Below are 57,671 nucleotides of genomic sequence, written 5' to 3'. Positions count from 1 at the left end.
TAAATAGGTTTCGTATGGTTCAAGTTGTAATTCGTAGTCTGTTATTCTTTGCGCAAGTTGTTGTAATTGTACTTGCTCTTTCTCAAGCATTTCTTGATTGTCAGTTACTGCTTGCCGAGCCGTTATTACATCTTGCTCTAACGCTTGTAATTGACGGCGATTTGTTTCATACGTCTCAAATGCCGGCAGTAACTCTTGTAATTTCAGCTCTTGCTGTAAAGCTTGCTGACGTTCCTGCTCTTTCGCTTCTTCTTGTACAAACACCTCTTGGGCCACTTTAAGTTGTGCTTCAACAGTTTGCTGCTTTGTGATCGCCTGTTGATAGGTTTGTTCTTTTCGATCCTGATCAGCGCGTAAATCTGTACATTGTTGTTCAAAAATAAGTAAACTATTTGCTCGCTCTGCTGTTTTTAGTTCCAGTTCTTTTGCAGCATAAATACTTCGGTCCTTTTCAAGTGCTTGAAGTCGAATTTGACGTTTTGCTTGTTCTTCAAATTGTTCATTTAGCGCCTTTGCCATACTGTAATGCTCCTGCTCTTTTTGATGCAGTGCATATGCCTCGTCATAACGCTTTTGCTCTATTTGAATATTTTCAGTATAGAAAGTTTGTTCCGTTTCAAGTGCTGCCATGAGTTGATGCATATTGTCGGTATTATTAGCGATGCAGTCAAAAAGTGGCGATGAACGTTGAGGTAGAGCACCTGCAATTTGCCCTAATAAATGCTCTTTTAATTGCTTGGCACGCTCTAAATCTTTTTCTGCTTCCTTACGTTTTGCATCAAGCTTTTTCGTCATCTCACCAAAGCGGTCTGTTTTAAAGATTTTTCGTAAAATCGCTTCTTTATTCGTAGAATCAGACGTTAATAGTTTACGAAATTCACCTTGTGGCAACATCACAATTTGACTAAACTGATCCTTCGTTAAACCAACGATTTCCTGCAACTTTTTGTCGACCTCATTCGTTTGTTGCTTTTCAACAATGCTAAAATCGGCGACACCTGCTTTAATTTCTGCCAGCTCTATCTTCTTACCTGTGATGCTTTTGTTTTTTGCTTTAATATGACCTGGTTGACGTAAAACTTGATAGGTTTTCCCGCGCATTTCAAATATCAGCTCTACCGCTGTATATACATCATCCTCTGCAAAGCCACTGCGTAATGTCGCAGTATCCTGACGATCTTCACCACTTCCTGCACCATAAAGTGCATAGCAAATAGCATCAAATATGGTTGTTTTTCCAGCTCCGGTTTTCCCTGAAATCGCAAATAATCGATGTTCCCCTAGCTGCTCAAAATCAATGACTTCTGTATCTTTATAAGGGCCAAATGCAGTAATGGTTAATTTTAATGGTTTCATTGAGCAACCTCCCGTTCTTCATCGAGTAATTCTTGAAGCATATCAGTAAATAAACGCTCAGTTTCACTATCCGGCTGTTCGCCGACCATATCCTCATAAAAAACACGGAATAAATCAATATCCTCTACTTTTTCCGTTTCTATTGCTTGAATTTCAGGTGATAAATCAGCATGGGCCGCCATGCGTTCAATATGCAATGCATGCGGAAATACGGTACGAATTCGTTCCATTGGGGAAGAAACTGGTGTGTCGTCCGTTAAACGTACAAAGACATAATCCTCACTTGGCGTCAGCTGTAGTAAATCGTCCATCAAGCCTTCCACCACACGTAAATTGCGTCTCGGAATCAATTTGCGCTTTTCTACCGTTACTTGCCCTTCGGCATCTAACTCGACGATTAAAAATCCTTTTTCATGTAGGTGTTCCGAAAGTGAGTACTTTAACGGCGAACCTGCATAACGAATTGTTTCATTCAAGACAAAATGCGCCTTATGTAAATGGCCAAGTGCTGTATAGTTAAAATGTTCGAATAGCGCTGCATCCACGCACTCGGAACCACCGATTGATAAGGGACGCTCTGAATCACTCGTATTTTCTTCTTCTTTTCCGTACTTAGTCACAAAGGCATGTCCGATGAAAACATTACGCTTTGAGGTATCCATCGTCTCTTCAATATGCGCTATTATTTTTTTCATAGCGTCTTGATGTGACTGAATAGTATCATCTGCTAAAATCGTGCGTACCGCAGCAGGCTCTGCGAATGGAACGAGGTGAAAATGCACATCACCAAATTCATCTGACAGAACAATCGGTGCATGATCTTTCGTAAACTGCCCCGCCATATGAAGCCCACTCTTGCGCATTAAACGACTACCGAAATTCAAACGTCCAGCGCTATCATGGTTGCCCGCAATCGCTAATACGGGAATTTTTTTCTCCAACACAATTTCAGCGAACGTATCATTTAGTAAATTCACTGCCTCTACAGGTGGCATTGATCGATCATATAAATCGCCCGCCACAATTATGGCATCAGGCTTTTCCTCATCAATTGCTTGCATAAATTGATGTAAAATATAGTGTTGATCTTCGGTCATATAAACACCCTGAACCAGCTTTCCTAAATGCCAATCCGCTGTATGGAATATTTTCATTCATCGTACCTCCATTCTTTTTTCCATTTTACCACGATTCAAACAAGAATATATGTTCTTAAAATGAGATAAAGAAAAGAGATTCAAATTGCTAGAATCTCTTTCCTACGTTCTATAAATCTCTGAAAACCTAGTAATGGCAGCTTTTTTTCTACAATGACTGCTACCTCATCTGATTCAACTTCTGTTTCCGTTGTACGTTGCATGTCTAAAATTTCTTCAAACGTCTTTGGATTAGGTTCTGGCAACTCTGAAGGTTGAATAGCAAGTGCCTCATTTCCGGTATAAGCTTTCAAGAATGCATTTGCCATTTGACGATAGCCTTCAAAGTTTGGATGGACGTCTGCTATATTAGGCACATAATTGACTCCATTTAAACCAAAAGCATCATACACATTAACATAAGTCGCACCTGCTTGCTCGGCTTGTTGTTGCAAAATGGTATTCAATCGAACAAGTTGTTCATTCGTTCCCTCTTTTTGTGAGGGATGTACATTAGGATATGCAAAATAATAACCCATCACATACACATCGGCTTTTGGTGCACGCACTCGCAGTTCTTCTAAAATTTCAGCCATGTTTTTTCTTGCCACATTCAACGCATAATCTGCCTGTAGCTGCGAAAATGCTAAAGTCCCAGCATTCGGATTCACTTGTACCAATCGCAATAAATCATTCGCTCCGGCAGAAATCGTAATTAGCGTTGCATTTTTTAATAATGCACTCGCTTCCTCTGACTGCACTCGTTCTAATACATCTGCAGTTGTAAAACCAGGGAAAGCGAGTTCCTTCGTATAATAGCTTAACTGCCCTATCATACTAAGTCGCATCGCAATCAAATCGGCGTAACCAGCATCAATTTCCTGATGCGGTGTTTGACCAGCAGCTAGTGAATCACCCACTGCAATATAATTTTCAGTAGACGCAAAAGCAGATGAAACGCCTACCGTCACCGAAAGTATAGCAATACTTATTATGCTCAATAATCGTTTCATCTGCTCACCTCATAGTATCCATTATTCATGTGCGTAAAGTCGTTACGTTAAAACGCCCAGTTACCCTTACGGAAAATCGGCTCTACTGTACCATCAGGTAAAATACCGTCAATATCCATATCACTACTGCCAATCATAAAATCCTCATGTGTCATAGAAATATTGGCTCCGAGCGCTTCTAACTGACCTTTTTCTAAATCACGGCCACCCTCTAAACATGTCGGATAAGCTTCACCAATCGCTAAATGGTTGGACGCATTTTCGTCAAATAAAGTATTGAAATATAGAATTTCAGAAGCAGAAATTGGTGATTCATGCGGCACTAGAGCAACCTCACCTAAATAGCATGAACCTTCGTCGACAGTAATTAATTCCTGCAACAAATCCTGACCAACCTGCGCTTCAGCCTTCACAATTTTACCTTCTTCAAAAGTTAGCTTAAATTCATCAATAATGTTGCCTTGATACACCAGTGGTTTCGTATTACTCACATAACCATTAACACCTTGCTTTATCGGTAGTGTATAAACTTCTTCCGTAGGCATGTTCGCAATAAACACCGTCTCATCTGGTGTTTTACTACCACCAGTAAGCCATTTATGCTGTGGTGCTAGTGCAATTGTTAAATCTGTACCCGGCGCTGTGTAATGCAGTTTCGCATATTTTTTCGCATTTAATAATGCAGCGCGCGATTCTAAATCTGTGACGTGTTTACGCCATTTCTCAACCGCATCTCCATCACCAATACGCACTGTTCTGAATATTGCTTCCCAAAGAGCAGGTACTTGCTCATCAACGCTTAAATTAGGGAATACTTTCGCTGCCCATTTTGTTGATGGTACTGCCACGATAGACCAAGCGATTAAATCCTTCATGACCGCATTGCGATAGTTTTTTAATGCCTCACCAGAAACTTTTTGATGTGTTGATAAACGATCTGCTTGAATACCTGTTAATAGATCAGGATCAGCCGCATCAATCCATAAAAGTGCACCTTTACGTTCAATTAGTTCATCACGCATTTTGACAACCCACTCTGGAAAACGATTGAACTCTTCCTCTGAGGCATTTTCAAAATAAGCACGGTCAATTTGACCATCCGAAAAATTGACATGAACACGCCCTGCTCCAGCTTTATAAGCTTCTTTTACCACTAAACGTGCAAAATCTAATGCATCAACAGATGTATTTACTAATAAGTACTGCCCTGGCTGAATATTAACGCCAACTTTTACTGCTAGCTCTGCGTATTCTTGTAATTTTTCTTCAAATGTCATCTTATTTCCCTCGCTTTTTTATGACCGTTTTAGAATTCCCTTCTATTAGCTCACCATCATGCCAAATTTTTTGCACAGGCTTTCCAGGAATTTCACGTGTCCATTTTTTATACGTTTTTTCATCATTATAGGAAAGTAGTGTTAATACTTCACCGTCAGCCCCTGCACGACCCGTACGACCAGAACGATGTAGATACTGTTCGATTGTACGAGGCACATCGACATGAATAACATGTGTTAAACCTGCAATATCTAAACCTCGTGCAGCAATGTCAGTGGCAATTAATACACGTGCTTCCCCTTTACGGAATGCGTCTAAAGCCTTTTTACGTTCTTCTTTTTTCATATCTGAATGCAGTGTCACGATTGGTGCAGCACGGTATTGCAATTTCGTTTCCTTCATTAAAAGCTGGTCAATATTGTTGACGAACGCTAATGCATGTAGGCCTTCTGTATGCGATAGACGACGTAAGAGATCTGTTTTTTCACGTTCTTCGACCTTCACAAATGAATGCACAACTTTGCCGAATTTCACCATATCTTCAGGTCTAATTTTTATACGTACTGGCTCGATCATCAAACGACTTGCCACTAGCTCAATTTCTTCAGTTATTGTTGCAGATACCACAACTACCTGGCGACCAAAAGCAGCATTCTCGATAAATGATTTCACCACTACACGATACTCACGGCTTAACAATTGGTCACATTCATCTAAAATAACTGTTTCAACTTCTTTTAACTTTAATTTGCCCGCACGTACTAATTCGTTTAGACGACCAGGTGTCCCAACAACGATCGTCGGTTTTTTCTTCAATTTTTCAATTTGACGTGCTGAGTTTGCACCACCAATAAGTTGTTGCACAGTGATATCACTACCAGCTGTCCATTCACGAATAACCTCAACAATTTGCATCGCTAATTCTTGTGATGGCGCTACAATCAGGCCTTGTGTTTGTTTTTTTGCACCATTTACTTTATTTAGTAAAGGTAATACATATGCTAACGTTTTCCCTGAACCTGTTGGTGATTCAGCTACGATGTCTTTTCCTTCAATCATTGCTGGAAGCATTTCTTCTTGGATTTTCATTGGTTCTTCGAAACTCCACTTTGCTTGTAATGCTTCATTTAATAAATTTATTACTGACATTATATCTTCCCACTTTCTATCTACTTGACACTAGTTTAACACACTAACTATGCACAAGCATTTGCTGAATCATGTAAAAAACTCGCCTTTATTGAAAAGGCGAGTTCTTAATCAAATTTACAACAGCAAATGCGTGTCCAAAAACACTTGAGGCTTACACTTCGCTTTCGCGCACAAAACATCTGTGTTATCCCCTGAAGCTTTAACTTTATTCAACTTCAGGCTGTATAAAGTCAATCCACTAATTCATAACCACATGCAAGTACTGCACATTCCGCCAATACAATAAGTGAATCTATATATTTCTTTGTAAGCTTTAAATCGCGGTTGACAATAGAAAGCTCTGTACAGCCTAAAATAATACGATCACAATTAAGTGCTAGCATCGCATCCTCTATAGGTTGCCAATCTTCTTTCGTTACATCTTTGCCAGCTTTTACATAGTCGTAAATAATCGACATTACTTTTTCCTTCATGTCGGTATTCGGTACAACTGGTGTAATCCCATACTCTTGTAACGCATTTTGATACATACGAGATGTTAATGTACCTGTTGTCGCTAAAATACCTACACGTTTGGCACCTAAATCATGTGCACGTTTTGCCGTTTCACGAATCATATGCAGCACTGGCACAGGCGAACCTTCCGCTAATTCTTCGTAAAAGGTATGAGCAGTATTACACGGAATCATAATCATTTCCGCTCCAACAGATGCAAGTTTTTTCGCATCTTCGATTAATACTGGCACCGGATTTTCCTTCGTGTTATCTAAAATATATGCAGTACGATCAGGGATGTTTGTATCATTATCAATAATGGTATGCACATGTTCCTGATCTTTCGTTGCTTTCGTACGTCTTACAATCATTTCACCGATAAACATCGTTGCTAGTGGACCAACGCCACCAATTATACCTAGAGTTCGTTTTTTCATTTGTTAGTCAGACCTTTGTTGTTAAAATATTTCTTATACTTACGGTAATAGTTTAAATTATCGAGCGTCATATTCATCCAGCGCTTCATATTCATATCTTTATAATTAAAAATAGAATCCGTCGCTAAACCTTGGCGAATTAAACTTTTTGCTTCAATCACAAGGTTTTCATTAGATACATACTTAAATAATACACCGTTAGGAACAATCGTCCAAAGATGTCTCTTTTGTACGTATGTTAATGGTTGCTTGCTACCACGAATAAAATCATCCGCTACGTACTGCATTAAATTATAGCCACTTGCCGTTACATAATAATTCGAAAGCTCATTATGTAGTTCAATGCTTAACAACTTATACTGTCCGTCTCGGTCATCGTATTTCATGTCAAAAGTCGCGAAACCTTGAAATTGTATTGCCTCTAGAAACGTTTTCACACGATCCATAAGTTCCTTATCATATGTCGTCATAATAGCGACATATCGACCAATTCCGTCTGGTGAATGCTCTTCTAAAATAGGGTTTCCTACAGATAGTAACTTGGCTTTGCAATCTTGTCCAACATAAGCATTTACTACACGCATATTTGCGTCATCCCCTGGAATATATTGCTGTATCATCAAGTCATCTCGATATGCCGATTCCTTGTAAATAGCATGAAAAATCGCATTTTTCTCTTCCTCATTATACGCAATATAAACCTTTTTCTTACCTGGGAAAATACAGGCTTCATACTTCGTCATATTCATCGGCTTTATGACAACTGGATACTCAACAGGTTCATCAAACGCCTCATAATCATTGACCGTACAAATATGCATCATTGGATACTCAAAGCCGTATTCTGCACAGAGCTCATACATGTTTTTACGTGTTAATAACTGCTCAGCTAGCGGTGCATCTACATAAGGAATCTCATACAGCTCCGACAATTCCTCTTTATGTTGGATAATTTTTTTAACATAAAATTCATCACATGCTAAAAGCAATAATTTTTTCTCAGCAAATTCTTCTGCTATAGCCTTTAATGCAATTACAAATCGTTCCTCAATATGAAGTCTTTGTATCTCACGAAACGAAAGTAAATCACTCTGCTGGATTTTCGCCCTATTTGTATGATTTAACGCAAGTGGTTTTACGCCATAGGACTCGTAAAAGGCACGTGCCATGCCATAAGCATTCATTTCATCTCCCAATAAAACCGGTAAAAAAGCGTGTTCAATGACCATATTGTTCAACTCACTTTAGCTTTTATTTTTTTAGTAAGTGTATCATATTTCAAGCGTAATCTTGTTCATGCAGTCAAAAAAATCTCAGCGATTTCGATATCGCTGAGATTTTTCAATGAACGGCTACTGCTTGCGTTCCAAGTTCTAGGTAGCTTTTAAAAAACTTATCTTCATCGTATGTTACATACCCTTTTAGTGGGTCCATCACAACTACTTTCTCATCTAAATGCCCTGTTAACACAACTGCATGCAGATTACTATAACCATTTCGTTGCACACTTTCACCTTCATAAATCCACCCCTTATTAGATTTCGGTGGTGATAAATCAAGCGTTACCCACACAACGACTGGTATTCCATCTTGTACAAGCTTTAAAATTTCTTCTTTTGATTGACCACTCATATCTGTTACACGTAAAACCGACTTCTTGTCTGCAATTACGGCTTCAGCTGCTTTAACAATTGGTGCCGCAAAAACATACATTCCATCTTGCTTGTCACGCGGATTACCTGCAAAAGCATGGGCAGGATTTGGGCCAAAGCGCTGTCCATTCACCATTCTAAACCCCTGCTTCGGTAAATACTTATCCGCCATTTCTAGTTTTGTGACATCCATGCCATAATAATTTAAAACCGCAGTCAAAGACGTAATTTCACAGCCATGCGGCAACTCGGGGTTTTGCATAATAATAGGAACATCTAACTCTTGCTCACCACGTGAAAAATGTGTTTTCAGCTTATAATACGGCTTTGTTCGATCATATGTAAAAGTGTCGATTGTCGTATATCCCTCTCCACTCACACTATTTTCAAGAGTCGTCGCTGCTACAGCATATTCTCTACCTTCTACTAACTTCGAAAATGTCGCCTCCCCCTCCACAGAGCCAAGCGCATCCTCTACCTCTTTACCTGTCGCCAAATCTGTAACGGTTAAATATAAATCTGGAATTGGTGCCCCACTGTAAAATTCAACAGTTAATACTGTTAATTTATTTTTTTCTTCTTTCGTTTGCTGATTGCAGCCTGAAAGCATCAACACAATAAGACAAATGAAAAGCAAGCGTTTATATTTCGTCCACACTGCGAAATTCGCTCCTATCTCGCTCGAAGATAATAACTATCTTCAATTCTATTATTTCGATTTCTAATTGCCTTTATTATACGCCAACTTCATGTATGTTCCCATGTTATCACAGTACTTTTTCGATGATTATGAAAATTCCTTGACCATCAGTATTTTTCTAAGATGTTATGATTTTTTTCGTGTTACAAAACAACTATCTCAATATAACTCTTCGGAAATTTTAGACTAAAGTCTAGATTTCATCAATATTTTGTTAATGATTATCAATTTTCTGTCATATCAATTTTTGTCACAAAATATACTTATACATATTGCTTTTCTATAAATTTCTATTAAGTGTATGATTCTTTTATAGTTATTTTTAGAAAGGCTTGATTGCTATGATTTATGCACTTTTAGGAGATTTACATTCTAGTATGGAAGATACAAAGGCCGTACTAACACATATACAACAAACAGCAAGTGATGCTGAAATTATAGGTCTCGGTGATTTATATGAATGTACAGTGAGCAAGAAAAAAGCGAAAAACGTTACAGATTTGCCGTTACAAAAGGCAGCAGTAGTAGAAGAAGGTTTTGAAAAATTGCTAACATTCCCCTCTATTCGTGGCAATCAAGAAGAGCGTATTACGAGTGTGACAGGGATTGATCGTTTTACTACACTACCTGAGACAATTGAAATTGATGGTGCCACCCTAATGCATGGGCATCAATTTCAATGGAACATCAATTGGCAGCCTACCTTCCCTGCTTTTAAAAAGAAGCTTCTTTTCTTCGGCCATAGCCACGAATCTGGCCTTTACCATAAAAATAAAAAATTGCCCATTCACATTACATTCGGTAAACCGATTGCACTTCAAGAAAAGCAATATGGTGTAAATGTCGGTTCCGTTGTAAGCCATCGTGAATGGTGCTTATATGATAGCAACAACCAAACAATCACATTTATGTGCGCATTATAAAAAGGGGCTTCCATCATTGGAAGCCCCTTTTTCCGAACAATATATGCATTAATGCATATATTGTTTTTTCTCGTCTACAAATATTTGTTTTAATTCTTTAAGTTTTTCAATAACAATAAATGATTCATTCGTAATGTCCTTTAAATATGTTTCAGCATCATTTTTATTGCCACTATTATATGCCTGTACCGCTTTTTTTGCGATTTCATGTACGTGAATGAACGGTTTTTCTAAGTCAATATAGGCACGCTCTTTACCTAACAAGGTTTTACCCGACCCATAATACCATTCTCCTAGGCGTGAATCTTGTGGTGAGCCTACATCATTCACTGTCAATGACTCGAACCCAAGCAGTAAGTTGTAAATTTTCCAACGCCATAGTAAATGATCAGTAATCGTAAGCTCAATAATATCTTCTTGACTAATAATGAAATTTTTTGAAATAGTCGTTGAACGGTAATCATCAATCATTTTACTTAACTTATAAATTGCAGAACCCGTATCGAAGACAATTTCCTTACTTTGTTGCATATTTTCAGTAATATTGCGATTACGCTCTGTAATATCATTTGCTGAAGCAGCTTGTGCTTTAACAGTGGTAGCAATTTCTTCAAACCGAGCACCTTGCTGTTGCAGGTTTTTATTCAGATCAGCTAGTGTATCAGAAATCTGAAGAGTATCTGTAACGCCTTGGTGTAAGTCTTGCGAGAATTGATTTGTTAACGTGCTAATATTATTTGTAATTTGGAGTAATGCTTGAATATCTGTATGAATGGACTGCACTGATGTTTTGGTATCATCAGCAAGCTTACGAACTTCTTCTGCTACAACAGCGAAACCTTTACCAGCCTCACCTGCACGTGCTGCCTCAATGGATGCGTTCAATGCAAGTAAGTTTGTTTGATCGGCAATTCCTTTAATGAGTTCCATTAATTTCGCTACGCTATTTACACGCTCTACTAAACGTTCAATATCTTTTTGCATTGATTTTTGACCTTCGTCAGTCGTTTGTAAAATAGAAGATACATGCTGTAATGAATCTAAATCCTGGTTTAACTCCTTTAATGCGGTTTTCGTATGATCTGAAATGTCACCTACTGATGCAGCAATTTCATCAATACTTGCATCTAAATCGCGCATTGAATCATCCGCTGCAACAATTTCTTTTTGCTGTACATCTTGGAATTGCACTAACTCTTTAATAGAGTCAAGCTGTGTATTATACGTAATGATTTCTCCTAACCCATTTACAACAGAGCCTGCTTGAATTTCGATATACGTTTCAACAATAATTTGTTGATCAATTGTTACTAAACTATCATACGCTAACAATACATCAAGCATGGCTGACTGATTACGAGATAGCTCTTTCACGATTAACGGAATGATTAGTTGGTTAATTAACGTATAAGCAGAAATCATCCAGTTTGGTAACACGCCAATACGTGCATGTGTGTATGCTATACTCCTTCTTTTAAATACGTATTCAAGATTAAGTTCATCTACGAAAAGACTATGAAAATGCCCGTCAAATAAACCTTTTAAGCGTTCTACTGATGTGTGTTGATTTATAACACGGTTGAAATCTGGTATCTCTAATAACCGCTCATAGAAATTGTCTAAAATATATTGACGATTATCTTCGTAAATTTTACGTAAGAAGGTAACTGATTCCCTCCTTATTTGAGATAATGCCAAGAAATCTAGCTTTTCTTTAAATCGCTCATTTGCATTAATATCTGATTTTTTTGTTGAAGTAAAATAATCGTAGGTTTGATTATTTTTTTTCTTTTTAAACATCTGTTCCCGCCCTCCTAGAAGCATAAAATTACTTTTCCCATTTAATAATTTACAGTAAGCCTTACTTTCGTATAACAGATTTTAAGACAACTGTTAAATTAAGGATTTTTCACATTTATCCTCTCGGTAGAGCAGTTCCCTCCCTTCATCTCATTTATTAAAATATGTAAAATTTATTGCCGTTTTTTTAATTACATCAATAGTTTGACACGCTTACTTGAAATTTGTAACAACCTTAATAGTATGAAGTCATTTCAAACCATTCTAACTTTTATATTCTACCAATTTCACATTCAGAATAATAGAGTATTCGGAATTGTTTAATGAGTTTTTCAAGTCAAACATAAAAAACGCTAAAATCTCTCATGAATTTTAGCGTTTTTTGCATTAACAATCTGATAACCCCTCGAGCAATTTTAGCATTAGCTCTATTTGCTCGCATTGCGTTTGAATCATGCATTGCAGAATTGGGATTAATTCTTGGCAAATGCAGAATCGTAATACATTTAGCGCCAATCGCATAGCCCCTTGATGATGTGAAATCATTTCACATAAAAAGTTCACATTTACACTGTTTGAGATAGGCGCTGAGCACATCTCATAGAACATTACTTCAGCAATTTCTTTAAAAGAACACATATATTCATAGACTTCGTAATTCGAGTTATGAAAAAAACAGCATCTATTTTGGAGTGCTTTCAAATTTTCGATACTCTCTTTTTCTTCTTTTATAATACATATTGCGAGATTTTGTACGTCTAGATTTGTTGTGAATCTCAAAACGTTTTCTGACATTTCAATAGTTGCTTTATGAAGCGGAATCATTTGCTTGATAAAATTATCTGAAATGCTACATGTAATTGTTATACAGGTCATCTCATGCATCATCTTCTGCAGGATTCTTTCGTACTCCTCTAAATACACCAGCGTAACATTACTTAACTCAATGGTATTTTTCATAAGGCCATACGCTCCTTTCAGAATAATGTATGCCTTGTAGGTTGTTGTACCATAGACATTTGTACCGGAGAATCCCTAAAACCTACTCTCCTTTATATGTATCAATGCAATTTTGACAAATACATTGTTTACCCCTACTTTCAATGGGTACAGCCTCTACAATTCCTTTAGGAAATTTTGTAGTCATACACCAGCAAGTCGTTCGCTGATTTACAACTACCTTGCAATGATTATTGCCTCCACATAAAGGGCACTGATTTTCATCTATTTGTAATTTCCCCCCGCCTTCTCTAAAAGTTCTTTCGTCAAATTTAACACCTTACAAGAGGAGTACGAGAACCATCCTATTTCCGCACTCCGTCTCACTATCAATGCTTCTATATACTATTGATTTCCCTTCTTTACTTCGTTACTATTTGTATCACTGTAAACGGCAGTACCTTGTCCACCGCTTCTTGCTAGCATTTCTTTCACTTCATTATAAGATAAACCAGAAGCTGCATTTTTTCTTTTTACCTCATTAATATCGGTGCCTGCAGAAGTAAACTTTTCTTCATTATTATTCATGCGAAAACCTCCATTTCTATAGCTCGTCATGTTTGCTTCTCTATCAGTTCATCGCCTTCTCTTTTCACCTTCTTGTTAAGCTCTTCAATCGGAATGACATCCACAGTTTGCATATCTTCGTGCAAATCGAAAATACTAATGCTATCCGAGTCAACCATGTCTGGTTTATCCTTACTCGCAAGGTTCATAAATTTCTTTTTATCATTCGGTACAATTTCCTTATCCAAAACATCACGCTCCTTTACCATTAATGTGTGTAAAGGTGCTTGTATTATGTGTTGATGCTTCCGTTACTTTTTACTTTTTTCGATTCTATGGTATTCAGAAATTTGAATAACTCGAACATTCCTAGTATGCAATTCATGATAAATCCCTCTGCTATCAGTAAACGAAATGTATTGATCTCGCTCACTACGAATGAGTAGTTCTGCTTGTTTCTGAGACTCAATATGAATAAATCTTCTGATGTAATGCTCTTCATCAAAGAAATATGTTACTTTAAATTCCTTCATATACGTTAGCTCCTAATTTGCATGGCATAGACTATTGATTTTCTTTATCTTGTCCAAAGCTTGAATGCTTCATCCTCCAAAAATGATGCTGACCCTTTCTATACCATAAGCATAGAATATTGGTACAGCTAGCAACTTCGGAGGTGATACCACTGATTCATACAGTTAAAGCAGGCCAAACATTGTCGCAAATTGCAAGAGATTATCGTACGCCCTTATCCGCCATCATAAGCGCAAATCCAGGCATCAATCCAGACGTCCTTTATATCGGCCAACAAATCGTAATACCAGGCTTTCCAAATCCTAATACGATTCCCTATCAAATTCAGATTTCTACAAACCATCGATGGTTACGTTTATTCAAAGATGGCGTTCTTCAAAAGCAATACCCTATTGCAGTAGGAAGAATGTTACACGATACACCTACAGGAGAATATATTATCATCAATAAAGCACCTAACCCTGGAGGTCCATTCGGTACAATGTGGATGAGTTTATCCAAAGAACATTACGGCATTCACGGAACAAATGATCCAAGCTCCATTGGTCATGCTGTCTCACGTGGCTGCATTCGCATGCATAATAGTGATGTAGAGGAACTATCTCAAATTATTCCTATTGGAACGCAGGTTTTCATACGACCTTAATTCGAAACAGCTCGGTATGCTAAAAAGCTAACCGAGCTGTTTTTAGGTGATACTATGAATAATCACTTCCGTATAAGACAAAGCACTTCATGCAATACTACTGAATAAAATAGCAACCGAATAGTGGGAGGAAATATTTTGGCTACTAAAGAAAATTCATTATCTATCTTCGCCTTAGGGGGCATAAATGAAATCGGTAAAAATATGTATGTGGTGCAATATGCAAACGATTTGATCATCATCGATTGTGGTGCAAAATTTCCGGATGAAAGTTTGTTAGGCATTGATTTGATCATCCCCGACTTTACTTACTTGCAGGAAAATAAAGATAAAATCAGAGCTTTAGTTGTGACACATGGACACGAGGATCATATTGGTGGAATTCCATATCTCCTAAAAAAAATAAATGTTCCTATTTATGCTACTCGTTTTACGCTTGGACTCATAGAGCTAAAACTAAAAGAACACAAGCTTTTAAGAAGTACTGAGTTGGTAGAAATTCACTCAGATTCACTTTTAGATTTCAATAAAATCAGTGTTAGCTTTTTTAAAACGAGCCACAGTATACCTGATTGTCTAGGTATTGTCTTGGATACACCTGAAGGAAAAGTCGTTCATACGGGTGACTTCAAATTCGATTGGACGCCTGTGAATAACCAATATTCTGATATTCATAAGATGGCTGAAATTGGGTCACAAGGTGTCTTGGCTCTCATATCAGAAAGTACAAACGCTGAACGGCCAGGCTCTACACCATCTGAACATTTGGTAGGCGGTCATATTGTAGATGCCTTCACGCGTGCGGAACGTAAAATCGTGATCTCTACTTTTGCTTCTAACGTAAATCGTATCCAACAAATCGTTTCTGCTACATTAAAGACAAATCGCAAACTAGCGTTGCTTGGTCGTAGTATGGTGAATGTAGTATCCGTTGCAATAGAACGCGGTTACTTAACGATTCCTGAAGAGGTGCTAATTGATGCTAGTGAAGTCAAATATCTTCAGCCCGAAGAAGTGGTTGTTTTATGCACAGGAAGTCAAGGCGAGCCATTAGCTGCCCTTTCTCGACTAGCAAATGGCAATCATCGAGAAGTGAAGATTTTACCTGAAGACACCGTGATTCTAGCTGCATCACCTATACCAGGGAACGAGAATGCTGTTTCAAGAATTGTAGACAATTTATTTCAACTCGGTGCCAAGGTGATTTACGGATCTTCTAGTAACACAGGAATGCATGTATCTGGACATGGCTATCAGGAAGATTTGAAACTCATGCTTACCTTCATGAAGCCAAAATATTTTATTCCTATTCATGGTGAATATCGAATGCTACATCTACATCGTATATTGGCGGAATCCGTAGGAGTGGAAAAGGAACATACCTTTATTATGAAGAATGGGGATGTCGTCGATATTGAAAATGCGGTAGCACGTCAAACGAGGAAAATACTATCTGGTGATTCGTACGTGGACGGAGTAGGTATTGAAGAAGTTGAAGGTATTGTATTACGCGACCGGAAACAGCTTTCTGAAGATGGGATGCTCGTTATTGTTTTAACGATAAATAAAGCAGATGGAACCATCATTTCTGAGCCTGACATCATTTCTCGTGGATTTGTCTACGCAAGAGATTCTGAAACCCTCCTAAGCAAAGTGAGCATCCTTGTGACGGAAACCGTAAACGAACTACAAGAAGATACAATACAACAACCACACGTATTAAAGAAAGAAATAAAAAAAGCAGTAGGCCAATATTTATTCACACAAACGAAGATGAAGCCCATGATTCTTCCAATCATCATTGAAATTTAATCATTAGCATTTTAAGTAACTTCATTTGTTACACAATTTAAAACCAGCTCCAGTGGCCAATGCCTCTTGGAGCTGGTTTTCTAGCGAAGACCTCACATGCCAAATTTTTGTCTGAATCCACATTTTCTACATAATTCTTCGACCGCTTCTCTTCTCGAAAATCCATCAACAATATTGTTCGCTCTCTCGCCCTCTACAATCTCAGTGAAAGATTTATCATTTACGTTCCCCAAATTAATGACGCCTTCTCCATCAAGACAGCAAGGCACAACTGTACCGTCTACAAGAATCGCAGCTTGACTACGCAGCGCATGACAAAATCCTTTGCCTTCATCCTCAGGTGCAAGTAAGCTTGGCCATCTAAATTCATGATCTTGGTTTAAGTACACATTATGCGCAATTTTAACGCCTTTACCTGGCTGTACTTTTTCTTCAATCTTATAATCCAAGTTATATTCCTTCTCAAGGATATCTAATGTTTCACGATTTCGTCTCGCTGCAAGATCTGTCATATGCTCTTTTTGCAAATTCCATAAACGATACGAGATAATTGTATTAAATTCCTTGGCTTCACGGACAAAATTCAAAATATCACCTAGGTACTTTTCACGATTCTCTGAACCCTCATGTCCGTCAAAACTATGCAGTGAAAAGTTTATTTGACGTAGTGCAGGCTTTCCAAGTAACTTTTCACGATTCTTTTTAATCAGCGTACCATTTGTCGTAATATTTACTTTAAATCCTTTTGCATGGGCCGCATCTAATAGTTGGTCGATGCGTGGATGTAGCAAAGGCTCCCCCTTTACATGCAAGTAAATATATTTTGTATGTGGTCGTATTTCATCGAGGATTTTATTGAATTGCTCTACCTTAATAAGCCCTTTTGCTCGTTCAGTCGGCGGGCAAAAACTACATGCTAAATTACACACACTCGTAATTTCAATATATACTTTTTTAAATGTTTTCAAGGCGTGTTCACCATTCCAGTTCTTTTAATAAGTTTATCAACACACTATTCTATCAAATTTCATCCATGCAAGCGAAAAAAGGAGCTCCCACAAAAAGAAGATGAGACCGCTTCTTGATTTACTTATTCAGAATTCGATTATAAGATGTAATGTTTGATACAAAATAGATCAGGTATATTATGCCATAGGTAGCGACAACATAAATGAAGTTCCTGGCACGTAAACAGAATCCGTTCAATTACTCACGGTATTGAATTTACAGAATTTTCATTATATAATATCAAGAAAGGAAGGTGACTGTAAATGAGGAAATACTTCAAGGAATTTGGAACTTTTCCTGACATCACTGTGATGTTACTTATTTTATTGGTTTGTGCTTCTTTTACCGTTCCGCATTTGTTTTATTTTTGGACCTGGGTTGCTATTGGTGCGGGAATGCTGACGTATGCAACAAGTGAATATGTTGTCCATCGGTTTTTATTTCACATTAAGACTCCGGAAAATCCATTCATGCTGAAGATGATCAAACGGCTGCATTATGATCACCATGTCGATCCGGATGATTTGAAATTATTATTTTTGCCATTATGGTTCAGTATTCCGGGGTTTGTCATTTATGGACTTATTGTTTTCCTCTTAACAGGGAGCACAAGTCTGACGATCGCATTCGCAACGGGCCTGGTAGCTTACTTCCTCTATTATGAATGGAAGCATTATATCGCCCATAAGCCGATCCAACCTCGTACGAAACTAGGAAAAAACATTAAAAAACACCATCTCCTGCATCACTTTAAAAATGAGAATTACTGGTTCGGTGTCACTCATACTTCTTTCGATAAAACTTTAGGAACTTTTAAAGAAAACAAGGAAGTTGAAAAGAGTCCGACCGCACGTAATTTGGAAAATAGAATATAATCATGGCATGAAGGATACCAACTAACGTTGCATAGAATCCATTATAAATAATATATTGTGTAAGTTCTTGGTACGTAACTCAAGGAAACATATAGAAGAGGACTGACATATTATATTGTGGTCAGTCCTTGTATTATGAATTGTGTACAAACTAGCTTCATTCATTTATAAATAGCTTTAATCATCTCTTTTGCTCCTCGAAAATTTTTACAACTTAAAATTGTTAAAGTACCACCGAATGAATATTTGATTAGTAGGTTTATAATTACAATCGTAAGCGTTTTTTTAACCCCTCTTATTTCTATATTTATCTGCTTTTAAAAGTTCACCACTTATATCTTTTCAAATGACCCTTATACATTTAAGAACTATTTACGTGTATAAGAATACCTGTAGATTCTTATTGCTATCGATTGTTGCTAATAAAACATCGCTAATATCAGCATCATACGCTGACGTGATTTCATTTTTTAGCCAATCGACATTAATATTTATATTCTTTACTTCATCGTAATCAATTTTCCCCTCTTTAATAATGACTGATGGAAAAGAAAAAGGTGTAGGTGCCAATTTCATATCAGTTTGTGTCAGTGTCTGATGTAGAGGATATAAAAAGCTTGAAATAGATCCATCTGGTTCCCATAATGCGAGAGCCACCTTTTGAACATCTTCAATTTGTTCTTTTCTCAATTCTGATAACAATAAATCAACTGAAATCCTTGCCTTTTTTAAGTTTTTCGAAATGATTTGACCATCTTTTATAAGCGTTAGCGGAGAAGGATCTATAAAATGTCTAAAAGAGATCCAGTTGAGGCTCATGAATACACCTAGTAAATATAAAACAACTAATACTGTCATCGTAATCATGGAACCTTTCATCCCTAAACCTTCATCAGATAAAGGATGCGCAATAATATTCCCAATAGAAATAGCCATCACAAAATCAAGTAACCTCAGTTGGGAAATTGAACGCTGCCCCATAATTTTTGCCGCAAAGAGTAAGAAGAAAAAAGCAACTATCGCTCTTAAAATCCATTGCATGGCAGTAAGTGCTTCTTGTCCATGAAAAAATTCCACCTTCACACATCCTTTATATCTTTATATTTCCTTATTATCTCCATTCACTATACTTTTTTATAAACAACCAATTTTTCATTAGAAATCTTTCGTGAAATCTAAAAGGAATCGTCAAAAAGTCTGCTACTGACTTTTTAACGATCCCTTACTTATCAATTATCTACTATTTTCAGCTTCAGCCACGCTTTTAACACGTTCTACAAATTTAACTACTACCTTCTCGGTAGCAAATAATAAAAATAATTTTACTAACCACTTTAAAGGACGATTAGTCACTGTATATGTAAATGAAGTCTTACTTTCATTTATTTTACGTAGTTCATAAAGAGCAGTGATTTCAAATAAATTAGCGAGTGTGAAACCTACCTTCAGCCTTTTTTCATCAGGTGTATCCAAGTATTCAAAGGTTTCTACATCATACTCTTGTGTGCGTTTTCCTTCTTTATATTTTTGGCGATACACACTGCCAACCACTTCTTCTGTAATTTTAACAGGTGTATTATCCACTATTTGAGGCATAATTTTTTGCATTTCTTCTAAAGAACCATTAAAAAATTTCCAAACATGTACAATCGGGGAGTTTATTTCAATACTTTTTGTCCATGTTTTCACTAAGAAGCACCTCTATTTTCAAAAATAAATTATTCTTAAAGTAATATCCATTAAAGACAATCTTCAATCAAAATAGTTAAAGTGATTTCTAAATACAATAAAAAAGAAGAAGAGTAAGTCGGGTTTAAATACCTAAAATCCAATTAAAAAAAGACATTATCATGAGCATGTCCCGTAAAGATACGCCCGCTGATAATGCCCCCATCGAATCGTTTCATTCAGCATTAAAGTCTGAAACATTCTATTTAGACAGTTTGTTCTACGACTACAATCGTAGAACAAACTGTCTAAGACTATAAAAAGTATTATAACCATATCCAAATACAAACAAAACTACCCAACTAGTCGCCGGTACAATACCGACAACTGGTTGGGTAAATGCTCTATTGACCTCTGTCTTAAATACAACGATTGGTCCTCTTTATTTAATTGATATTTTTATCACCAAACAAATAGGCCAACCATTGCTGCGCTTAATAAAGAGACTAGTGTTCCTGAAAGTATCATCATCCAAACATTTTTGGATAAGTTATCCGCTTGCTCTTTTTTAACAATACCGTTAAAACAACCTAGTATCATACCAATAGTAGAAAAGTTTGCAAATGACACTAGGAATGTACAAAGAACCGCCATCATATGTGGGCTGAACGAATCCATAATCGGCATAATATCTGCCATTACAACGAACTCATTCGTCACTAACTTAGTACCCATGTATTGAGCCGTTTGGAATGCATCTCCGATCGGCAAACCAAGAAGGAAAGAAAAAGGAGTTATAATAACACCCAATATATTACTTAGCGATAACCAAGGAGCGAATAAATGTAAAACCTTGTCTATAAGAGCAGCAAGTGCTACAAATGAAATTAGCATTGCTGTAATGATCAAAATCAACTTACCCGCTCCGAGAATAGAATCTCCTAAGAAAGAAAAGAACGGTGGCTTTTCTTCTTTATTCATTTCAAAAATAACGTCTTCTTCCTTTGTTACAACTACTGGATTTAAAATACTTGTAATAATAATCGCATTAATGATATTTAAAGGGATCGCTGTTAATACAAATTGAGCTGGTAGCATTTGTATATATACCCCGATCATTGCTGCTGAAACACAACTCATGGACATTAAAGATACTGTCAATAATCTTTCCTGACTCATTGACTTTAATTGCCCACTTGATACTGCCAATGCTTCTGTATTACCAAGGAACATCATTTCAATTGCGTAAAAAGCTTCAAATTTAGGTTGTCCAGTCAGTTTAGAAAGTCCCCAACCTAATCCTTTAATTATTTTGGGAAGAACGCCAAAATACGTAAGGATATCAAACAGTGGAACAACAAGTAATATTGGCATTAAGGCACTAAATACCATGTCCATATTTTCGACATTGACCATGCTAGCAAAAGCAAAACCAACACCTTCAAAAGCAGTTCCTATTAACCAACTAAAACCTAGAGCAACTTGTTCAACACACCATCTACCTAACGGAAAGGCAATTAATAACCAAGCCAAGAAGGCATTGAATAACACTAAAATACCCGTAGACTTCCAATTTATCTTCTTTTTGTCCTTTGAAAACAAAAAGGCAATACCAATAAACGCGAATATACCAAGGATGTTAATAATCAGATATATGCCCATTATGTCCTCCTTCTAAAAATTCTAACTCTTAACAAACCAAACATAGCAACAAGATAATCTAGTTATCTAAATGTCTAACATCCTTTAAACTTGTCCTCCGTAAAATGAAAACGATAATTGTTTGATGTTTTTTTGAAGAGCATGTTTTTATTTTCTCCATTCGAATTATAATACTTTTTTGATAAATTAATCAACATAGCATTTAATTAAAATAGATTTTTTAAACTTTCTGAATATGGTGCGCTAATAATTCCTTTCTCTGTAATAATAGCTGTAATTAAATCATTAGGCGTCACATCAAATGCAGGGTTAAATACTTTCACACCATTTGGAGCCGTTTGATTACCGAAACCACAAGTAATTTCCTCAGCTGAGCGCTCTTCAATTGGTATATCAGCACCCGTTTCTGTTTCCATATCAATCGTTGATAATGGACTAGCCACATAAAATGGAATATTATGCTTTTGTGCTAAAACTGCTAAACCATAAGTACCAATTTTGTTTGCAGTATCTCCATTCGCTGCAATACGATCACAGCCTACAATTACGGCATCTACTTTTCCTTGTTGCATCACTATTGCAGCCATGCTATCCGTAATCAAAGTTACATCTATATCTGCTTGCATAAGCTCCCATGTTGTTAATCTTGCACCTTGTAACAATGGTCTTGTTTCATCAGCAAATACGCGAATATCCATATTTTTTTCCTTAGCAAGATAAATTGGAGCAAGAGCTGTTCCATATTTAGCTGTCGCAATTCCACCAGCGTTACAATGTGTTAATAGGGTCATGCCATCTTTTAAAAGTGTTAAGCCATGCTCTCCAATGCTTTTACAAATTTCAGCATCATCTTTCTTTATTGCATCCGCTTCATTCAATAGAATTTGCTTAATTTCAGCAACTGGCTGTTCTTTATTTGCAACAAGTGTGTTCTTCATTCGGTTTAATGCCCAGAATAAATTAACTGCAGTTGGACGTGAAGAAGCAAGATACGCTGAGATTTCTTCGTACTTAGCTGCGAATGACTCATAATCATCTTCCTTCAATTGGCTTGCTCCAAGTGCTACTCCGTACGCTGCTGCGATTCCAATTGCTGGTGCTCCACGAACTTTCAACTGAACAATAGCATCCCATACATCTTTTACAGAATCGATTTCAAGATAAACTTCCTCTAGAGGTAGTTTGGTTTGGTCAAGTAGAATTATTTTTTCTCCATTATAAGTAACAGATTCTATATTTCTCATAAAAACAACATCCTTTATTTGAATATTCAGTTAATTTAATTCCTTATTATAGTCCTAGTTTTTCCTTCATTTCATTTATCGCTGATTCATCAACAATGCGGACTTCACCTATTGATTTTGCAAAATGATAAATCTTCGCGGAATCCTCTAAATATACAGCCTTCATATACGCTTCATCCATCGTTTTACCAATTGTAAGTGCTCCATGATTAGCTAATAGACATGCAGATGTTTGTTTTTTCAATAACGTTTCAGCAGTAACATCTCCTAGCTCTTTAGATCCAGGCATTGCAAATGGAGCAAGTGGTACTTCTCCGCCAAGCAAGACCATTTCAATCAGCACTACCGGGATAGATTGATTGAGGACAGCAAAGGATGTTGCATAAGGCGAATGAGTATGAGCAACACCGCCTACATCTGATATTTTTTCGTAAATACTTAGATGCATCTGCCATTCAGAAGATGGGGGCTTAGTGCCAGATAGAATATTTCCATTAAAATCAATAACAGTAATATCCTCTGGCAACATTGTTTCATAAGCTGCACCACTTGGAGTAATTGCCATCACTTTTAAATCTCTGTCAACTGTACTGAAATTACCGCTAGTTCCAGCCATCAAGCCCGTATTATAGGCTTTCAAGGCATTCTCATGAACCGTTTGTTTTAATTTACTATACATTTTAAGGTTCTCCTTACCTTCTACGAACCAAATGAAACTTCATGATGTTATTAACTATAAGACTTTTCCCATAAAAAACGGGCTCATTCATATTTGTATAAAAGGTTTGTTCCAATACTTGAAGGGCTTCATTTTCTAGAATAGCAAGTTTATCTGCAATACTTGCCGAAGCATTCTCTGCAAAAATGTTACACTGGGAGCTAAATATAGGAGTACCTTGAACAGTACTAAAATAATTCAAAATAGAGGCATCAGCATACGTGGAGTGAAAATCTTCACATACATACTTCTCAGGAATGTAAATATAGTCCAAAGCAAATGGCTTTTTGTCTGCTGTACGAATGCGCTCGAAAAACATTAAATTATCCGTTTTATCTAAGCCTAGCAACTCACGTATTGAATCATCTGTACATTTACTAATTTCGGTTGTACCGATCGTCCCAACTGAATAATTTTGTACTTTGACAAGATCCGTCATGCTATCTAGTCTCTCAAGACCCGTTGAAAGCATAGGTGTTTTAGAAATTACAAACGTACCAACACCATGCTTTCGCATAATGTAACCTTCTATTTCCAACTTTTGAAGGGCCTCTCTCAATATCGGGCGACTTATATTTAATTTGTTTGCTAGCTTTTGTTCAGCATCTAATTTTTCGCCAACTTTAAGAACATCACTTTCAATTAATTCGATTATTTTTTTAAAAGCAATTGATGATAATGATTTTTTTTCAATTCCAATATCTTTCATTTGTATTCCCCCCTAAGACATCTATCTTACATCATACTATTGTTAAATAATACATGACAACATATGTCATAGGAGGTCAACCATTACAGGTTAGCAAATGTATCTAACGCAATATCAATTTCTGCTTGAATCGCAGCATTAACGACATCTTTATGCGGATTATAATCATTCATATCAGCAAAAGCATAACCATCAAGAGCAAAAATTCCTACTGCTGATACACCTCGTAATCTTGCAATAACATATAAAGCCGCAAGTTCCATTTCTGCACCAAGAACGCCTGATTCTTTATATAACATATGTGGTATTTTAACTGGACCAGCATAAAACGCGTCTACAGTAGCGATTGTTCCTAATCCGTATGTAACATTAGCCTTCTTCGCGCTTTCTTCTAGTTTCAGCAACATTTTAAAATCTGCAACTGCTGGTACACCTTCTGGAACAAGCTGTCTAGTTAAACCATCTGCTCGCACAGCTGAATCAGCAATAATTAAACTACCCGGTGGTAATGCTTCAGTGTATGAACCGGCCGTACCTACACGAATAATTTTTTTCGCTCCTGCTTTAATTAATTCTTCAAAGCATACCGCAGCTCCGGGAGCACCAACTCCGTGTGAGGCTACTGTAATTTTTTCACCTTTATAATAACCATTAATGATACGGTATTCCCTGGAATAAGCTATTTCCTCAGCATGATCCAATCGTTCACCAATCACCTTTGCGCGATTTGGACTTCCACAAACAATGACTTTTTCCGAAATAGATCCTTCTTCAACTTGGATATTTGGCAACATTTTCCCTGCGCTCTCCATGAATTATCACCTCGTTATTTGTTAAGAGGTTTGACCTCTTGACCACTATACTACGTATCTATGTAAACGTTGTCAATAAAAAAAATATTATAATATAGTAAATTTTTACGCGAATTAAAAACCAAAAGAAACTAATAAGGGCATTCACTAAGAAAACAAATAACAAAGCAATAACTATTTTATAAATATGGCTGTTTTCGAAAAGATTGTCACTCTTCTACTAATGGGATGGGATGGAACAGGATAGTATAATAATGATAAAAACAATTAGAGGCTATATCATTTGAAGCAGAAATATTAATTTAATGGGGTATTTAAATGCAATCTTTTTATGTGATTGAACAATATATTGTAACAAGAAACAAGTATTATAAAGTGTACAGAAAAGAAGATGAACTGTGGTTTGGAAAAATAGGTGGACAATTTTACGGTATGAAACAGTTGCATACGAAGTCATTAATAATTGAATTGATGTTTGATTTGGTGAAATTTATTTGGATTACCCCAAGAGGTCGGAAAAAAGAACTTAAATTTGATGAAATTACAGAACGTGAGCAATTTTTAGCAGAAAGAGGTTCCTACATTGTAGCTTTGGAACAGTTATCTGAAGTAGTAATAAATGAAATTGGAAATGGCTCATTGAAGTTGAGATTTTCAAATAGACAAGTTAAGGAATTTGAGTTTGAAGAAGCAACAGATTTTGAACAAGTAGCATTAACTTTTTATCCAATACAAGTGAAACGTATTGATTATTTATGGTAGTAGTGTTTCAACTAACGGGGCAGCATTCCTGTATTATTTGAAATACTAAAAAGTTTGTGAAGTATTCTTCTTAAAGTAACGGAGGCTTAGTTTAATAAGTTGGGCAACCAGAAGCAACAATCTTTGAGAAAACAGCCTTTAAAAAACAAGGTTCTTTTCTTAAGAGTTGTAGAACAAGTTCTTCCTCAAAAAAAATCAATCTAATTTTACATAAATATACTCTATTGGGTTTTTTAGGTTATTATGAATATAAGTTATTTTTAGTTAATATTATTTACTTTTTACACTTATTCATGAGGTCATGTTCAAATTCAGCGTATCGTCTTGTCGAACAAACGATTATTTAATACGGAGGTGTGGTTGTTGGAAAAATCTAATATTCTTATATTAGGCAGTCTAGCTTTAGCAACTATATTTGGAATATTCGGTCAGGGTATCGCTTATTTTATGAATGATTTTATTGCTTCAATAGCACCTGTCTATTATTTAACCGGACTAACCTTTACAAGCGTTTTCTTGTATTTAGTCAGTGCTGTAATCACCTATGTCGCTGGCAAAAAGGACATGCTAGGTAAACTAGAAACCGATATATATTTCCCTATCATTGGTTTGTTAGGCATAGGCACTTCTCTTTGGTCACTATTTGTTTTGGCCATGTGGTGGGGTTAATGAGCATGGGAGACCCTTATCCATTGGGGCTCCCTATATTTAGAAAAAACTCATTGAGTATGGACGCCAATTGTTCGGGAGCCTCCACATTGATTTCATGACCTGCCCCCCTAACTGTCCGCATTTCTGCTGTTGGTATTTGCGCTGCCAGCTTCTTGGCTGCCCGTTTATTCGCTCTATCCTTTTCCCCACATAACACCAACGTACTGCATTGAACCTTTGTTAAGTCTTTACTAAAATCTAATTCCATCATAGATTTTGTCAGTTGAATAAAATCATGTTTGCTGGAACCAAGTTTCTGAAAAAGTGATTCTGGCATAAACCGAAAAATGATATTTTGCACTTTCAGTATCAGTTTAGGCATTTTGTATTGTGGCGCCAATAAAATCAAAGATCGCACTCTTTTTGGGTGGTCAATCGTATAATTCAATGCAAGAACTGCCCCCAGGGAAAGTCCTAATAGAGTGGCTGGTTCTGAGTATTCTTCCATATATTCAGTGAACGCAAGGTATAGATTGTTGTAAGTAGTTTTGTTGTCTTTCAGAAGATCAAACACATCAGGATGCGAAATTCGAGTGGTTTCCCCCATGAAAGATATAGTGTTCTCCCAACTCGAGGAATCTTGCCCTAAACCATGAACGAAGACATATTTCATTACATTGCCCTCCAATAATTCTGATATATGTATAATAACGTAAAAACTGAAATCAAAACTATGTTCATAATAAATATACTACGCATTTCTTATTGAGTTAAACGGCTTCGTTCGTTCAATAAAGAAAAAAAGAGCTGCCTATGCAACTCAATGATTTTTAATTAACGTATCCGTTTGTTTAAGTGCAATAATTCACACTGTATCGATAAAACGTTGATGAATGACCGATACAAAATTCTTCTTTTCCACTTCGCTTTTTAAATTGAGGCTTAGCACTAAACCTCCTACAGTATCGTCTGTTTCAAAAATCCGTTGATTTTGCTGATAGTAGTGCAGTATTTCCGGATACTCTTTACTTAGTTTTTCCATTTTTGTTTCGATTTTATATTCCTTTGTCCCAAAGCCTAGTGACGTATAAAGTGTAAACAATAACTCAATAGCTAACTCAAACATAATCATGCTTCATCAAATCCTAAATTAATCGGCTCTAACGGCAATTTATCCTGTGTCAGCATGTTTGTTGATTTCACTGATAAATCGACTTCCTCAAACTTAAATCCATCAGCCCACACTTTGCCTTCTCCTATTAATAAGATCCCAAAGTGAATAGAAGCACTCTCTTTTGGCACATCTAATACAATCGAATAGAAGTTCCAGTCCGTTGTACCCTGAATCGGTCGATTATCCATATTATCAAACTGAATCACATCACCTGTACTATTATCTACTCGACACCAAACCCCACATTTTACGACTTCGTCTGTCTTTAAGAAACAAGACACTTTAATACGTTTGCCTATCCAATTTTTTATAGATGATGAATTGTAATATTAAGCGCAACACCTTTAAGTCAAAATAAAAGAAGCCCATAACGACCTCGTATAAAATGTAGTTACCACACCAACATTTAGAGGAGGAATCGTTATGAGCTATACTCATCTTACCATATCTGAACGCGCTAAAATAGAAGCCTATCTTGAATTAGGTTATTCCAAACGAGAAATTGCGAAGCAGCTAAAACGCAGCCCCTCGACCATTTCAAGAGAGCTGAATCGCCATACAAATTGGTCAGCCGAAGTAGCACACAATCACTATCAAACGAATAAATCGAACTGTGGTGCGAAGCTAAAACTAACATCAGATTTAAAAGAAGCTGTTCAAGAAAAGTTGGGCGAAACGTGGTCACCTGAACAGATTGTCGGCCGTTTGTATCAGGGAAAGCTGAGCTTTAAAAGCATTTACCGCTGGATTTATAATGGCTTATTAGAAATGCCTTTAACGGTTCTTCGTCAAAAAGGAAAACGCCAGAAACCTCGTGAAACAAGAGGGCGTTTCAACATTGGCACGCCCATTTCAAAACGTCCAAAAGAAGTCCGTAAACGGGAATCATTTGGACATTGGGAGTTAGATACAGTCGTTTCTGGACGTGGACAAGCTAAGGGCTGCGTCGCTACATTTATTGAGCGTAAAACCCGCTGGTATACAGGCATTTTGATCCCAGACCGTTCCGCAAACTCAATGGAAACAGCCGTCAAACAGTTACACCAACAATTGCCCAAAGGTGCAATTCAAACAGCGACAACCGATCGTGGAAAAGAATTTAGCTGTTACAACGTGCTTGAGAAAGAACTAAACATCCAAGTCTATTTTGCGGATGCTTATTCTTCCTGGCAACGGGGCAGTAATGAAAACGGAAACGGCTTACTGCGCGAGTTCTTCCCTAAGAAAACGAATTTCGATCACGTGACACTAGATGATATGAATCAAGCACTCCATCTCATTAACAATCGGCCAAGGAAATGCCTTGGTTGGAAAACTGCATACGAAACGTTTCGGGAAGAACTGTTGCACTTAATTTGACAAACGGTCAGATAAAAAAAGAAGAAGGAAAGATATTCAATAATCTTTCCTTCTTCTTAGAGTGTCGACAAAAGGCTATCCGTTGGTTTTCCTATTCGAGTACAGCTCAAAAAATAATTCGCCAATCTGTTGATAGCCTAATGAATTTGGATGAACCAAGTCTTCCGACCAAAATGTATTATCCTCGGCAATCGAGTGACTCCACAAATTAATGTGAAATAAATTATACTCGTTACTCAACGTTTGTATGATGTCATTTGCTTCTATTAATTGTCCTTTTATCAATTGTTTCTGTTCAGGTGGCATAGGTATTCTAACAGTAAAGTCGGGGAGATTTCCTATAATAATGAATGCTCCTGATTTACTTAACGTCTCCACCATTAGTTTCATCTCGTCCTCAAATACCTCACGATTCCAGCGTCCTTTTAATATATCGTTTGCCCCTGCAATAATACTAACTAGGGTTGGCTTCATATCTACAGCTTCATTTAGTTGTTGCTCGCGAATTTCTTTTGTTATCAAACCACGTTTAGCCAAATTGGTATATGCTAAAACGGGCGTATGTAGTTGAGCGAAGTGATCTACCCAGCTTTTTAATGCTTTCCCTTCAACTTCATCCCCTATTCCTACAGTAAAACTGTCTCCGATTGCTACAAATTGGTTTCCCATGTTTACACCCCTACTTTAGAATTATCTTCAAATTCAGTATAGAATAGGTAATTATTTTAATCAATTTCTTGCGAGCACCTTTTTCATTTCAAACAAAAAAGTCAGCCCTTATTACTTAACGTAATAGAGACTGACCCTTTATTCAATAATCACTCTAATCTCTACCTCGACAGACCAGAGCGCGTCATTTTTAGTTTTATACAGTACGTTTATAATTCTTTTTACCATCGTATGAGTATAGAACCTTTTTTTCTTCACTAAACGTTTCTACATGAACAGGGCGCCCCCATAATTGATAAATGTACTTTAAAACATTTTCTAAATAGAGAGGATCTAGTTCCATTCCTTCATAGCCATGCGCTAAATACAACTCTCCATTTCGCAAATAATCTCCGTTGACCACTTCGATATATGGAAATCCTCCATTTACACGCATCGACACAAGTTGATCACGGACATTTTCATAATCCTTATCTGAAACCTTATATTCATTACCCTTTTTCTCAAATAAATAAAGGTCTTCCTGCTTCACCAAGTCCTTCGTTAAATAATTTCGTATAAAGGAAATGTCCGATTCTACTTCTCTTACTTCAAACATCTTTTCCCGACCAGAATTCGGCTTAATCCCTAATTTCCGCATCTCTTTATTTGGCTTGTTATATCGCTCCTCAATATCTTCAAAAATTTTTAATCCAAGATAATAAGGATTAATCGAAGTTTTAGAAGGTTGCACAACACCCGCATTTAGCTTTGCATATTCAATCGTTTCAGAAGTAGTTAGCTTTAGCTCTCTCATGATACGCTGATGCCAAAAAGAGGCCCAACCTTCATTCATAATTTTCGTTTCTAGTTGCGGCCAAAAATAAAGCATTTCCTCACGCATCATCGTTAATATATCCCGTTGCCACTCTTCAAGTTCACGACTATTTTGCTCGATAAATAATAACAGATCTTTTTCTGGCTTCGGAGGAAACTTTTTTACTTTTTTCCATAATGGTTTTGGCTCTGTTTCTTTTTCATCTAATTTCCAAAGATCATCGTATAGTGTTTTTTGTTCAATAATTTCCTCTTCATCCTCTTCATAATCGCTCGCTAACATCTTTGGGCGAATAATAGAAGGATCTATATGCTCTTGAATCGCTAACACAGCATCTAAAAATTGTTCGACTTCATCCTTTCCATAGCTCATTTCATAGTGAGCAATTCGTTCAGCTGTTGCTGTCATACTCTCGACCATGTCTCGTCTTGTATTGGAAAAGCGAACATTATTTTTAAAGAAATCACAATGTGCCAATACATGTGCGATAATCAATTTATTTTGGATCAACGAATTTGTATTTAATAAAAATGCATAACAAGGGTTCGAGTTAATGACAAGCTCATAAATTTGACTTAAACCAAAGTCGTATTGCAGCTTCATCTTATGAAATTGTTTTCCGAAGCTCCAATGGGAAAAACGTGTGGGCATTCCATATGCGCCAAATGTATAGATAATATCAGCAGGGCATATTTCATAGCGCATTGGATAAAAGTCTAAACCAAATCCTCCCGCAATTTCCGTAATCTCATCAATTACTCGGTGAAGCTCTTTTTCCATTTATCTAAATCCCTCCCACGTCTATTATTAAGGAATAAGTACTTAACGATTCTTCGCTCAAGATTAAACCTCTGCTTTTTGGAAAAAGCTTTTTAATGCTTCATATACATCACTTTTTTGTTTTAAAACATAATGTCGAAACTTTGGATTCTCGATTTTTTTATAAGTATTCATTAATGTGGAGTAACGACTATGTTGATTTACTTCTCCGTATCCAAACATACTGGATATTGTCATTAACTCCTTAACTAAATTAATACACTTCTCATTGTCCATAGACATGTTTTCTCCGTCCGAAAAATGAACAGGGTAAATATTATATCGAACTGGATTATATTTTTGCTTAATAAGCTCCAGTGCTTTGACATAAGCCGACGAACAAATAGTTCCTCCGCTCTCTCCTTTCGTGAAAAATTCTTCTTCAGTCACAACTTTCGCTTCCGTATGATGTGCAATAAATTCAATTTCAACTGTTTCATACTTAGAACGCAAAAACCTTGTCATCCAAAAGAAAAAGCTCCGTGCACAATATTTCTCAAAATTCCCCATCGAGCCACTAGTATCCATCATTGCAAGGACCACTGCTCTCGATTCGGGTTTCACAACCTCATCCCATGTTTTGAAACGTAAATCGTCATTATGAATAGGTGCAATCTCCGCCTTACCTTTCATGGCATTACGTTTAATAGCGGTTAAAATCGTTCGTTTTTTATCAATATTTCCCATAAGTCCTTTTTTCCGAATATCATTAAATTCTATTTTTTCTGTTGTAATATCCGCCATTTCTTTCTGCTGCAAATTCGGTAATTCTAATTCCTTAAATAAGACGTTCTGAACTTCTTCAAGGCTTACTTCGGCTTCATAGAAATCTTCCCCGGCTTTGTCACCCGCTTCTTTCCCTTGCCCAGGCGCCTTTTTTCCTTGGCTAGGATCACGAGCTACAACATCGCCTACTTTACTATCACCTTGTCCTTGACCAACATGTTTGGATTTATCGTAGTTGTACCTTATTTTATATTCATCTAAAGAACGTATAGGGATTTTAATGACATCACGACCATTCGACATCACAATACTTTCTTCACTTATTAAATCTGGTAAATTATTTTTAATAGCATCTTTTACTTTATCCATATGACGCTGTTGATCTTGGTACCCTTTACGATGGAGGGACCAATTTTCCTGAGAGATGACAAAACGTTTATTCTGATTTTCAGTCATTTTTATCCTCACCCATCTTTAACAAAAAATTTTAAAGGCTCTACAGCAAAACCTATCCTTTACAGCATATTCCACTACAATAACGTAAAGTTGATTTCCGTTCCGGCTAGGCGCTTTCCGACGAAAGCGAAGCGACAGGAGCACTCGCCCAGCCTCCACTCCAATAAATCAGCAATCTAAAATTAATATACAATAACATTCTTCAATTTAAATGCCTTACAAGTGACCCAAACTATAAAAAACTCTGTAAAGTACGTAGTCACTTTTTCTATCCTATGCGAATCTCTCGGATTATTTAACTTCTTTTAAGAAATAAAAAAGGAGTGCCACCCAAATTAATTGGACACTCCTATTTACTAATTAACGATTCAATAAGCTGCCTACGTATTGTAATAACTCATTGGCTGAAGTTGAATTATAGCCATGCTCATCAATAAGTCTTGCGACAACATCGTTGATCTTTTTCAGTTGTGATTCATCTGGCATTTTCGAAGAAGTTGTAATTTTCACAACATCTTTTAAATCAGCAAACAGTTTCTTTTGAATCGCTTCTCTCAATCTTTCATGAGAATTATATTCAAAACGTTTTCCTTTTCTCGCATAAGCCGAAATACGGATTAAAATTTCCTCACGAAATGCCTTTTTCGCATTTTCTGAAATACCAATTTGCTCTTCAATAGAGCGCATCAGTTTTTCATCTGGGTTCATTTCTTCCCCAGTTAGCGGATCACGAATTTTATTTTTATTACAGAAAGCCTCAACATTATCTAGATAATTATTCATTAACGTTTTTGCTGACTCTTCATACGAATACACAAATGCTTTTTGTACTTCATTCTTCGCAATTTCATCATATTCTCTTCTAGCAACTGCAATATAATTCATATATTTCTCTCGGTCTTCTTGAGAAATCGAAGCATGTTGATCGAGCCCATCTTTCAACGCACGCAACACATCTAGAGCATTAATAGACGGTATTTCTTTCCGAATGATAGCTGAAGAAATCCGATTAATAATGTAACGTGGGTCAATACCGTTCATACCCTCATTCAGATACTCTTTTTTCAATTCCGCTACATCCACGGAGTTAAATCCCTCTACACTTTCTCCGTCATACAGACGCATTTTCTTTACTAAATCCACGCCTTGCTTTTTCGGTACTTCTAGCCTTGTTAGTACAGAGAAAATGGCTGCTGCTTTTAAAGCATGTGGAGCAATATGCACATGTGAAATATCACTTTCATTAATCATTTTTTTGTAAATCCGCTCTTCCTGACTGACTTTTAAGTTATACGGAATAGGCATCACTATGATCCTTGAATGCAGTGCCTCGTTCTTTTTATTGGAAATAAAGGAGCGATATTCTGTTTCATTCGTATGAGCAACAATTAACTCATCAGCACTAATTAATGCAAATCGTCCAGCTTTAAAATTCCCTTCTTGCGTTAAAGATAATAAATTCCACAAGAATTTTTCATCTAGTTTAAGCATCTCTTGGAACTCCATCATGCCTCGATTCGCCTTGTTTAACTCCCCATCAAAACGATACGCACGTGGATCAGATTCAGATCCATATTCAGCAATCGTAGAAAAATCAATACTTCCTGTTAAATCTGCAATGTCTTGTGATTTCGGATCAGAAGGTGTAAATGTCCCAATCCCAACACGTTTGTCTTCAGAAAACGTAATACGTTCAACCATGACATTTTCAATACGACCGTTGTAATCCTCTTCAAGTCGCATTGTATTTAAAGGGGATAAACTACCTTCTACTCGAATACCATACTCTTCAAGAAAATCACTACGTAAATGATGTGGAATCAAATGCAGAGGATCCTCATGCATCGGACATCCCTTAATAGCGTAAACTGCACCTTCGTCCGTTCGTGAATATTGCTCAAGCCCTCGTTTTAGCAATGTCACAATCGTCGATTTACCACCACTCACAGGCCCCATTAATAATAAGATTCTTTTTCTAACATCTAATCTTTTGGCTGCAGGATGGAAATACTCCTCCACAAGCCTTTCAATTGCTGTTTCAAGCCCAAATATTTCTTGACCAAAGAAGCGGTACATTTTCTGCTCGTCTCTTTCCCCTAATCCAGCGCTTTTAATCATATGGTACACACGAGAATGGGCTGTTTGAGCAACTTCTGGTCTTTCTCTTACAATTTCTAGATAATCCGCAAACGTGCCTTCCCACTTCAACCTATCTTCTTCTTCTCGGTAACTTCTAATCTTATTTAAAATGTCGATAGCCTTCCCTCCATTCAGGGCTTGTTTTCTATCATAGTATGAAATCAGGAAAATTATGATACCTAATACTTTTTGTATTCTTTAACAATTTCTACTCATAGATTGATGATTGCAATATCTTCAACAACACATACGTCAAAATCAGCAAATCCAAAAATCCATTTCTTAAAAATGATCAACGTTACCCCACAGTATATGCAAACACCCTTCTAAAAGAATAACGCGAAAAATTTAAAATGGATTTTTCACAATAAATGGATTTTCTAATACGACATACATAAAAGACTCAAAGTAATTTTAAAACTCATGCACAGGCTAGACTTATGAAATATAAAAATCAGGTTATTCTAAGCCTAAAGAAAGGAGGTTATGTATTGGTTCGAAATCTTATTCCCTTACTAGCATTTACCATGTTGTGGAACGCTTCTTTTTTCACCACCGCATCAGCAAATGAAGAACCTTCTAGGGAAGAGATTCTACAGCAGCGGATGACCTATTATGTACAATTTGAAGATCAACTTGTCCCATGGTACTATTTAGCTGCAATCGATCAATATGAACGAAATATTCAATCCGTTCGTTCAGATATTCCTAAACGTGATGGCATAATTGCCATACAATTTTCTGACGAGTATTGGGCGGGAGCACTAAATCCCGTGAGTCAAGATACAGTTCCAACAACAATAGACTTTTTTGGAGGACTGGGCCTTGACGGTAATGAAGATGGGATTGCCAATCCAAAAGACGACTTAGATGTAATGTTCACAATGGCAAATTATTTAAGCAGTTTCGGGTCAACTGAAGATGATTATAAATTAGCCTTATGGGAATATTACAGTAGTGAAGAAGTCGTTAATCAAATCACGACTATTTCTAAACTTTATAAGCATTTCAAAACAACTGATATAGATACTCATACATTCCCTATTCCTGTTCGCTCCGAATACAGTTACAGAGGAACTTGGGGCGCCAATAGAGGTTGGGGTGGACGAAGAATCCACGAAGGAACAGACCTATTTGCAGGCTATGGGACACAAGTTGTTTCAACATCATATGGTGTTGTCGAGGTAAAAGGCTGGAATCAGTTCGGCGGTTGGCGTATTGGCATACGTGATAACCATAATTCGTATCATTATTATGCCCATCTTGGTAGTTATAATAAGGATATAAAAGTTGGGGATATTGTAGAGCCTGGTACGTTACTCGGTTATGTCGGTAGTTCTGGTTATGGGAAGGAAGGAACATCTGGTAAGTTTCCACCCCATCTCCATTACGGCATCTATAAATTCAACGGAAGAACGGAATGGGCATTTGATCCTTATCCATCCCTTTTGCAATGGGAAAGACAAGCTAAAAAGGCTAAGCAATAAATCTAAAACGACGAGCATCTATATTGTATAGTTACTCGTCGTTTTAATTTACGATTTTTTTGTTGTAATTTCCTCTTTACTGCCCACATCGTCTAATGATGTATCTCTTTCACACAATTTATTAAATCATATCTAACCAAATTTTCTGTTACAATCGTTAGAGTTTGGATGTAGCTAGTATATTTAAACGTTTAAATCCAAAAAACTAACTTTGCAATTATTCTAATTTTATCTATAATTGGTATAATAAATACATTTTCAAATGGAGCATGGATATGATTGTGAGAACAAAACCTTTAAAGATTAAGCTTAAACAAACACAAAATCCTCTTGAAGATTTTATGCAAATACACCATTATTCCAAGAATAAAGAAGTCCTTTTTGTAAGATACATTGGTATTCCTAATTCCATCGAACTTTACAATGAAAATATTCTTAAAATAGACCAATATTTTTCTTCAAATAGATCTACTGCATCATACTTACGATTACACGGACTTGAGCCAATATCAAATAAAAATGATATTAATCGACTATCAACCATTTGGGACAGTTGGAAGGATATTGTTAACAATCCCATCACTGACCCTAACTCGCTTTATCAAACACCTCTGTGCGCTCAATTAGATAACGAGTCCCTTGAATGGACTAAAAAAATCGCCTTTACAAAAATCCTTTCAATGTATAAAAATGCAAATCCAAATTCTAATGCTACGCTGCAAAAAAACTTTGTTATTAAATTTTTACATTGGATAGAAGCCTACTTACCAAAACTTTTTAAGCCTACTAGCACATCTCCCAAAGTCGTTTTTATTGGAGATATTAAACACCATGAATTATTATTTTTGTATTTCTTATCTAGACTTGGCTGTGACATATGCTATATGAATTCAAAAGAGGATATTGTCAATTTGTATCCTGACGTAGAAACATACTCAACATTATATGAGTGCAGAAGCCTATATTCAGGCAATATCGAAATTCCTGAATTTACACCTGCACCGAACATAGATCATACTTCCATGCCTCCTACACCGAATACAATTTCTCACTCCAAGATATCTAAACCTGCCAAACAGCATCAAAATCTAACTCCAGCTAAAGAATTTAGTTATGAGCAGCTGGCTAGTCTATCAAACTCAGTTGTTTTGATTAAAGTTTATGATAATGAAAATACTATATTGTGTGGCGGCTCAGGTGTAGTTATCCATAGCTGTGGCTATATTTTAACCAATCTACATGTAGTTGCGGGTGGGCATTATTATTCAGTACTTTATGAAAATGAAACGGAAGAATATTTTACAGACAAACTCATCAAGGATCATCAGCTCTATGACTTGGCGATTATTAGAGTTGATAAAAACTGTTCCCCTCTAACTGTTAAAGCTGATGACCATTTAGTTAGAGGGCAGAAGGTGGTTGCTATAGGTAGTCCTTTAGGGTTATTTAATTCAATTTCTGATGGTATTGTTTCCGGTTTCAGAGAGATTAATGATATCCCTATGATCCAATTTACTGCGCCCATTTCCAATGGAAGCTCAGGTGGTGCACTGTTAGATATGTACGGGCGGTTAGTAGGTCTGATTACTGCAGGATTTGATAAAGGACAAAATTTAAATTTAGCAGTGCCTTCAGAAAAAATATATCCATTCGTAGAAAACTTTATTGAACACACGAACTAAATTATTGTTCTATCGGCAACTCTGCTCCTATTACAAACACATAACACAAAGAATCCCTCCAATTGTTTGAAGGCATCTAACAATTGGAGGGACTTTTCTTTACAATTCACATATTAATATTACAAATCTTAACGATCCCGATTCACTATATAATTCATAAAATGCTTTAAAAATGTGGTATTGTGCGGCACTTCTTGCAACGCTTCCATTGCCATACAGTAATGTTCCCACATCTCTTTTTTAGCACCATCTTCCCCTAAGATGGACACAAAAGTGGAGCTGTTGTTTTCTGCATCCTTGCCAATCGATTTCCCAATCAAAATAGTATCGCCTTTCACATCTAGAAGGTCATCCTTAATCTGAAACGCAATGCCAGCATGTTGTGCGAATTTTTTCAATGCTTCAATCTCTACTTCGTTTGCATGTGCGAGAATTGCAGGCATGATGAGGGAAGCTTCGAATCCAATCCCTGTTTTATAAAAGCACATCATATTCAATTGTTCTAGTGTTAATGGTTTTCCTTTTGACTCCAAATCCATCGCCTGGCCCCTACACATATCTGCGGTCATTTGAGCAGAATATTGAATTAGTTTTAGTACAGTCCTCGAATCAAACTGATCTAGGGATGTTTGCTCCTCAATAGCCTTCTGCGTCAAAAAGAGACCAGTTAATTCTGCTATGGCACTGTTATATACTTGATGTAGCGTGGAACGACCTCTACGAATGGATGCATTATCTTGGGATGGTAGATCATCAAAGATTAGAGAGGCCGTATGCATATATTCCAATGATTTTAACAGTGGTATGATTGCTGACTCATTTAACCCATAAGCTTTAACACCCATGAACCAAGTTATTATTGGACGCAATCGTTTGCTATTACCCTCTAAAATATAATTTGCCGCATCAATGATTGGTTCATCAATCACAAATACATTATCTTTTTTGGGAATACTTAAGATACTGTTCAACTGATTGCGTAAAGATTCGATGGTATCTAAAAAGTCTCTCCGCTCTTCACGTTCATTTTTCAAAATAATAATGATATGATCTCGAAGTAGCTTATCAAAAAAATCCACATTATCTGCTTTGCGAACCATACTTTGAATGACTTTGTTGAAATTGGGGTCACCAGATGAAAGTAAATCCATAATTTCGTTGTATTTTTCGTTACCCATTCGTTCTTTAAATCGTTTTAGACCATTTATTGCCCGGTCCAAAATCACCTCACATGCTTTGGCATCTGAGTGGTACACGTTATGAATCAAATTAGAGATAACTGTCCAGTACAATTCAAATGGATTTATTAGATCCGGACGCTCTCCATGATATTTCATGTAGTAGGTATAAGGTGTTACCGCGCCAACCTCCATATCGTCAAACATATCTGCAAAGTCATCCGCCAGCTGATTGTAAATGCCATATAAAAATGTTCGATTGTCAAAGCCCTCGTCTTCAGGAGCACTAATTATTGAACGGGTAATTAATCTTGATGAAGAGGATTTTAAAATGATCGGTATATATAGTTCTTCATTAGTGTAATTCGCATAAGAAAGATCCTTTACTCTGTCTACATCTTGCGCATTAAAAAACACATAAGATTGCTCGAAAAAGGTCTTTTTTGTCTCTGGTAGTTGGTGGGATTTAATATATTCAAAGGCTTCCCGTAGCTCAGAATGTACATAGCGGATAAGCTCTACATTGCCACCATTCCAATCACCCAATTCCGGCACAGATCCTGTCGTAAGCGTGAGACGTATTAAATCGGAATATAGTTTTTTCTCTTCCACAGATAAGACATTGGCATCTAGAAGATCGTCTACGAAAGGATACGTCAGACCATATGAGTACCCTAGTCGAATCGCTTCATCCAGCTTTTGAGTACGTTCTTCAGGAGATACCTCATCTCCCATTTCCTCAACGACATGTAGTATTACACCCGCGATGATTTTGATAAGTTTCCGCTGCGCATGCACTGCATCCATCCCGTCTGGAATATTAGTGGATACAGTATTTAGTTTATTCATCACCCAAATCATTGCAGACTCAACACCTTCTTTTTGAGCCAGCCTATACAATTTTGGTACACTAAACATCTCAATATCATCTTCACGATCTGCAGTAAGGTGATTTTTTAACGTATCAACTACACCCCTAATCTTGGTCTGTGTGTCAGGTGAATCCAACGCTTTTCCCAAATCTCGCATGAAAATATAGGAGATGCTACGATCCAAATAATTATCTAATTTCCCTGTGTAATTTAACCATTTAATATAATTGTAATAACCTTTTGGACTAGTCTTTTTCTTGCCACGCGAAAAAAAGGAGAATAATGATGGAGGTTGAATATGTTGTTGTTTCCACCCTTGTATATCTTTTGTTAAGGTTGGACCATAGTTTTTTTGCTGGACCTGTACGTAAAGTGATGCAAAATAATGAGCAGCCCTCTGCTCAGCTTGCCGATAGCATCCATCAGCATTTATTAGTAACGTTTCATTCATTTTATAACTCACCTTTACTTGTTGGTCTCTTTTATTCAAGTCAATCTAAATAATCTAAAAGATTTATATTTTATTTTATCCTATCTGACATTTACCTACCTTATCTTTAACTTCTAACCTTACAGCCATTTATCCTCTAGTGTTACATAAAAAAAATAAAATTTCGCTCATATAGATTTTGTACATAGAAAAAGCCTTTACATTAGTAAAGGACAATTTAGGATAAACATGATTATATTTGTCATCATAAGAATTAACGCCATTGCCTTACTGGCACTCTTTCAAGGCGTTTAATAATCACACTTATCTTTTGATACCATTCATTACAGTTTTTAAATGCTTCCTCATATTCCTCCGAGTCTTTTGCAATCGCATCATCTTTTTCCATAAAAACATATTCTACAATAGGTTCTCCTAAATCATCGACGACCATTTTTAAGCTTAGCTTTTCAACTGTTTCTTCTTCTCCTTCTTCTTCGTCGTCGTCGTCTTCATCGTCTGACTCTACCATGTAAACGACCGAACTTCCCTCACTATCAGGCAAGGTACTACCTAGTAGTCCTTCCTTGGGATATAAAGATAGGATAGTTTCATCTTCTTCAATAGCAGCTTCCATTATTTGATTGAATGTATATTCTTTTATCTCAAATTGAGGTTGATCTTCTTCCATTTTCGCAATATAGAATTTCTTTGTATCTTCATTTATTAACAATGCGCTTAAATAATCAGTGGATAAAAAACATTGCGTATGTGGAATTCGTGCCAGCGCTTCTTCACTAATCCTTCTTCTTTCAGCATCTTTTCTAGCAGCTTCATTTCTTCTCTCTATATTCGCCCAGATAAACATTCCAAGTGCGATGATAATACAAATGCCAGTTACTATAGTGCTTTTCACCAAATACGCTATAACAATCCATATCATTCCTATGAAATATAAGAGTAAGATGATGTCCATTTACATTCCACCTTGTAGATCTATATTCGATTGAAAGCTCAACCATTATAGAAATACTATTCTGTAACTGCTATTTTTATTCTCTTTTCTAAAAGCGATTTGTATACCTTACCTTACGAAATATTGGAGAAGTTAAAAACACGATACGACTTAATTTCGAATAAATGTAATTACCGGATAAAAGCATTTGATTTGCACTTATTTATGGTTTATTTTTAATAATTTTTTTCATAATAAGTCAAATACCTGAGAAAAAACAAAATAAATTACTACATAGCATTTAAGTTTGTAATTCAATCAACTATTTATATTCCTTTATTATAAGGATTTATTAATTTTGGGAATCGATGTTTGACCATCATAAAACAGTATGTAGGATTAATATATACCACTTTCTAAAATGTATTAAAAACAAATCCAAGAGCATTCTAATTGCACGAGGAGGTGAGAAAGATATGGCTACAAATAACCGAAGTTCAAATAAACTTCAAGTACCAGGTGTACAAGAAGCCGTTAATCAAATGAAATACGAGATTGCACAAGAATTTGGCGTACAGCTTGGAGGAGAAGCTTCTTCTCGCTCAAACGGTTCAGTTGGTGGAGAAATCACGAAGCGACTTGTTCAAATGGCTCAAGAGCAAACAAAACAAACAAAAGGTAACTAATAAAATTAAATAAAAACGAAAGAACGAATTCCGTTAGTTGGAATCCGTTCTTTTTTGATAACAGCAATTGCACTTATTAATGACTCCAAGACTGTTTAATAAAGGGATGATTTACTCGGCCAAGGATTGATTCATTTTCATAAGGCGCAATCCGTTATGAACCGTCCCTATTTCTCACAAAAAAGAAAATTTTATTAAGTGGAGAAAATCCGCTAAACTATAATGTATTTTCTGTTTCCGCTTCCCACTTCTCAATTTCTGCTTTTACAATTGGTGCCACTTCTGTTCCTAATAACTCAATCGCCTTTAAGACATCTTCATGTGGCATTGAGCCTACGGGTACGTGGAGCATGAAACGTGTAACACCAACATTTTTACGTAAGAAAATGATTTTTTCTGCTACTGTTTTTACGTCACCAACGTAAAGAGCACCTTCTAGAGTACTTGCATTTTCAAATGTTTGTCGTGTATAAGGTCCCCAGCCACGTTCTTTACCTAACACATTCATTGCTTGTGCTGTTGGCGGGAAAAACTTTTCTTTCGCGATTTCAGTTGTTTCACCGACAAAACCGTGTGAATGAGAAGCTATTTTTAATTTAGAAACATCATGACCTGCTTGTTTCGCTGCGCGTTTATATAATTCAACAATCCCCGCAAATTGCAAAGGGCTACCACCAATAATGGCTAGCACAAGTGGCAAGCCTAAAACGCCTGCGCGTACTGCTGATTGAGGCGTTCCACCACTTGCAATCCAAACTGGTAACGATTGTTGAACCGGACGAGGATAAATGCCTAAGTTATTGATAGAGGCACGATGCTTCCCTTCCCATGTCACTTTTTCAGACTCACAGATTTTTAATAATAAATCTAATTTTTCATCGAATAGTTCATCATAATCTTCCAAGTCATAACCAAATAGAGGAAACGATTCAATAAATGAACCGCGACCTGCCATAATTTCTGCACGTCCATTCGATATTGCATCAAGCGTTGAAAATTCTTGAAATACGCGCACTGGATCATCCGAAGAAAGCACTGTAACTGCACTTGTTAGTCGAATTTGCTTCGTCTGCGATGCAGCTGCTGCTAATATAACTGCCGGCACTGAAGCAGCATAATCTACGCGGTGATGCTCCCCTACGCCAAATACATCCAACCCTACTTTATCCGCTAAAACAATTTCCTCCACTACTTCACGAATTCGCTCAGCATGACTAATGACTTTACCTGTTTTTACATCGGGTGTTGTTTCTACAAATGTCGTGATTCCAATTTCCATCATTATTTCCCCCTACTTAAATATGTACTGAACTCATCATACATTTTAAAAAAATGATTCTCAAACTTCGTGATTCATGGTGGCAAAGGTCCTTAATAAAGGTTATTTTCGTCTAGATTGTTGCTGTTAAACATAAGGACCAAGTTAATCTACAAAAAGTGTAGGATCAACCTGGTCTTTATGTTTTGATCTTTCGAAAATCCTTATTCAACTAAAGCACTCCATCTAAGAAGTAAAGTGATGCTTATTCCACAATCGCGCTCGATTGATGAACACAAGTTCTTCTTTAAAATTAAGACCAATCTTGAATCTATAAAAAACAGTCATAAATGCTACTTAGTTTTTTGATTATAAGACACAAATGGAAAAGGAAATAATAACAGAATATAAAAACACATTAGATATAACAATGTCCGCTATCTTCTGTCATACTTCCACTACTTTTAATTTTTCCTCTTTATAGTTTGAAGAAGCTTAATAAAGGTTATAAAACACTATAACGAAATATTTAAAATACAAAATAGGAGTTGGACAGTATGAGTTTTATTTGGTTCTTAATAATTGGCGGGCTTATCGGTTGGCTTGCAGCTATAATTTTGGGAAAAGATGTCCCAGGTGGAATTATTGGTAATATTATCGCAGGTATTATCGGTGCATGGATTGGTGGTATGCTTCTTGGAAGTTGGGGTCCTAAAATTTCTGATTTCTATGTCTTCCCTGCTCTCATTGGAGCAATTATACTGGTTTTCATTGTGAGCTTAATTATGAAATCATTGCGTAAAGCTTCGTAAACTAAATAAATCTTTTAGTTTATTTTTGTGAATCAGATGTAACTAACAATAAATGGTGATTGTGTTTACAGTAAAAAGGCGGCCTCCACAAACTAATGTGTGGAGGACCGTTTTTTTTATTCTTATTTACTTAACAATCCTCGGCTCCGTGAAATCAAGAAGAACAGAATGGCTTATTCAACAATAGCGTCCTATTCTTGAATAAGGTACAATCCCTAAATAGAATAGTGCCCAATTATAGAATAACAACTTACAATGTTTTCGAGTTGTTCATTAGTATTCCATTAGTTGTTAATGCCACTCTAACATAATTAAAAACTAAAAAGATGTTTTATTCATTCAATTTAGTGGAATAGACTGAATGTGAACATATATAGGAGGGATAAATAATGACAGTCAAATTGACAGTAGAAAACGTAGTACAGGCGAAACAAGAAGTGGAGAAATTAGAAGCGCAAGGATATCTTCGAGATAACATTTACATCTTTGCGCACTATGAAGAACGTGAAGATGATATTAACGAAGCACTCGGGACAGAAGAAGCTGGTATTGGCGAGCAAGGGTTCCTGACTTCTATGAAGAACCTGGTGAATTCCCGTGGAGATGAACTCCGCAATGAGTTAGCTTCTGTCGGATTAAGTGAATCGGAAGCTGCTCAATTCGAAAAGGAACTGGATACAGGTAAATTGGTCATAGTTGCCAATAAGTAAAAACAAACCCGGGAATCCAATCCCGGGTTTGTTTTTCATTTTACAAGTCCTCCTCGTATTCCTTGGACTCTGTATTCCAGATAGCCTTTCAACCAAGTCAGTATAAAAACCCATCCTTCTTTATTGTCAATGATCTGCTCGAGGAAATTTTCATCTTCTTCATTAAAGAGTCTTCTTCAACAATATGGTCCAATTTTTGAAGAAGAAGCGCAATCTCTTCTCTAGAATTGCGCCCGATTGCTGAAGATTATTATGTATGCAAAGAAGGAGATAAAAAAGCAACTTTCCGGGAACTACAAAACAGGAGTGGAATTCTAAAAGGAACGAACCTTGAAGGTGAAATGTGTCTAGAAATACTAAAAAACGGGTAAAGAATACATAGTTGAAGCAAACAGGAGGTAATTTTTAATGAAGAATCAATTTATTGGCGTATACGATAATGAACAAAGAGCGGCTGAAGTTGTTGAAGATTTAAAAGAGAAAGGCTATACAACTGAGGAAATTTCAGTTATTGCTAAAAAAGCAAAAGAACTATCTGAAAACACACAGGAAGTAAAATCCTCCACTATGGATGGAGCCCTTGCTGGAGCTGCAACTGGAGCTGCAATTGGCATAGCAGGAGTGATAGCAGGATTATCCACTGTATTAATTCCCGGATTTGGCGCTGTGTTGGCTGCAGGTCCTATTATTACAACAATTGGAGGAGCAGTCGTAGGGGCCAGCTCTGGTGCTGGCGGATTAAAGCATGCTCTTATGGAAATTGGAGTCCCAGATGATGAAGCTGAACGCTATTCTAATGACGCTCAGGATGGTAAAATCCTGGTATTTCTTCATCCTAAAGAGTGAGGGCGGATTGAATGGTCGATGTTCGCATAAATAACACGCAGTGATTTTAGCTAAAAGTCGCTAAATCACTTGATGTAATAGTTTTCCTCAGGAATTGACTCATGATGGACTACAATGGAAAGCACGTGAGATTCCGGTTCTTAAGATGCAGGTTTGATTCCTGCCAAGGGCGTACGAAAATTAGTGAGTTCCTATATTTGTATGGGTTTTGTACAAACATAGGACATTTTTTTGTTTGGGTGCTTTTCAATTGCCGATACCACACAACATAAGATTTCATCTAAAAGGAATCCCATTTAGGAAGTCCACTACTTGCCATAACCCTTCGTTTAAAGGATGAATTTACTTAATTATAATCTCTTGTTTTGGCGCCATGATTATCGTCATCAACGGTACCTTTCCCCGCCTTGTTGTCCAGCGCTCCTCCAGAAACAGCACCTGCACTTGCAACTGAACCAAATGGATCAAGAGCAGAAGCCATAGTATCCCCAGTAAAAGCACCTACTGCCTTGCCAGTATTGTTATCATCACGTTTGCGTTTGTTGATATCAGCCATCTATTTTACTCCCTCGCTTTTATAAGGAAGTGCTATTGTTTAAGCAGCACTGTCCCCTAACATATTTTGTCCAATAGCGACAAATTTACGAGGAGGGATTAATGAGCATCTGTAAATTTTTTTACCACCCAGTGTTATTCCACAATCTGGCCCGATAGTTGAACACAAGTTAAACAACACTCTTCAACTAACCTGCTTACGTTAAATAAAGAAAAAAGTGTTGCATATGCAACTGAATGATCCACAAGTAAAGCCCCTGTACAAGCTTCTTAATTCTACCATTAATATTATTTTTCACATTTTTGTAACCATTTTTCTTACTCCATCTAGTTGAAACTCTTTTTGGATAATGCTATTATATAAAAAAGTTATTTTTGACTTTACAAAGTTGCAAATCTGTGATTTTCATCTTATGTAATTGAGCAAGAATAGAAAAAAAAGCGGATTACGCAACGGAGGTTTTTTCTCATGGAAAAAGGTACAGTAAAATGGTTTAACTCAGAAAAAGGTTTTGGATTTATCGAACGTGAAGGTGGCGAAGATGTATTCGTACATTTCTCAGCTATCCAAGGCGAAGGATTCAAATCTTTAGAAGAAGGTCAACCAGTAACGTTTGAAGTTGAAGCAGGACAACGTGGTCCTCAAGCAACTAACGTTCAAAAAGGATAAGTAACTTTTTCCTAGAAAGAGGATGTAGTTCTGTAATTTACAGAGTTGCATCCTTTTCTCTTTCTCGAAAGAATTTTAATAAACCTTTTTGCGAATTTCCCAACCCTTAATAGGGTTTTGTCTCCCCATGTTGATCTAAATTCAAAAAAGTAAAATCCTTATTCAGCTATCCTGCTTACTTTAGTTGAATAACAATAAAGGCTGTCACTGACTAGCCTTGTTCCGCTAACGCACCTGTTAGTGTGAGTACAACCCATCACAATCTCATTTAGTTTTTAAAAGAGATAACTCACATACTCAGTTGAAGAAATAAGCCTTAGTTCGTAGCTACTTGTTTGTAAATTGTGTATTTTCCAATTTAGGTAAAATTATTTTTAATTCAATTAAGTCATCTATTACAATATTAGCCTGAGAAAGTTCATCTTCTTGTGCAAAATCAAAATTACATCCAATTGAAACTAATCCATTATCCTTTGCAGCATTAATATCAGATAAACGGTCTCCAACTACTGCCGCATTAGTAATACCGTATTTTTCCAGAATCATCCGAATCAAGTCTGATTTATTCAACGACTCGATTTGTTGAATACTAAATGTTTCAGTAACCCAATTATCCAAATTATAATAACTTACGATTGCTTTTAAATATTCCGTTAAACCATTACTTGCGATGTAAATTGAATAATTATTCTCTTTCAAATAACTGAAAACTTCCTTTACATTAGGATATAATTCACCTTTCCCACTTCTTATATTTTCAACTAATCTTTCCAGAAAATAAGTATCAGTTTGTTCTTTTACTTCATTAGAATGATTAGGTAACAAAGTTTCCCATACTTTTGGTAAAGGTACACCCATAATTTCACGGTATTTATCAATTGGGGTTACTGTATCCCATTTATTTAGTGACCGCAAATGGTTAAAAGTATCATCAAGTGATAATTCTAATATCTTATTTGTTTGAAATAGTGTTCCATCCATATCAAAGATTAGTGATTGAGACATTATTTTTCTCTCCCTTTTAAATAACTGATTCATTCAAAGTTTAGCAGAAAAATTAATATGAATTAACTAATTATTCTTAAACTATCCTACGACGGTAGCACAAGATGCGATTGCTCTAATTGAACAATCGCCTCTATTGAAGAAAGAATTTTAATATCTCCCTCTGTTATCTTCCCATCTAGGGTCTTCTTTCCAATTATATGTATCTTTAAAGATATTTAATTGATGGTTATTAATATCAACTGTTTCGTTATCTAGCCATTTTGTTTTTACGGTATGCTCATCATAGCTCCAATAAATTGTTTTTACTTTATTTCCAAAATCAATTTCTACTCGTATTGCCGTTCTTACTGTAGCACCACCTCTGTCAATTAAGTATGCTCTTGCTGTATACTCTCCATTTGGTGATGGATACTCTGATAAAAATTCACCTTCAGGTAATTCATCTAATTCGACAACAAGAAAATCATAAATAGCGTAAATAGGTATCCCAATAAGAAATATAATAGCTAATACAATAACCCACTTCTTCATTACCCATCTCCTTGTTTACAATGGCTTGTATCACTAATTTACTGCGTTAGTAAATTAGCATCTCTACTTATTATAGAAACGCCCTCCGTTGAATAACAACAATCTTTGAGAAAACAGCATTAATAAAACAACAAAAGCCCCATTCCGAAGAAAGAGACTTTTGCTCCAAACTAATTACTGTTCACTTACGCTCTATATTTTACTGCTAAACCTTTTAAAAACTTACGTGCAAAATTATCGCCGCACTCTTTGTAATTTCGATGCCCTGGTTTTCTTAGGATAGCGCCTAATTCACCTTTTGATACAGCAATACCGCCATCATCTAAGATGTTAAGCATATCTTCTGTCGTTAATTGTAGTGCTACTTTCAATTTCTTCAGCAGCATATTGTTTACATTGTCTGATTTTTGTTCAGTCGGTTCAGGATTTTTAGCTTGTCCTGGTTTTACTTCTTGTTTCCCTCTTTTAAACGTAATCAGACCATTTAAAAATGATTCTAACATCTTATTATTGCACTTGATTTGATCATCATTTTCCTCTACTTCAACACCATCAATTTCTTCTTTTGTTTTTGTGAGGATTTTGAGCACATCTTCTTTTGTGACTTCAATACCACCAAGTTTAAAGATTTCAATCATATCTTTATTTTTTATATCTAACGCATAGCGCACTCGTATTAAAATATCGTTATTATCCATTTATAAACCTCCTATTAATATTGCCTTTATGCATAATTGTTTTATCATTTTATTAAGCTTTTCGAAATGGTCATCTCATCATCGATTGGAATAGATATGAATTCTAATTGCATATGATTTGTAACAGTATCATTGAATTACTTCATTTTATTCAAAATTACGTGTTTGTTTAACACTCTGGTCCGTTACACTACCTCATACAAGTGTATTAGCAGTAACTATTATAGCATCCAATTCCACCAGTTCAATGTAATAACTCAGATAGTTATCATAATTATCTTTCTAGTAGAATCTTAAACGACAAGTAAAGCCCACCAAAATGAACTGGTGGGCTTTACTTGTGTAAAAAATAGATGGACGACTTTGAACATATTTTAAAGGATGCTCAAACTTGTTTCCTTTATATCTGTGATTAGCATGTGACCTGGTGCATGCGTAATCATAATTGCAGGTTTGCTTTCCATTGCCACTGCTTGAGGTGTTACGCCGCAAGCCCAGAATACAGGTATTTCTCCTGGCTTAATGGACACTGCATCACCGAAATCTGGTTTTGAAATATCCATAATCCCAATTTGTTCTGGATTACCGATATGTATCGGTGCACCATGTACATTTGGAAAGCGTGAAGTAATTTGTATTGCACGAATCGCATCTTCTGGTGTCATTGGACGCATGCTAACAACAGTTGGTCCCTCAAACATTCCTGCCTTTTCACATGGGATATTCGTTTTATACATTGGCACATTGCAGTTTTCTTGAATATGTCTAATTGGAATACCTGCTTCAAGAAGCGGTGTTTCAAATGTAAAGCTACAACCAATTGAAAATCCAACCATATCGTCTTCCCAATAATCCGTAATATCTAATACTTCCTCTGTGAAAATACCCTCACGATATATACGATATTTCGGAATGTCCTTACGAATATCAGCATCTTTCGAAATTGTAGAAGGTATAAATGATCCAGGTTCTGTCACGTCTAGTAATGGGCACTGTTTTGGATTTCGCTGACAAAACAATAGAAAATCAAAAGCATGCTCCTTCTTTAAGATTACTAAATTTGCTTGTGTAAATCCGATTGACATCCCAGAAGTCGGTCCAGTTATGTTTTGATTTCGAATAAGTTTACGTATTTCATTTGGATCTAAAGTGCTATATGTAGTCATCATCAATTCACTCCTTATAAATGAACCATCCATGATAAGTTGCTCATGGATGGTAGTAGATTAACCAAATAATTTTTGCATTTGTTCCATCAATGTAATTACGCTTAAATACCCCATAAGTACGATTACGATTACGCCAGACACCGTTAACCAACGGGGATGCTTGTATGTACCCACAATGTCTTTTTTATGTGCAGCAATCAAAATAATACTAAGTGCTAATGGTAAAATCAGCGCATTTAATGCCCCAACGATAATTAACACATTCACAGGCTTTCCGATGAAGGCAAAAGTTCCTGTTGAAACGATGATAAATGCGATAATCACCCAATTATGATATTTTTCAATCTTCGGGTGGAATGAACGAATAAAAGAAACTGATGTATAAGCCGCACCTACAACAGACGTAATTGCTGCAGCCCACATAATCATACCAAACATACGATAACCAATATTACCTGCAGCAAGTTGGAAAACAGATGCAGGCGGATTATCAGGATCAATGGCTAAACCTTGTGAAACAACGCCAAGAACTGCTAAAAATAACGCAATTCGCATCACGCCTGTAATTAAAATCCCTGTCACAGAACTTTTTGTTACTTCTGGCAAAGATTCTTGTCCTTTAATGCCCGCATCCAAAAGGCGGTGACCACCAGCAAATGTTATGTATCCTCCTACTGATCCACCAACCAAAGTTACGATTGCAAACCAGCTAATTTCTTGAGGCATAAAGGTACTCACAATCGCTTCTCCTACAGGAGGTGAAGTTTTAAAAGCAACAAATAGCATAAGTAGAATCATAATACCGCCAGCCACTTGAGCTACCTTGTCCATTGCCTTACCTGCTTCTTTATAAACAAAGATAAAAACGGCAAACAGAGCACTTACAACAGCCCCTGTGATTGGATCTAAACCAATCATTGCATTTAGCCCTAGACCCGCTCCAGCAACGTTCCCAATATTGAATGCTAAACCACCTATAACGATCATAAGGGCAAGGACAACGCCTAACCCTGGCAATACCTTATTGGCAATCTCTTGCCCACGTAATCCAGAAACAGCAATAATTCGCCAAACGTTAACCTGTGCAACAACATCTAGAATTAATGAAATTAATATAACAAACCCAAAACTTGCAGCTAATTGCTGTGTAAATATTGTTGTTTGTGTTAAAAAACCTGGTCCAATAGATGAGGTAGCCATTAAAAAGGCCGCTCCTAGTAATACACTTTTACTTGCGGTTTTCTTAACAAACTTACTTTTTTTCTTTTGCTCTATGTCTGCTGTAATAACTTCGATTTTATTAGCTCCCATTGAGGTCCTCCTTGATTGCACGTACAGATATATGCTGTTCCGTTAATTTTGTATGAATATTTTTCGCAAATTCTACAGCATGTTCTCCGTCCCCATGAATACAAACAGTATCTGCCTGTAGTGAGACTTCGATTTGTTGCTGTGATAGTACTTTTCCTTCTTTCACCATTCTTACAACCTGTTCAATAGCTTGTCCGTTATCAGTAATCAATGCATCTGGTTGTTTGCGAGATGTTAAAGAACCATCCTGCTGATAGGTACGATCTGCAAATACTTCATGTGCTGTTTGAAGCCCTAGTTTTTCTCCGGCTTTTGTTAATTCGCTACCAGAAAGACCGAATAACACAAGTGACGGTGAAATATCATAAACGGCTTGTGCTATAGCCTCAGCAATTGCAGGACTTTTAGCCGCCATATTATAAAGCGCTCCATGTGGCTTAACATGCTGCATGGTTTCATTGTGGATAGTTAAAAAACCTTGCAACGCCCCAACTTGATAAACAACCATATCATAAGCTTCCTGTGGTGTGATGTTCATCTCACGTCGCCCAAATCCATTTAAATCCGGTAATCCTGGATGTGCTCCAATTTTCACACCATTCGCAATGGCTAGCTTAACTGTTTCTCGCATAACCGTTGGATCTCCAGCATGGAACCCACAAGCGATATTAGCAGATGTTACATATTTTAAGATTTCTTCTTGCTCTCCAAGTTGATAACGACCAAAACTTTCCCCTAAATCACAGTTTAAATCAACACGAAACATCTTCTTCCCCCCACATCTTTTCATTAACGCATTATTAGTGAATGCGTTTCCAAATATTCGGTACCGATATTCGGAACTTTAGTTTTGAAATGTAAAAAAAATTTTAGCATATTTTATTATTCTAGGAAAGAAAAATTTTTAAATCTTTAGAAATAAAACAATTTTATTAAAATTCAACTTGTTTTTGGTTGCGGTTAAAATATAATATTAATAATCCGATATTTAAAACTTCTATACCGAATTATGAAACTTCAGGAGGTGGTTTTTATGAAAATAGTAAAAGAAAATGTACAAATAAGACCTTTGAGCGATTCTGCACTTGTCATTCAAGTGGGTGAGGGAATCAACGAGGCAACACATAAAAAAGTAAAAAGCATATTAAATTTATTAGAGAATCAACCATTTAGTGGCTTTGTCGAAGCTGTACCTGCCTATAATAGTGTGACAGTTTATTACAACCCGGTTGATGTATACTTCTCAAATTTAGAAAAGGGTATAAAAACGCCTTATGAAGATGTGAAAATAAGGATCCTTTCCTTAATGAACCAACCTCACATAGCTGAAACGACGACTGATCGTGTTGTAAAGGTACCTGTAGTATATGGTGGTGAAATGGGACCAGACTTAGAATTTGTAGCTTCTTATAACGGTTTAACAACTAGTGAAGTGATTAAAATCCACTCTTCCACAGAATATCTTGTCTACATGTTAGGCTTTGCTCCTGGTTTTCCTTTTATGGGCGGAATGGACCGTCAAATTGCAACACCACGTAAAGAAACGCCACGTTTAACAATTGCTCCTGGATCTGTTGGAATTGCGGGAAGTCAAACAGGGATTTACCCATTAGAAACGCCTGGTGGATGGCAGATTATCGGGCGAACACCTTCTCGTTTATTTCTACCTGAACAATCTCCTCCGACCTTATTGCAACCGGGTGATCGAATTCAATTTGTACCAATTTCATTGGATGACTATACGAGAGCTTGGGAGATGGGAACATGGGAGTAAAGGTATTACAGCCAGGTATGTTGGCAACCATTCAAGACTTAGGAAGATATGGACTACAGAAGTTTGGTGTTATCGTAGGAGGAGCGATGGATTCAAGTTCCTTAAGGATTGCAAATTTACTCGTTGGAAATTCTGAAGGAGAAGGCGCTCTTGAGGTGACACTTTTTGGAACTAGCCTCTTATTTGAAAGTGATGAACTAATTGCAATTACAGGTGGTAATCTACAACCTACAATAGATGGAAAAGAAATACCGATGTGGCAGCCTGTTTTAATTCGACAAGGATCTATTTTAAAATTTAATGCTGCGATTAGTGGAAGCCGTGCCTATGTATCGTTTAGTGGCGGCATTCAAATACCCAAAGTAATGGGCAGTAAAAGCACCTACATACGTGCTGGAATTGGTGGCTTTCAAGGTAGAAAATTGCAAAAGAATGATGTTTTTGAATGCAATAAACGAACAGAATCCGGAGAGGATCTTTTTAATCAATTAAAAAAGAAAGTCAATTACCTTTCTTGGTCAGTTTATCACACACCCTTTATTACATTTAAAAAAATTCAAACAATCCGTATCATCAGAGGCTCTGAATATGAGCGTTTTGATGAAGAAAGTTTAAAAAAATTCTTTTCTACGCCTTACACCATTTCAACACACTCAGATCGCATGGGCTATCGATTGGAAGGGGAAGAAATCCAATTAAAAGAACCGTTTGAATTATTATCCGAAGGAGTGACATTTGGAACGATTCAAGTGCCCTCTAATGGACAACCCATTATTTTAATGGCGGATCGTCAAACAACTGGTGGATATCCTAAAATTGGACAAGTGATTACTGCGGATTTACCTTCTTTAGCACAAATGCAAGCAAACGGTCAGGTATATTTTAAAGAGGTCACGCTTGAAGAAGCGCAATGGGCATTAATTCATCAAGAGAAAGAAATTAATGAGTTGGCATTTGGGCTCCATATAAAAAGATTACATCAATTGTGAGTAAAAAGAGGTTCATAAACCTAACTTGATTTCCGTTCCGACCGGGCGACTCTCTAATCAATGAGCATGCCAAAATCAATTCGTTCTTTAATCAAATGTCATCCTCCACTTTTGGTGATGAACAAAAAAGAGACAATGTATAACGGAAAAACCAAGGATTTCAGCTCAAAAAAGGTGTCTCAAATGACTATTGAGACACCTTTTTTAATACTGTTCACAACCCAATTGCTTAGAGATTTCTGTGGTAGCCTTCTTAAGTTTCTCAACCAAGATTTCAACTTTTTCTCCTTGATAATTAGTTTCTAATCCTGCAATACTCAAAGCAGCAATGACTTCTCCCTTATGATCAAAAATCGGTGCTGCAATAGCAGATGTATAGTTTTCTAATTCGGAGTGGCTGATTGTATGACCAAGTTCTCTCGCCTGTACAATCGATTCATAAAGCTTTTCCTTATCGGTAATTGTCCCCATTGCAAATGGTTTAAGCTCTATCGATTCGAGATATTCCTTTATTTCAGCATCCGGTAAAAAGGATAAGATTGCACGAGAGCATGCCCCTGCATAAAGCGGGCTTTTTCTTCCGATTGCTGTATAGAGTCGAACTTTTTGTTTTGTATCCACTTTCTCGATATACATAGCTTCGTTACCATCACGAACAATTAAATTAATCGCTTCTTTTACATCATTATGTATCTCATTCATAATTGGGTATGCAATTTTCCGCACATCCAGGCGCATGGAAACCAGATGTCCAAATTTCAAGAAAAGAGTTCCTAACCTATATTTCGCATCAGTTCCCTTTTCTAAAAATTCCATCTCCTCTAAAGACTTTAACATGCGGAAAGCGGTAGTTTTAGGGATTCCTGATAACTCAATTACTTCTTGAAATGACAGTTCTGTATGATCGATAAATAGATTTAAGATGTCCATTGAACGGACAACCGTTATATTTTTATTTGGCAATGCAGGTTTGTCTTCCTTTCGTTACTAGCTTTAATCTAAACATTATGTATCTACTACCAATTATAATTTAATGCCTTCGGTGGCTTTTTTATTCATTCTTTATCCAAATATAAAGAGCTTATAGAACCCCACATACCTTTTCTCAATGTTTAATTATACCTAACTTCTTACTGTTTTAGTATACCCTGTAAATCAGGTTGTAACAGGCATAAAAAAACAGGAGTAAAGAATGGTTGATATGCATCCATTCTCTTTACTCCTGCATGTTATTCTTACTTTATTTTCTTGATTACCATGACTGTATACTAATTAAGAGGTTTGTTTTAAATGGTAGAGGTTTATTTCTTCGCTGCAACATAACCTATAGTAATAAAAAACCATCGATTGAAACGCAAATGCATTTCAATCGATGGATAAATAAATGTATTTTTTGTTATATTTTATTTTTCATTTGGTTATAGAGCTTCACGCACATTCTCTAAGTCACCTTTTTTAAGCGTGATCATAATAATAAAGGAAATACAATATAAGCCTGCTAAATAGAGCATCGCGACTTTCATATCATAACTTTGTAGAATATAGCCGACAAAGATTGGTGAAAAACCGCCTATAGCTCTACCGAAGTTGAAAATCGTGTTTGTTGCCGTACTTCGAATCTGAACGGGATATAGACTACCAATTAACGCCCCATACCCGGCGAACATTCCATTTGAGAAGAATCCGACAATTGCACCACCTATTAATACTCCCATACTACCAGTTGCATATGAGTATAAAAACACAGCACATGCAGAGGCAATAAGGAAAACTCCAAAGGCACGCTTTGGCCCAAATCGATCCAGGAATAGTCCAAAAGTTAACATACCAATAATCATGCCAACTGCCGTACTAATTGTCCAAAGCGCTGAGCTTGAAACAGATAAACCCTGTGATTGTTGCAACATAGATGGAAGCCAAATCATTAACCCGTTATAACCGGCAATTTGAACAGTTGCCATTACTATTAAAGAGATTGTCGTAATTGCTGTTCGTGGCGTTTCAAACAATTGAACCAACTTACCCTTTTCTTTTTTGTTACTTATTTTTTTATTCTTCTGAGCAGCGAGCCACTCTGGTGATTCATCTAAATTCTTACGTACAATAAAGGCAAAAATAACAGGTACTACACCAACAAAGAACAATGCTCTCCATCCTAAAGTAGGAAGAATGATAGCACTTAACAACGCTGCTAAAATGACACCATATTGAGCACCTACACTGACATATGAAGATGCTCTTCCTTGTTTATTCTTCGGCCAGGCCTCTGCAACAAGCGCCATACCAATCCCATATTCTCCTCCAGCACCTATTCCGGCGATGAATCTAAATAAATAAACTTGTTCAATACTTGTTGCTAATCCGGTTAAAGCTGTTCCGATTGCAAACAATATCACGGTATAAGTAAAAACTTTTACCCTTCCATACTTATCCGCTAATACTCCAAAAATGATTCCTCCTAATAACATCCCTATATTCGTTATAGAAGAAATAAGTCCCCCAGTTGCTAAATCAATGTTAAATTCTGCAATAATCATTGTCATCGCAAATGAGATAAACATGATGTCCATGCCTTCTAATGTTAAACCAGCTACCGATGCGACCACGGTTTTTTTTCGATAATCCATTCCTATTTCCTCCAGTGTTTTCTAGATGCAATAATTCTCTTTTATTTCTGAATGGATGTATCTATTAAATAAAACTATTCCATTCTCCTTTTAAGCCTCACGGGACTTACTTTAAAAGAGGTACTTTAGTTGTGTAACCACAGCTATAAAAGCAAAAAAAATACCCTTCCGTCAGATAAGACAAAAGGGCATGAATAAACAAAGATATTAAAAATATTTAAAATATCACGCAGCCCTTTTCAGCCTCTCTGGACCGTATTAAAGGATCATTATTTTTATTGTTATTCTAACATATTAAAATATGCTTTTCTATAAAAAAATTAATATTAAAGTTATCTAAGTTGAACTAAAGAATTCTTCATAATATTTCCTATACATTCGGGCTGGCCGCACGTTCCGCATGAGCCTGCAAAATATGTGCGCTCTCATTCTTCACGTTCATGCGTCATGCTCCTGTCGCTGTACTTTCGGTGCAAATGTCCACGTTGTTACTTACTCGCTAGAATCTTTAGTTTAATATATTGATATTTGTTTTATCTCCTGTTTCCTGACGCTTTTCCTTATAAGAAATCACTCCAATCAAGCCAATTATGGAGAAGATAACTGGTATGATGAAACCATAGTAGTATCCATCACTCTGATTACCTGAAGTAGCTTGAAAATAATCCAATATATAGCCAAAAATGATTGGTAGCAATACAGCACTTAGAAAGCC

57 protein-coding genes and 2 pseudogenes (2 of these 59 cut by a window edge) are annotated in these 57,671 nt (G+C 36.5%); 17 read left to right on the top strand and 42 right to left on the bottom strand.

Annotated elements, in window-relative coordinates; translation table 11 throughout:
* From AEA09_RS00530 to AEA09_RS00495, 8 genes are all read right to left on the bottom strand, one after another.
* Positions 1–1,356 carry the 5' end (the start) of an AAA family ATPase gene (locus tag AEA09_RS00530; protein ID WP_053581992.1) on the bottom strand. 1,725 nt of this gene lie to the left of the window's left edge, so 1,356 of the gene's 3,081 nt are visible here — the first part of the coding sequence; its start codon is at positions 1,354–1,356; the stop codon falls past the left edge of the window.
* Positions 1,353–2,510, bottom strand: a complete 1,158-nt coding sequence (locus tag AEA09_RS00525) for an exonuclease SbcCD subunit D (protein WP_053581991.1) — start codon at positions 2,508–2,510, stop codon at positions 1,353–1,355. The genes AEA09_RS00530 and AEA09_RS00525 overlap by 4 nt, the downstream gene beginning before the upstream one ends.
* An 83-nt stretch (positions 2,511–2,593) precedes the next feature.
* Positions 2,594–3,505: an SGNH/GDSL hydrolase family protein gene (locus tag AEA09_RS00520; RefSeq protein ID WP_053581990.1), complete on the bottom strand. Its 912-nt coding sequence runs from the start codon at positions 3,503–3,505 to the stop codon at positions 2,594–2,596.
* Between the two features lie 47 nt (positions 3,506–3,552).
* Positions 3,553–4,782: an aminopeptidase gene (locus AEA09_RS00515; RefSeq protein WP_053581989.1), complete on the bottom strand. Its 1,230-nt coding sequence runs from the start codon at positions 4,780–4,782 to the stop codon at positions 3,553–3,555.
* A gap of 1 nt (position 4,783) precedes the next feature.
* The gene (locus tag AEA09_RS00510; protein WP_053581988.1) at positions 4,784–5,932 is read right to left on the bottom strand and encodes a DEAD/DEAH box helicase; all 1,149 of its coding nucleotides are present in this window, start codon (positions 5,930–5,932) and stop codon (positions 4,784–4,786) included.
* Positions 5,933–6,165: 233 nt separating this feature from the next.
* Complete coding sequence (cuyB, locus tag AEA09_RS00505) at positions 6,166–6,867, bottom strand: cysteate racemase (protein WP_053581987.1); 702 nt, start codon at positions 6,865–6,867, stop codon at positions 6,166–6,168.
* A complete protein-coding gene (locus AEA09_RS00500) occupies positions 6,864–8,096 on the bottom strand; it encodes a carboxylate--amine ligase (protein WP_053581986.1) in 1,233 nt (410 codons plus the stop codon). The genes cuyB and AEA09_RS00500 overlap by 4 nt, the downstream gene beginning before the upstream one ends.
* Positions 8,097–8,208: 112 nt before the next feature.
* Positions 8,209–9,177, bottom strand: coding sequence for a C39 family peptidase (locus AEA09_RS00495; RefSeq protein ID WP_053581985.1), 969 nt, complete (start codon positions 9,175–9,177; stop codon positions 8,209–8,211).
* A 383-nt stretch (positions 9,178–9,560) separates the two neighbouring features.
* On the opposite strand from AEA09_RS00495, the gene AEA09_RS00490 reads away from it, so the two are divergent.
* Entirely contained in the window at positions 9,561–10,142 is a 582-nt protein-coding gene (locus AEA09_RS00490) for a metallophosphoesterase family protein (protein ID WP_053581984.1), read from the top strand.
* Positions 10,143–10,190: 48 nt separating this feature from the next.
* On the opposite strand, the gene AEA09_RS00485 is transcribed toward AEA09_RS00490, so the two are convergent.
* From AEA09_RS00485 to AEA09_RS00465, 6 genes are all read right to left on the bottom strand, one after another.
* Positions 10,191–11,942, bottom strand: coding sequence for a methyl-accepting chemotaxis protein (locus AEA09_RS00485; protein ID WP_053581983.1), 1,752 nt, complete (start codon positions 11,940–11,942; stop codon positions 10,191–10,193).
* Between the two features lie 387 nt (positions 11,943–12,329).
* Positions 12,330–12,902 (bottom strand): DUF305 domain-containing protein, encoded by a 573-nt coding sequence (locus tag AEA09_RS00480; RefSeq protein ID WP_053581982.1) that lies wholly within the window; start codon positions 12,900–12,902, stop codon positions 12,330–12,332.
* An 82-nt stretch (positions 12,903–12,984) separates the two neighbouring features.
* Positions 12,985–13,170: a cysteine-rich CWC family protein gene (locus AEA09_RS19370; RefSeq protein ID WP_082332515.1), complete on the bottom strand. Its 186-nt coding sequence runs from the start codon at positions 13,168–13,170 to the stop codon at positions 12,985–12,987.
* 116 nt (positions 13,171–13,286) lie between these two features.
* Positions 13,287–13,469, bottom strand: coding sequence for a hypothetical protein (locus AEA09_RS00475; RefSeq protein ID WP_053581981.1), 183 nt, complete (start codon positions 13,467–13,469; stop codon positions 13,287–13,289).
* 26 nt (positions 13,470–13,495) lie between these two features.
* The gene (locus tag AEA09_RS00470; protein WP_053581980.1) at positions 13,496–13,696 is read right to left on the bottom strand and encodes a hypothetical protein; all 201 of its coding nucleotides are present in this window, start codon (positions 13,694–13,696) and stop codon (positions 13,496–13,498) included.
* Positions 13,697–13,759: 63 nt separating this feature from the next.
* On the bottom strand, positions 13,760–13,981 hold the full coding sequence (locus AEA09_RS00465) for a hypothetical protein (protein ID WP_053581979.1): 222 nt from the start codon (positions 13,979–13,981) through the stop codon (positions 13,760–13,762).
* A 152-nt stretch (positions 13,982–14,133) separates the two neighbouring features.
* Here AEA09_RS00465 and AEA09_RS00460 point away from each other — a divergent pair, with 152 nt between their 5' ends.
* Together AEA09_RS00460 and AEA09_RS00455 are read left to right on the top strand one after the other, a co-directional pair.
* Positions 14,134–14,628 carry a L,D-transpeptidase family protein gene (locus AEA09_RS00460; protein ID WP_053582282.1) on the top strand — a complete coding sequence of 165 codons (495 nt, stop codon included), beginning with the start codon at positions 14,134–14,136 and terminating at the stop codon, positions 14,626–14,628.
* 138 nt (positions 14,629–14,766) lie between these two features.
* The gene (locus AEA09_RS00455; protein ID WP_053581978.1) at positions 14,767–16,440 is read left to right on the top strand and encodes a ribonuclease J; all 1,674 of its coding nucleotides are present in this window, start codon (positions 14,767–14,769) and stop codon (positions 16,438–16,440) included.
* 92 nt (positions 16,441–16,532) lie between these two features.
* Here AEA09_RS00455 and AEA09_RS00450 read toward each other — a convergent pair whose 3' ends face one another.
* Positions 16,533–17,408 (bottom strand): radical SAM/SPASM domain-containing protein, encoded by an 876-nt coding sequence (locus tag AEA09_RS00450; RefSeq protein WP_053581977.1) that lies wholly within the window; start codon positions 17,406–17,408, stop codon positions 16,533–16,535.
* Positions 17,409–17,711: 303 nt separating this feature from the next.
* On the opposite strand from AEA09_RS00450, the gene AEA09_RS00445 reads away from it, so the two are divergent.
* Positions 17,712–18,323: a sterol desaturase family protein gene (locus tag AEA09_RS00445; protein WP_053581976.1), complete on the top strand. Its 612-nt coding sequence runs from the start codon at positions 17,712–17,714 to the stop codon at positions 18,321–18,323.
* 372 nt (positions 18,324–18,695) lie between these two features.
* Here AEA09_RS00445 and AEA09_RS00440 read toward each other — a convergent pair whose 3' ends face one another.
* Positions 18,696–19,400, bottom strand: a complete 705-nt coding sequence (locus AEA09_RS00440; protein WP_053581975.1) for a DUF421 domain-containing protein — start codon at positions 19,398–19,400, stop codon at positions 18,696–18,698.
* 156 nt (positions 19,401–19,556) lie between these two features.
* Entirely contained in the window at positions 19,557–20,012 is a 456-nt protein-coding gene (locus tag AEA09_RS00435; protein ID WP_053581974.1) for an SRPBCC family protein, read from the bottom strand.
* 149 nt (positions 20,013–20,161) lie between these two features.
* Here AEA09_RS00435 and AEA09_RS19760 point away from each other — a divergent pair.
* A pseudogene (locus AEA09_RS19760) lies at positions 20,162–20,357 on the top strand (IS3 family transposase); the annotation flags it as partial.
* Between the two features lie 96 nt (positions 20,358–20,453).
* On the opposite strand, the gene AEA09_RS00430 reads toward AEA09_RS19760, so the two are convergent.
* From AEA09_RS00430 to AEA09_RS00410, 5 genes are all read right to left on the bottom strand, one after another.
* On the bottom strand, positions 20,454–21,647 hold the full coding sequence (locus AEA09_RS00430) for a NupC/NupG family nucleoside CNT transporter (protein WP_053582281.1): 1,194 nt from the start codon (positions 21,645–21,647) through the stop codon (positions 20,454–20,456).
* Between the two features lie 212 nt (positions 21,648–21,859).
* Positions 21,860–22,897, bottom strand: coding sequence for an S-methyl-5-thioribose-1-phosphate isomerase (gene mtnA, locus AEA09_RS00425; RefSeq protein ID WP_053581973.1), 1,038 nt, complete (start codon positions 22,895–22,897; stop codon positions 21,860–21,862).
* A 46-nt stretch (positions 22,898–22,943) separates the two neighbouring features.
* The gene (locus tag AEA09_RS00420; protein WP_053581972.1) at positions 22,944–23,576 is read right to left on the bottom strand and encodes a class II aldolase/adducin family protein; all 633 of its coding nucleotides are present in this window, start codon (positions 23,574–23,576) and stop codon (positions 22,944–22,946) included.
* Positions 23,577–23,589: 13 nt separating this feature from the next.
* Positions 23,590–24,324 (bottom strand): GntR family transcriptional regulator, encoded by a 735-nt coding sequence (locus tag AEA09_RS00415; protein ID WP_053581971.1) that lies wholly within the window; start codon positions 24,322–24,324, stop codon positions 23,590–23,592.
* Positions 24,325–24,407: 83 nt separating this feature from the next.
* Entirely contained in the window at positions 24,408–25,136 is a 729-nt protein-coding gene (locus AEA09_RS00410; protein WP_245622750.1) for a nucleoside phosphorylase, read from the bottom strand.
* A gap of 318 nt (positions 25,137–25,454) precedes the next feature.
* On the opposite strand from AEA09_RS00410, the gene AEA09_RS00405 reads away from it, so the two are divergent.
* Together AEA09_RS00405 and AEA09_RS00400 are read left to right on the top strand one after the other, a co-directional pair.
* Complete coding sequence (locus tag AEA09_RS00405; RefSeq protein WP_053581970.1) at positions 25,455–25,898, top strand: hypothetical protein; 444 nt, start codon at positions 25,455–25,457, stop codon at positions 25,896–25,898.
* Between the two features lie 363 nt (positions 25,899–26,261).
* Positions 26,262–26,567, top strand: coding sequence for a hypothetical protein (locus AEA09_RS00400; RefSeq protein WP_053581969.1), 306 nt, complete (start codon positions 26,262–26,264; stop codon positions 26,565–26,567).
* Positions 26,568–26,583: 16 nt separating this feature from the next.
* Here AEA09_RS00400 and AEA09_RS00395 read toward each other — a convergent pair whose 3' ends face one another.
* The 3 genes and pseudogenes from AEA09_RS00395 to AEA09_RS00385 all read right to left on the bottom strand — a co-directional run.
* Positions 26,584–27,222, bottom strand: a complete 639-nt coding sequence (locus AEA09_RS00395) for an alpha/beta fold hydrolase (protein ID WP_053581968.1) — start codon at positions 27,220–27,222, stop codon at positions 26,584–26,586.
* A gap of 192 nt (positions 27,223–27,414) precedes the next feature.
* A complete protein-coding gene (locus AEA09_RS00390; protein ID WP_053581967.1) occupies positions 27,415–27,681 on the bottom strand; it encodes a hypothetical protein in 267 nt (88 codons plus the stop codon).
* A pseudogene (locus AEA09_RS00385) lies at positions 27,678–28,025 on the bottom strand (AraC family transcriptional regulator); the annotation flags it as partial. The gene AEA09_RS00390 and the pseudogene AEA09_RS00385, both read right to left, overlap by 4 nt.
* Positions 28,026–28,146: 121 nt before the next feature.
* Between AEA09_RS00385 and AEA09_RS00380 the strand changes: the two are divergent.
* Positions 28,147–29,082, top strand: coding sequence for an IS30 family transposase (locus tag AEA09_RS00380; protein WP_053581966.1), 936 nt, complete (start codon positions 28,147–28,149; stop codon positions 29,080–29,082).
* Between the two features lie 75 nt (positions 29,083–29,157).
* Here the strand turns inward: AEA09_RS00380 and AEA09_RS00375 are convergent, their stop codons facing one another.
* From AEA09_RS00375 to AEA09_RS00360, 4 genes are all read right to left on the bottom strand, one after another.
* Positions 29,158–29,751 (bottom strand): SGNH/GDSL hydrolase family protein, encoded by a 594-nt coding sequence (locus AEA09_RS00375; protein ID WP_053581965.1) that lies wholly within the window; start codon positions 29,749–29,751, stop codon positions 29,158–29,160.
* 196 nt (positions 29,752–29,947) lie between these two features.
* On the bottom strand, positions 29,948–31,348 hold the full coding sequence (locus AEA09_RS00370) for a SpoVR family protein (RefSeq protein WP_053581964.1): 1,401 nt from the start codon (positions 31,346–31,348) through the stop codon (positions 29,948–29,950).
* A 63-nt stretch (positions 31,349–31,411) separates the two neighbouring features.
* Positions 31,412–32,569 (bottom strand): sporulation protein YhbH, encoded by a 1,158-nt coding sequence (yhbH, locus tag AEA09_RS00365; RefSeq protein ID WP_053581963.1) that lies wholly within the window; start codon positions 32,567–32,569, stop codon positions 31,412–31,414.
* A 360-nt stretch (positions 32,570–32,929) separates the two neighbouring features.
* Entirely contained in the window at positions 32,930–34,825 is a 1,896-nt protein-coding gene (locus AEA09_RS00360) for a PrkA family serine protein kinase (protein ID WP_053581962.1), read from the bottom strand.
* A 410-nt stretch (positions 34,826–35,235) separates the two neighbouring features.
* Between AEA09_RS00360 and AEA09_RS00355 the strand changes: the two genes are divergently transcribed.
* Positions 35,236–36,195 carry a M23 family metallopeptidase gene (locus AEA09_RS00355; RefSeq protein ID WP_053582279.1) on the top strand — a complete coding sequence of 320 codons (960 nt, stop codon included), beginning with the start codon at positions 35,236–35,238 and terminating at the stop codon, positions 36,193–36,195.
* A gap of 275 nt (positions 36,196–36,470) precedes the next feature.
* Positions 36,471–37,877, top strand: coding sequence for a trypsin-like peptidase domain-containing protein (locus AEA09_RS00350; protein WP_053581961.1), 1,407 nt, complete (start codon positions 36,471–36,473; stop codon positions 37,875–37,877).
* Between the two features lie 128 nt (positions 37,878–38,005).
* Here AEA09_RS00350 and AEA09_RS00345 read toward each other — a convergent pair whose 3' ends face one another.
* Together AEA09_RS00345 and AEA09_RS00340 are read right to left on the bottom strand one after the other, a co-directional pair.
* Entirely contained in the window at positions 38,006–40,378 is a 2,373-nt protein-coding gene (locus AEA09_RS00345; RefSeq protein WP_053581960.1) for a polyprenyl synthetase family protein, read from the bottom strand.
* A 253-nt stretch (positions 40,379–40,631) separates the two neighbouring features.
* Positions 40,632–41,333, bottom strand: a complete 702-nt coding sequence (locus tag AEA09_RS00340) for a hypothetical protein (RefSeq protein ID WP_053581959.1) — start codon at positions 41,331–41,333, stop codon at positions 40,632–40,634.
* 455 nt (positions 41,334–41,788) lie between these two features.
* Here AEA09_RS00340 and AEA09_RS00335 point away from each other — a divergent pair, with 455 nt between their 5' ends.
* Positions 41,789–41,998, top strand: a complete 210-nt coding sequence (locus AEA09_RS00335) for an alpha/beta-type small acid-soluble spore protein (protein WP_053581958.1) — start codon at positions 41,789–41,791, stop codon at positions 41,996–41,998.
* Between the two features lie 217 nt (positions 41,999–42,215).
* Here AEA09_RS00335 and AEA09_RS00330 read toward each other — a convergent pair whose 3' ends face one another.
* On the bottom strand, positions 42,216–43,277 hold the full coding sequence (locus tag AEA09_RS00330; RefSeq protein ID WP_053581957.1) for an LLM class flavin-dependent oxidoreductase: 1,062 nt from the start codon (positions 43,275–43,277) through the stop codon (positions 42,216–42,218).
* A gap of 536 nt (positions 43,278–43,813) precedes the next feature.
* Between AEA09_RS00330 and AEA09_RS00325 the strand changes: the two genes are divergently transcribed.
* From AEA09_RS00325 to AEA09_RS00315, 3 genes are all read left to right on the top strand, one after another.
* A complete protein-coding gene (locus AEA09_RS00325) occupies positions 43,814–44,068 on the top strand; it encodes a GlsB/YeaQ/YmgE family stress response membrane protein (RefSeq protein WP_053581956.1) in 255 nt (84 codons plus the stop codon).
* 389 nt (positions 44,069–44,457) lie between these two features.
* Positions 44,458–44,778, top strand: coding sequence for a YflT domain-containing protein (locus AEA09_RS00320; RefSeq protein WP_053581955.1), 321 nt, complete (start codon positions 44,458–44,460; stop codon positions 44,776–44,778).
* Between the two features lie 408 nt (positions 44,779–45,186).
* The gene (locus tag AEA09_RS00315) at positions 45,187–45,624 is read left to right on the top strand and encodes a general stress protein (RefSeq protein WP_053581954.1); all 438 of its coding nucleotides are present in this window, start codon (positions 45,187–45,189) and stop codon (positions 45,622–45,624) included.
* A gap of 346 nt (positions 45,625–45,970) precedes the next feature.
* Here the strand turns inward: AEA09_RS00315 and AEA09_RS00310 are convergent, their stop codons facing one another.
* Positions 45,971–46,180, bottom strand: a complete 210-nt coding sequence (locus AEA09_RS00310; protein WP_053581953.1) for a hypothetical protein — start codon at positions 46,178–46,180, stop codon at positions 45,971–45,973.
* A gap of 468 nt (positions 46,181–46,648) precedes the next feature.
* Here AEA09_RS00310 and AEA09_RS00305 point away from each other — a divergent pair, with 468 nt between their 5' ends.
* Positions 46,649–46,849, top strand: a complete 201-nt coding sequence (locus AEA09_RS00305; RefSeq protein ID WP_053581952.1) for a cold-shock protein — start codon at positions 46,649–46,651, stop codon at positions 46,847–46,849.
* A gap of 327 nt (positions 46,850–47,176) precedes the next feature.
* On the opposite strand, the gene AEA09_RS00300 is transcribed toward AEA09_RS00305, so the two are convergent.
* From AEA09_RS00300 to pxpA, 6 genes are all read right to left on the bottom strand, one after another.
* Positions 47,177–47,854, bottom strand: coding sequence for an HAD family hydrolase (locus AEA09_RS00300; protein ID WP_053581951.1), 678 nt, complete (start codon positions 47,852–47,854; stop codon positions 47,177–47,179).
* Between the two features lie 150 nt (positions 47,855–48,004).
* Complete coding sequence (locus AEA09_RS00295) at positions 48,005–48,388, bottom strand: DUF5412 family protein (RefSeq protein WP_053581950.1); 384 nt, start codon at positions 48,386–48,388, stop codon at positions 48,005–48,007.
* Between the two features lie 185 nt (positions 48,389–48,573).
* Positions 48,574–49,086 carry a YehS family protein gene (locus AEA09_RS00290; protein WP_053581949.1) on the bottom strand — a complete coding sequence of 171 codons (513 nt, stop codon included), beginning with the start codon at positions 49,084–49,086 and terminating at the stop codon, positions 48,574–48,576.
* 374 nt (positions 49,087–49,460) lie between these two features.
* Complete coding sequence (locus AEA09_RS00285) at positions 49,461–50,252, bottom strand: putative hydro-lyase (RefSeq protein WP_053582278.1); 792 nt, start codon at positions 50,250–50,252, stop codon at positions 49,461–49,463.
* 60 nt (positions 50,253–50,312) lie between these two features.
* The gene (locus AEA09_RS00280; protein ID WP_082332513.1) at positions 50,313–51,566 is read right to left on the bottom strand and encodes an NRAMP family divalent metal transporter; all 1,254 of its coding nucleotides are present in this window, start codon (positions 51,564–51,566) and stop codon (positions 50,313–50,315) included.
* A complete protein-coding gene (gene pxpA, locus AEA09_RS00275) occupies positions 51,556–52,332 on the bottom strand; it encodes a 5-oxoprolinase subunit PxpA (protein ID WP_053581948.1) in 777 nt (258 codons plus the stop codon). The genes AEA09_RS00280 and pxpA overlap by 11 nt, the downstream gene beginning before the upstream one ends.
* 267 nt (positions 52,333–52,599) lie before the next feature.
* Here pxpA and pxpB point away from each other — a divergent pair, with 267 nt between their 5' ends.
* Positions 52,600–53,340, top strand: coding sequence for a 5-oxoprolinase subunit PxpB (gene pxpB, locus AEA09_RS00270; RefSeq protein WP_053581947.1), 741 nt, complete (start codon positions 52,600–52,602; stop codon positions 53,338–53,340).
* Positions 53,331–54,329 carry a 5-oxoprolinase subunit C family protein gene (locus tag AEA09_RS00265; protein ID WP_053581946.1) on the top strand — a complete coding sequence of 333 codons (999 nt, stop codon included), beginning with the start codon at positions 53,331–53,333 and terminating at the stop codon, positions 54,327–54,329. The genes pxpB and AEA09_RS00265 overlap by 10 nt, the downstream gene beginning before the upstream one ends.
* Positions 54,330–54,533: 204 nt before the next feature.
* On the opposite strand, the gene AEA09_RS00260 is transcribed toward AEA09_RS00265, so the two are convergent.
* The 3 genes from AEA09_RS00260 to AEA09_RS00250 all read right to left on the bottom strand — a co-directional run.
* A complete protein-coding gene (locus tag AEA09_RS00260; RefSeq protein WP_053581945.1) occupies positions 54,534–55,292 on the bottom strand; it encodes an IclR family transcriptional regulator in 759 nt (252 codons plus the stop codon).
* 455 nt (positions 55,293–55,747) lie between these two features.
* Positions 55,748–56,956, bottom strand: a complete 1,209-nt coding sequence (locus tag AEA09_RS00255) for an MFS transporter (protein WP_053581944.1) — start codon at positions 56,954–56,956, stop codon at positions 55,748–55,750.
* A 508-nt stretch (positions 56,957–57,464) separates the two neighbouring features.
* A protein-coding gene (locus AEA09_RS00250) for an MFS transporter (RefSeq protein WP_053581943.1) crosses the window boundary here: on the bottom strand, positions 57,465–57,671 show its 3' portion. The gene runs 1,074 nt beyond the window's last position; only the last 207 of its 1,281 coding nucleotides appear in the window; its start codon lies beyond the right edge, outside the window; its stop codon occupies positions 57,465–57,467.

Origin of the sequence: Lysinibacillus contaminans (assembly GCF_001278945.1) — a bacterium.
Taxonomy (GTDB): Bacteria; Bacillota; Bacilli; order Bacillales_A; family Planococcaceae; genus Lysinibacillus; species Lysinibacillus contaminans.
The sequence above is the reverse complement of the archived record's forward strand: the minus strand, read 5'-3'. Positions and strand labels throughout refer to the sequence as shown.

What these genes read in the sequence shown, in the direction of transcription:
- AEA09_RS00525 (WP_053581991.1), bottom strand. Translation starts at nt 2,510, where the DNA reads ATGAAAATATTCCATACAGCGGATTGGCATTTAGGAAAGCTGGTTCAG.
- AEA09_RS00520 (WP_053581990.1), bottom strand. Translation starts at nt 3,505, where the DNA reads ATGAAACGATTATTGAGCATAATAAGTATTGCTATACTTTCGGTGACG.
- AEA09_RS00515 (WP_053581989.1), bottom strand. Translation starts at nt 4,782, where the DNA reads ATGACATTTGAAGAAAAATTACAAGAATACGCAGAGCTAGCAGTAAAA.
- AEA09_RS00510 (WP_053581988.1), bottom strand. Translation starts at nt 5,932, where the DNA reads ATGTCAGTAATAAATTTATTAAATGAAGCATTACAAGCAAAGTGGAGT.
- cuyB (WP_053581987.1), bottom strand. Translation starts at nt 6,867, where the DNA reads ATGAAAAAACGAACTCTAGGTATAATTGGTGGCGTTGGTCCACTAGCA.
- AEA09_RS00500 (WP_053581986.1), bottom strand. Translation starts at nt 8,096, where the DNA reads ATGGTCATTGAACACGCTTTTTTACCGGTTTTATTGGGAGATGAAATG.
- AEA09_RS00490 (WP_053581984.1), top strand. Translation starts at nt 9,561, where the DNA reads ATGATTTATGCACTTTTAGGAGATTTACATTCTAGTATGGAAGATACA.
- AEA09_RS00485 (WP_053581983.1), bottom strand. Translation starts at nt 11,942, where the DNA reads ATGTTTAAAAAGAAAAAAAATAATCAAACCTACGATTATTTTACTTCA.
- AEA09_RS00480 (WP_053581982.1), bottom strand. Translation starts at nt 12,902, where the DNA reads ATGAAAAATACCATTGAGTTAAGTAATGTTACGCTGGTGTATTTAGAG.
- AEA09_RS00475 (WP_053581981.1), bottom strand. Translation starts at nt 13,469, where the DNA reads ATGAATAATAATGAAGAAAAGTTTACTTCTGCAGGCACCGATATTAAT.
- AEA09_RS00465 (WP_053581979.1), bottom strand. Translation starts at nt 13,981, where the DNA reads ATGAAGGAATTTAAAGTAACATATTTCTTTGATGAAGAGCATTACATC.
- AEA09_RS00445 (WP_053581976.1), top strand. Translation starts at nt 17,712, where the DNA reads ATGAGGAAATACTTCAAGGAATTTGGAACTTTTCCTGACATCACTGTG.
- mtnA (WP_053581973.1), bottom strand. Translation starts at nt 22,897, where the DNA reads ATGAGAAATATAGAATCTGTTACTTATAATGGAGAAAAAATAATTCTA.
- AEA09_RS00420 (WP_053581972.1), bottom strand. Translation starts at nt 23,576, where the DNA reads ATGTATAGTAAATTAAAACAAACGGTTCATGAGAATGCCTTGAAAGCC.
- AEA09_RS00415 (WP_053581971.1), bottom strand. Translation starts at nt 24,324, where the DNA reads ATGAAAGATATTGGAATTGAAAAAAAATCATTATCATCAATTGCTTTT.
- AEA09_RS00410 (WP_245622750.1), bottom strand. Translation starts at nt 25,136, where the DNA reads ATGGAGAGCGCAGGGAAAATGTTGCCAAATATCCAAGTTGAAGAAGGA.
- AEA09_RS00405 (WP_053581970.1), top strand. Translation starts at nt 25,455, where the DNA reads ATGCAATCTTTTTATGTGATTGAACAATATATTGTAACAAGAAACAAG.
- AEA09_RS00395 (WP_053581968.1), bottom strand. Translation starts at nt 27,222, where the DNA reads ATGAAATATGTCTTCGTTCATGGTTTAGGGCAAGATTCCTCGAGTTGG.
- AEA09_RS00390 (WP_053581967.1), bottom strand. Translation starts at nt 27,681, where the DNA reads ATGATTATGTTTGAGTTAGCTATTGAGTTATTGTTTACACTTTATACG.
- AEA09_RS00380 (WP_053581966.1), top strand. Translation starts at nt 28,147, where the DNA reads ATGAGCTATACTCATCTTACCATATCTGAACGCGCTAAAATAGAAGCC.
- AEA09_RS00375 (WP_053581965.1), bottom strand. Translation starts at nt 29,751, where the DNA reads ATGGGAAACCAATTTGTAGCAATCGGAGACAGTTTTACTGTAGGAATA.
- AEA09_RS00370 (WP_053581964.1), bottom strand. Translation starts at nt 31,348, where the DNA reads ATGGAAAAAGAGCTTCACCGAGTAATTGATGAGATTACGGAAATTGCG.
- yhbH (WP_053581963.1), bottom strand. Translation starts at nt 32,569, where the DNA reads ATGACTGAAAATCAGAATAAACGTTTTGTCATCTCTCAGGAAAATTGG.
- AEA09_RS00355 (WP_053582279.1), top strand. Translation starts at nt 35,236, where the DNA reads ATGTTGTGGAACGCTTCTTTTTTCACCACCGCATCAGCAAATGAAGAA.
- AEA09_RS00350 (WP_053581961.1), top strand. Translation starts at nt 36,471, where the DNA reads ATGATTGTGAGAACAAAACCTTTAAAGATTAAGCTTAAACAAACACAA.
- AEA09_RS00345 (WP_053581960.1), bottom strand. Translation starts at nt 40,378, where the DNA reads ATGAATGAAACGTTACTAATAAATGCTGATGGATGCTATCGGCAAGCT.
- AEA09_RS00340 (WP_053581959.1), bottom strand. Translation starts at nt 41,333, where the DNA reads ATGGACATCATCTTACTCTTATATTTCATAGGAATGATATGGATTGTT.
- AEA09_RS00335 (WP_053581958.1), top strand. Translation starts at nt 41,789, where the DNA reads ATGGCTACAAATAACCGAAGTTCAAATAAACTTCAAGTACCAGGTGTA.
- AEA09_RS00330 (WP_053581957.1), bottom strand. Translation starts at nt 43,277, where the DNA reads ATGGAAATTGGAATCACGACATTTGTAGAAACAACACCCGATGTAAAA.
- AEA09_RS00325 (WP_053581956.1), top strand. Translation starts at nt 43,814, where the DNA reads ATGAGTTTTATTTGGTTCTTAATAATTGGCGGGCTTATCGGTTGGCTT.
- AEA09_RS00320 (WP_053581955.1), top strand. Translation starts at nt 44,458, where the DNA reads ATGACAGTCAAATTGACAGTAGAAAACGTAGTACAGGCGAAACAAGAA.
- AEA09_RS00315 (WP_053581954.1), top strand. Translation starts at nt 45,187, where the DNA reads ATGAAGAATCAATTTATTGGCGTATACGATAATGAACAAAGAGCGGCT.
- AEA09_RS00310 (WP_053581953.1), bottom strand. Translation starts at nt 46,180, where the DNA reads ATGGCTGATATCAACAAACGCAAACGTGATGATAACAATACTGGCAAG.
- AEA09_RS00305 (WP_053581952.1), top strand. Translation starts at nt 46,649, where the DNA reads ATGGAAAAAGGTACAGTAAAATGGTTTAACTCAGAAAAAGGTTTTGGA.
- AEA09_RS00300 (WP_053581951.1), bottom strand. Translation starts at nt 47,854, where the DNA reads ATGTCTCAATCACTAATCTTTGATATGGATGGAACACTATTTCAAACA.
- AEA09_RS00295 (WP_053581950.1), bottom strand. Translation starts at nt 48,388, where the DNA reads ATGAAGAAGTGGGTTATTGTATTAGCTATTATATTTCTTATTGGGATA.
- AEA09_RS00290 (WP_053581949.1), bottom strand. Translation starts at nt 49,086, where the DNA reads ATGGATAATAACGATATTTTAATACGAGTGCGCTATGCGTTAGATATA.
- AEA09_RS00285 (WP_053582278.1), bottom strand. Translation starts at nt 50,252, where the DNA reads ATGACTACATATAGCACTTTAGATCCAAATGAAATACGTAAACTTATT.
- AEA09_RS00280 (WP_082332513.1), bottom strand. Translation starts at nt 51,566, where the DNA reads ATGGGAGCTAATAAAATCGAAGTTATTACAGCAGACATAGAGCAAAAG.
- pxpA (WP_053581948.1), bottom strand. Translation starts at nt 52,332, where the DNA reads ATGTTTCGTGTTGATTTAAACTGTGATTTAGGGGAAAGTTTTGGTCGT.
- pxpB (WP_053581947.1), top strand. Translation starts at nt 52,600, where the DNA reads ATGAAAATAGTAAAAGAAAATGTACAAATAAGACCTTTGAGCGATTCT.
- AEA09_RS00265 (WP_053581946.1), top strand. Translation starts at nt 53,331, where the DNA reads ATGGGAGTAAAGGTATTACAGCCAGGTATGTTGGCAACCATTCAAGAC.
- AEA09_RS00255 (WP_053581944.1), bottom strand. Translation starts at nt 56,956, where the DNA reads ATGGATTATCGAAAAAAAACCGTGGTCGCATCGGTAGCTGGTTTAACA.